The organism is Paracoccus wurundjeri, from assembly GCF_030678915.1.
GTDB lineage: Bacteria > Pseudomonadota > Alphaproteobacteria > Rhodobacterales > Rhodobacteraceae > Paracoccus > Paracoccus onubensis_A.
The window spans coordinates 1-56283 of the sequence record NZ_JAUUTZ010000026.1; the positions used below are offsets into that span (position 1 = coordinate 1).

The 56283-nt window shown below is 57.9% G+C and carries 62 protein-coding genes and 4 pseudogenes (1 of these 66 only partly in view); 23 read left to right on the forward strand and 43 right to left on the reverse strand.

The window, feature by feature from the left end:
• Positions 1-110 precede the first annotated feature (110 nt).
• Entirely contained in the window at positions 111-299 is a 189-nt protein-coding gene (locus tag Q0601_RS19905; RefSeq protein ID WP_305291663.1) for a hypothetical protein, read from the forward strand.
• On the opposite strand, the gene Q0601_RS19910 is transcribed toward Q0601_RS19905, so the two are convergent.
• A complete protein-coding gene (locus Q0601_RS19910) occupies positions 296-1192 on the reverse strand; it encodes a LysR family transcriptional regulator (protein ID WP_305291664.1) in 897 nt (298 codons plus the stop codon). The two genes, Q0601_RS19905 and Q0601_RS19910, sit on opposite strands and share 4 nt — an antisense overlap.
• 109 nt (positions 1193-1301) lie before the next feature.
• On the opposite strand from Q0601_RS19910, the gene Q0601_RS19915 reads away from it, so the two are divergent.
• The 3 genes and pseudogenes from Q0601_RS19915 to istB all read left to right on the forward strand — a co-directional run bounded on the left by Q0601_RS19915 (position 1302) and on the right by istB (position 2851).
• Positions 1302-1724 carry a RidA family protein gene (locus Q0601_RS19915; protein ID WP_305291665.1) on the forward strand — a complete coding sequence of 141 codons (423 nt, stop codon included), beginning with the start codon at positions 1302-1304 and terminating at the stop codon, positions 1722-1724.
• Positions 1725-1908: 184 nt separating this feature from the next.
• A pseudogene (locus Q0601_RS19920) lies at positions 1909-2049 on the forward strand (IS66 family transposase); the annotation flags it as partial.
• A gap of 52 nt (positions 2050-2101) precedes the next feature.
• Complete coding sequence (istB, locus tag Q0601_RS19925) at positions 2102-2851, forward strand: IS21-like element helper ATPase IstB (protein WP_305291666.1); 750 nt, start codon at positions 2102-2104, stop codon at positions 2849-2851.
• Between the two features lie 372 nt (positions 2852-3223).
• Here istB and Q0601_RS19930 read toward each other — a convergent pair whose 3' ends face one another.
• Positions 3224-3553, reverse strand: a complete 330-nt coding sequence (locus Q0601_RS19930; RefSeq protein WP_305291667.1) for a hypothetical protein — start codon at positions 3551-3553, stop codon at positions 3224-3226.
• Entirely contained in the window at positions 3550-4116 is a 567-nt protein-coding gene (locus Q0601_RS19935; protein ID WP_305291668.1) for a TetR/AcrR family transcriptional regulator, read from the reverse strand. The genes Q0601_RS19930 and Q0601_RS19935 overlap by 4 nt, the downstream gene beginning before the upstream one ends.
• A gap of 260 nt (positions 4117-4376) precedes the next feature.
• Between Q0601_RS19935 and Q0601_RS19940 the strand changes: the two genes are divergently transcribed.
• From Q0601_RS19940 to Q0601_RS19955, 4 genes and pseudogenes are all read left to right on the forward strand, one after another.
• The gene (locus tag Q0601_RS19940) at positions 4377-5423 is read left to right on the forward strand and encodes a DMT family transporter (protein ID WP_305291669.1); all 1047 of its coding nucleotides are present in this window, start codon (positions 4377-4379) and stop codon (positions 5421-5423) included.
• Positions 5377-6033 (forward strand): glutathione S-transferase family protein, encoded by a 657-nt coding sequence (locus tag Q0601_RS19945; RefSeq protein WP_305291670.1) that lies wholly within the window; start codon positions 5377-5379, stop codon positions 6031-6033. The genes Q0601_RS19940 and Q0601_RS19945 overlap by 47 nt, the downstream gene beginning before the upstream one ends.
• Positions 6034-6056: 23 nt before the next feature.
• A complete protein-coding gene (yghU, locus tag Q0601_RS19950) occupies positions 6057-6935 on the forward strand; it encodes a glutathione-dependent disulfide-bond oxidoreductase (RefSeq protein ID WP_305291671.1) in 879 nt (292 codons plus the stop codon).
• Between the two features lie 162 nt (positions 6936-7097).
• Positions 7098-7541: pseudogene (locus tag Q0601_RS19955) on the forward strand (IS5 family transposase); the annotation flags it as partial.
• A 345-nt stretch (positions 7542-7886) separates the two neighbouring features.
• Here Q0601_RS19955 and Q0601_RS19960 read toward each other — a convergent pair.
• Genes Q0601_RS19960 through Q0601_RS19975 form a run of 4 tightly spaced genes read right to left on the reverse strand, consistent with a single transcriptional unit; the run spans position 7887 to position 9422 of the window.
• Positions 7887-8279, reverse strand: coding sequence for an MFS transporter (locus Q0601_RS19960; protein WP_370656156.1), 393 nt, complete (start codon positions 8277-8279; stop codon positions 7887-7889).
• Positions 8197-8421 (reverse strand): hypothetical protein, encoded by a 225-nt coding sequence (locus Q0601_RS19965; protein WP_305291730.1) that lies wholly within the window; start codon positions 8419-8421, stop codon positions 8197-8199. The genes Q0601_RS19960 and Q0601_RS19965 overlap by 83 nt, the downstream gene beginning before the upstream one ends.
• 12 nt (positions 8422-8433) lie before the next feature.
• Entirely contained in the window at positions 8434-9282 is an 849-nt protein-coding gene (locus Q0601_RS19970) for an NAD(P)H-dependent oxidoreductase (protein ID WP_305291673.1), read from the reverse strand.
• Positions 9282-9422, reverse strand: coding sequence for a hypothetical protein (locus tag Q0601_RS19975; protein ID WP_305291674.1), 141 nt, complete (start codon positions 9420-9422; stop codon positions 9282-9284). The genes Q0601_RS19970 and Q0601_RS19975 overlap by 1 nt, the downstream gene beginning before the upstream one ends.
• Positions 9423-9854: 432 nt before the next feature.
• Here Q0601_RS19975 and Q0601_RS19980 point away from each other — a divergent pair, with 432 nt between their 5' ends.
• The 4 genes from Q0601_RS19980 (at position 9855) to Q0601_RS19995 (ending at position 12503) form a co-directional block, all read left to right on the forward strand.
• Positions 9855-10766 carry a LysR family transcriptional regulator gene (locus tag Q0601_RS19980; RefSeq protein ID WP_305291675.1) on the forward strand — a complete coding sequence of 304 codons (912 nt, stop codon included), beginning with the start codon at positions 9855-9857 and terminating at the stop codon, positions 10764-10766.
• 238 nt (positions 10767-11004) lie between these two features.
• Positions 11005-11412 carry a hypothetical protein gene (locus Q0601_RS19985; RefSeq protein ID WP_305291676.1) on the forward strand — a complete coding sequence of 136 codons (408 nt, stop codon included), beginning with the start codon at positions 11005-11007 and terminating at the stop codon, positions 11410-11412.
• Between the two features lie 453 nt (positions 11413-11865).
• Positions 11866-12102 carry an antitoxin gene (locus tag Q0601_RS19990; RefSeq protein WP_305291677.1) on the forward strand — a complete coding sequence of 79 codons (237 nt, stop codon included), beginning with the start codon at positions 11866-11868 and terminating at the stop codon, positions 12100-12102.
• Positions 12102-12503, forward strand: a complete 402-nt coding sequence (locus Q0601_RS19995) for a type II toxin-antitoxin system VapC family toxin (RefSeq protein WP_305291678.1) — start codon at positions 12102-12104, stop codon at positions 12501-12503. Before Q0601_RS19990 ends, Q0601_RS19995 begins: the two co-directional genes overlap by 1 nt.
• A gap of 345 nt (positions 12504-12848) precedes the next feature.
• Here Q0601_RS19995 and Q0601_RS20000 read toward each other — a convergent pair whose 3' ends face one another.
• From Q0601_RS20000 to Q0601_RS20060, 14 genes and pseudogenes are all read right to left on the reverse strand, one after another.
• Positions 12849-13064, reverse strand: coding sequence for a helix-turn-helix transcriptional regulator (locus tag Q0601_RS20000; RefSeq protein ID WP_305291679.1), 216 nt, complete (start codon positions 13062-13064; stop codon positions 12849-12851).
• Positions 13065-13399: 335 nt separating this feature from the next.
• The gene (locus tag Q0601_RS20005) at positions 13400-13663 is read right to left on the reverse strand and encodes a hypothetical protein (protein WP_305291680.1); all 264 of its coding nucleotides are present in this window, start codon (positions 13661-13663) and stop codon (positions 13400-13402) included.
• Entirely contained in the window at positions 13656-13991 is a 336-nt protein-coding gene (locus tag Q0601_RS20010) for a hypothetical protein (protein WP_305291681.1), read from the reverse strand. The genes Q0601_RS20005 and Q0601_RS20010 overlap by 8 nt, the downstream gene beginning before the upstream one ends.
• Positions 13988-14368, reverse strand: coding sequence for a hypothetical protein (locus tag Q0601_RS20015; RefSeq protein WP_305291682.1), 381 nt, complete (start codon positions 14366-14368; stop codon positions 13988-13990). The genes Q0601_RS20010 and Q0601_RS20015 overlap by 4 nt, the downstream gene beginning before the upstream one ends.
• Positions 14369-14374: 6 nt before the next feature.
• Positions 14375-14491: pseudogene (locus tag Q0601_RS24750) on the reverse strand (hypothetical protein); the annotation flags it as partial.
• Between the two features lie 325 nt (positions 14492-14816).
• A complete protein-coding gene (locus tag Q0601_RS20020; RefSeq protein WP_305291683.1) occupies positions 14817-15344 on the reverse strand; it encodes a hypothetical protein in 528 nt (175 codons plus the stop codon).
• A 95-nt stretch (positions 15345-15439) separates the two neighbouring features.
• The gene (locus tag Q0601_RS20025; protein ID WP_305291684.1) at positions 15440-15976 is read right to left on the reverse strand and encodes a hypothetical protein; all 537 of its coding nucleotides are present in this window, start codon (positions 15974-15976) and stop codon (positions 15440-15442) included.
• 8 nt (positions 15977-15984) lie between these two features.
• Entirely contained in the window at positions 15985-18369 is a 2385-nt protein-coding gene (locus Q0601_RS20030) for an RHS repeat-associated core domain-containing protein (RefSeq protein WP_305291685.1), read from the reverse strand.
• Between the two features lie 183 nt (positions 18370-18552).
• Positions 18553-19194 (reverse strand): annotated as a pseudogene (locus tag Q0601_RS20035) (IS5 family transposase); the annotation flags it as partial.
• 154 nt (positions 19195-19348) lie between these two features.
• Positions 19349-19861 carry a flavin reductase family protein gene (locus Q0601_RS20040; RefSeq protein ID WP_305291686.1) on the reverse strand — a complete coding sequence of 171 codons (513 nt, stop codon included), beginning with the start codon at positions 19859-19861 and terminating at the stop codon, positions 19349-19351.
• Between the two features lie 37 nt (positions 19862-19898).
• Positions 19899-20663, reverse strand: a complete 765-nt coding sequence (locus Q0601_RS20045; protein ID WP_305291687.1) for an SDR family NAD(P)-dependent oxidoreductase — start codon at positions 20661-20663, stop codon at positions 19899-19901.
• A 9-nt stretch (positions 20664-20672) separates the two neighbouring features.
• Complete coding sequence (locus Q0601_RS20050; RefSeq protein ID WP_305291688.1) at positions 20673-21431, reverse strand: SDR family NAD(P)-dependent oxidoreductase; 759 nt, start codon at positions 21429-21431, stop codon at positions 20673-20675.
• A 6-nt stretch (positions 21432-21437) separates the two neighbouring features.
• Positions 21438-22640: an acyl-CoA dehydrogenase family protein gene (locus Q0601_RS20055; protein WP_305291689.1), complete on the reverse strand. Its 1203-nt coding sequence runs from the start codon at positions 22638-22640 to the stop codon at positions 21438-21440.
• Between the two features lie 142 nt (positions 22641-22782).
• A complete protein-coding gene (locus Q0601_RS20060; protein WP_305291690.1) occupies positions 22783-23715 on the reverse strand; it encodes a LysR substrate-binding domain-containing protein in 933 nt (310 codons plus the stop codon).
• 113 nt (positions 23716-23828) lie between these two features.
• Between Q0601_RS20060 and Q0601_RS20065 the strand changes: the two genes are divergently transcribed.
• A complete protein-coding gene (locus Q0601_RS20065; RefSeq protein ID WP_305291691.1) occupies positions 23829-24572 on the forward strand; it encodes an SDR family NAD(P)-dependent oxidoreductase in 744 nt (247 codons plus the stop codon).
• Here the strand turns inward: Q0601_RS20065 and Q0601_RS20070 are convergent.
• The 9 genes from Q0601_RS20070 to Q0601_RS20110 are packed head-to-tail and all read right to left on the reverse strand — an operon-like array spanning position 24476 to position 32903.
• Entirely contained in the window at positions 24476-25528 is a 1053-nt protein-coding gene (locus Q0601_RS20070) for an alpha/beta fold hydrolase (RefSeq protein ID WP_305291692.1), read from the reverse strand. The genes Q0601_RS20065 and Q0601_RS20070 overlap by 97 nt on opposite strands.
• Before the next feature lie 15 nt (positions 25529-25543).
• Positions 25544-26302, reverse strand: coding sequence for an SDR family NAD(P)-dependent oxidoreductase (locus Q0601_RS20075; RefSeq protein ID WP_305291693.1), 759 nt, complete (start codon positions 26300-26302; stop codon positions 25544-25546).
• A 25-nt stretch (positions 26303-26327) separates the two neighbouring features.
• Positions 26328-27035, reverse strand: coding sequence for an ABC transporter ATP-binding protein (locus tag Q0601_RS20080; protein WP_305291694.1), 708 nt, complete (start codon positions 27033-27035; stop codon positions 26328-26330).
• The gene (locus Q0601_RS20085) at positions 27022-27804 is read right to left on the reverse strand and encodes an ABC transporter ATP-binding protein (protein WP_305291695.1); all 783 of its coding nucleotides are present in this window, start codon (positions 27802-27804) and stop codon (positions 27022-27024) included. The genes Q0601_RS20080 and Q0601_RS20085 overlap by 14 nt, the downstream gene beginning before the upstream one ends.
• Positions 27801-28814, reverse strand: a complete 1014-nt coding sequence (locus Q0601_RS20090) for a branched-chain amino acid ABC transporter permease (protein ID WP_305291696.1) — start codon at positions 28812-28814, stop codon at positions 27801-27803. The genes Q0601_RS20085 and Q0601_RS20090 overlap by 4 nt, the downstream gene beginning before the upstream one ends.
• Before the next feature lies 1 nt (position 28815).
• Complete coding sequence (locus Q0601_RS20095; protein ID WP_305291697.1) at positions 28816-29697, reverse strand: branched-chain amino acid ABC transporter permease; 882 nt, start codon at positions 29695-29697, stop codon at positions 28816-28818.
• On the reverse strand, positions 29694-30962 hold the full coding sequence (locus tag Q0601_RS20100) for an ABC transporter substrate-binding protein (protein ID WP_305291698.1): 1269 nt from the start codon (positions 30960-30962) through the stop codon (positions 29694-29696). Before Q0601_RS20100 ends, Q0601_RS20095 begins: the two co-directional genes overlap by 4 nt.
• A 52-nt stretch (positions 30963-31014) precedes the next feature.
• A complete protein-coding gene (locus tag Q0601_RS20105) occupies positions 31015-31947 on the reverse strand; it encodes a 3,5-dioxohexanoate:acetyl-CoA acetone transferase (RefSeq protein WP_305291699.1) in 933 nt (310 codons plus the stop codon).
• Between the two features lie 17 nt (positions 31948-31964).
• Complete coding sequence (locus Q0601_RS20110) at positions 31965-32903, reverse strand: 3-hydroxyacyl-CoA dehydrogenase (RefSeq protein ID WP_305291700.1); 939 nt, start codon at positions 32901-32903, stop codon at positions 31965-31967.
• A gap of 175 nt (positions 32904-33078) precedes the next feature.
• Between Q0601_RS20110 and Q0601_RS20115 the strand changes: the two genes are divergently transcribed.
• Positions 33079-33825 (forward strand): GntR family transcriptional regulator, encoded by a 747-nt coding sequence (locus tag Q0601_RS20115; protein WP_305291701.1) that lies wholly within the window; start codon positions 33079-33081, stop codon positions 33823-33825.
• The gene (locus tag Q0601_RS20120; protein ID WP_305291702.1) at positions 33822-34613 is read left to right on the forward strand and encodes an SDR family oxidoreductase; all 792 of its coding nucleotides are present in this window, start codon (positions 33822-33824) and stop codon (positions 34611-34613) included. Before Q0601_RS20115 ends, Q0601_RS20120 begins: the two co-directional genes overlap by 4 nt.
• Positions 34614-34677: 64 nt before the next feature.
• On the opposite strand, the gene Q0601_RS20125 is transcribed toward Q0601_RS20120, so the two are convergent.
• The 5 genes from Q0601_RS20125 to Q0601_RS20145 all read right to left on the reverse strand — a co-directional run bounded on the left by Q0601_RS20125 (position 34678) and on the right by Q0601_RS20145 (position 39918).
• Positions 34678-35430, reverse strand: coding sequence for an ATP-binding cassette domain-containing protein (locus Q0601_RS20125; protein ID WP_305291703.1), 753 nt, complete (start codon positions 35428-35430; stop codon positions 34678-34680).
• Positions 35431-35446: 16 nt separating this feature from the next.
• Positions 35447-36442, reverse strand: coding sequence for an ABC transporter permease subunit (locus Q0601_RS20130; RefSeq protein WP_305291704.1), 996 nt, complete (start codon positions 36440-36442; stop codon positions 35447-35449).
• A gap of 52 nt (positions 36443-36494) precedes the next feature.
• A complete protein-coding gene (locus Q0601_RS20135) occupies positions 36495-37967 on the reverse strand; it encodes an FGGY-family carbohydrate kinase (protein WP_305291705.1) in 1473 nt (490 codons plus the stop codon).
• Between the two features lie 4 nt (positions 37968-37971).
• Complete coding sequence (locus Q0601_RS20140; RefSeq protein ID WP_305291706.1) at positions 37972-38856, reverse strand: class II fructose-bisphosphate aldolase; 885 nt, start codon at positions 38854-38856, stop codon at positions 37972-37974.
• Between the two features lie 117 nt (positions 38857-38973).
• Positions 38974-39918 (reverse strand): ABC transporter substrate-binding protein, encoded by a 945-nt coding sequence (locus Q0601_RS20145; RefSeq protein ID WP_305291707.1) that lies wholly within the window; start codon positions 39916-39918, stop codon positions 38974-38976.
• 182 nt (positions 39919-40100) lie between these two features.
• Between Q0601_RS20145 and Q0601_RS20150 the strand changes: the two genes are divergently transcribed.
• Entirely contained in the window at positions 40101-40937 is an 837-nt protein-coding gene (locus Q0601_RS20150) for a MurR/RpiR family transcriptional regulator (protein ID WP_305291708.1), read from the forward strand.
• Between the two features lie 212 nt (positions 40938-41149).
• Here the strand turns inward: Q0601_RS20150 and Q0601_RS20155 are convergent, their stop codons facing one another.
• A complete protein-coding gene (locus Q0601_RS20155) occupies positions 41150-41641 on the reverse strand; it encodes an MFS transporter (RefSeq protein WP_305291709.1) in 492 nt (163 codons plus the stop codon).
• A gap of 338 nt (positions 41642-41979) precedes the next feature.
• Between Q0601_RS20155 and Q0601_RS20160 the strand changes: the two genes are divergently transcribed.
• Positions 41980-42120 carry a hypothetical protein gene (locus tag Q0601_RS20160; protein ID WP_305291710.1) on the forward strand — a complete coding sequence of 47 codons (141 nt, stop codon included), beginning with the start codon at positions 41980-41982 and terminating at the stop codon, positions 42118-42120.
• A gap of 618 nt (positions 42121-42738) precedes the next feature.
• Here the strand turns inward: Q0601_RS20160 and Q0601_RS20165 are convergent.
• The 7 genes from Q0601_RS20165 to Q0601_RS20195 all read right to left on the reverse strand — a co-directional run bounded on the left by Q0601_RS20165 (position 42739) and on the right by Q0601_RS20195 (position 51091).
• Positions 42739-44550: an ABC transporter ATP-binding protein gene (locus tag Q0601_RS20165; protein WP_305291711.1), complete on the reverse strand. Its 1812-nt coding sequence runs from the start codon at positions 44548-44550 to the stop codon at positions 42739-42741.
• Positions 44551-44553: 3 nt separating this feature from the next.
• Entirely contained in the window at positions 44554-45489 is a 936-nt protein-coding gene (locus tag Q0601_RS20170; RefSeq protein ID WP_305291712.1) for an ABC transporter permease, read from the reverse strand.
• A complete protein-coding gene (locus tag Q0601_RS20175) occupies positions 45486-46463 on the reverse strand; it encodes an ABC transporter permease (RefSeq protein WP_305291713.1) in 978 nt (325 codons plus the stop codon). Before Q0601_RS20175 ends, Q0601_RS20170 begins: the two co-directional genes overlap by 4 nt.
• On the reverse strand, positions 46460-47440 hold the full coding sequence (locus Q0601_RS20180) for a nucleoside hydrolase (protein WP_305291714.1): 981 nt from the start codon (positions 47438-47440) through the stop codon (positions 46460-46462). The genes Q0601_RS20175 and Q0601_RS20180 overlap by 4 nt, the downstream gene beginning before the upstream one ends.
• Positions 47440-48399, reverse strand: coding sequence for a nucleoside hydrolase (locus Q0601_RS20185; RefSeq protein WP_305291715.1), 960 nt, complete (start codon positions 48397-48399; stop codon positions 47440-47442). The genes Q0601_RS20180 and Q0601_RS20185 overlap by 1 nt, the downstream gene beginning before the upstream one ends.
• Before the next feature lie 240 nt (positions 48400-48639).
• Positions 48640-49521: a dihydrodipicolinate synthase family protein gene (locus Q0601_RS20190; protein WP_305291716.1), complete on the reverse strand. Its 882-nt coding sequence runs from the start codon at positions 49519-49521 to the stop codon at positions 48640-48642.
• 22 nt (positions 49522-49543) lie between these two features.
• Positions 49544-51091 (reverse strand): ABC transporter substrate-binding protein, encoded by a 1548-nt coding sequence (locus Q0601_RS20195; RefSeq protein ID WP_305291717.1) that lies wholly within the window; start codon positions 51089-51091, stop codon positions 49544-49546.
• Between the two features lie 131 nt (positions 51092-51222).
• Between Q0601_RS20195 and Q0601_RS20200 the strand changes: the two genes are divergently transcribed.
• The 6 genes from Q0601_RS20200 to Q0601_RS20225 all read left to right on the forward strand — a co-directional run.
• Positions 51223-52119, forward strand: a complete 897-nt coding sequence (locus Q0601_RS20200) for a LysR family transcriptional regulator (RefSeq protein ID WP_305291718.1) — start codon at positions 51223-51225, stop codon at positions 52117-52119.
• A gap of 115 nt (positions 52120-52234) precedes the next feature.
• Entirely contained in the window at positions 52235-52531 is a 297-nt protein-coding gene (locus tag Q0601_RS20205; RefSeq protein ID WP_305291719.1) for a helix-turn-helix domain-containing protein, read from the forward strand.
• 574 nt (positions 52532-53105) lie between these two features.
• A complete protein-coding gene (locus Q0601_RS20210; RefSeq protein ID WP_305291720.1) occupies positions 53106-54065 on the forward strand; it encodes a LysR substrate-binding domain-containing protein in 960 nt (319 codons plus the stop codon).
• A gap of 223 nt (positions 54066-54288) precedes the next feature.
• Positions 54289-55056 (forward strand): ATP-binding cassette domain-containing protein, encoded by a 768-nt coding sequence (locus Q0601_RS20215; protein ID WP_305291721.1) that lies wholly within the window; start codon positions 54289-54291, stop codon positions 55054-55056.
• A 24-nt stretch (positions 55057-55080) separates the two neighbouring features.
• Complete coding sequence (locus tag Q0601_RS20220; RefSeq protein WP_305291722.1) at positions 55081-55830, forward strand: transporter substrate-binding domain-containing protein; 750 nt, start codon at positions 55081-55083, stop codon at positions 55828-55830.
• Positions 55830-56283, forward strand: the 5' portion of a protein-coding gene (locus Q0601_RS20225) for an ABC transporter permease (protein ID WP_305291723.1). Its footprint extends 236 nt past the window's final position; 454 of the gene's 690 nt are visible here — the first part of the coding sequence; it begins with the start codon at positions 55830-55832; its stop codon lies off the right edge, out of view. Before Q0601_RS20220 ends, Q0601_RS20225 begins: the two co-directional genes overlap by 1 nt.

The following is a 56283-nucleotide window of genomic DNA, read 5'->3' on the forward strand; positions in this document are numbered from 1 at the left end:
ACAACGGCGCTTGCAGCACCGCAAGCTCGCCGCATAATATCAAACCAATGACGAGGCCCATACTCCGCTAATTTACGCAACCATCTGCGCATAATGTTCTGACGACGGACATGACCCAGATCACCATTGACGAGACAGCGCTAAGCCTCATGGCTTTCGACGGCGCGGCGCATTTTTGTCGCGCCATGGCCCATCGGAGAACAAGGGTATTCATCAAGCCAGCGGCCAGCAGCAATGCCTTGATCTGGAAAGCCGGGTCCGCAATGTATTCTCAAGGTGAGCAACTTGCCGAAAGCTAATTCCTTCGGAATTCCTTGACAACATCAAGGAAAGCTCGCAGCGCCAGTGGAACGGCTCGATGTCCGGGATAATAGATCGCGACATCTTCCGGAGCGTGCATCCACGGGGCCAAGACCTTGCGCAACCTGCCGTCGAATAAGGCCGGTTCGGCGGCCCAATCCGCTACATAGGCGATGCCCAGTCCTTTTATTGCGGCGTCGACCATCAGCTCTTCGTCATCAAGGACGACGGGACCGTTTGTGCCGATCATCAGTTCCTGACCGGCCCGTTCGAACTCCCATCGGTACAGCTTGCCGCTGGGCATACGATGACCAATGCAATGATGGCGTTGAAGTTCATCAGGTGTTTTCGGCTCGCCGAAACGATCGAGATAGGCGGGCGATGCGACACAGACGAAGGCCAGCGGGTGCCGCAGCGGCACGGTAATCATGTCCTTTGGAATGGACTCAAAGAGACGCAGGCCAGCATCGAACCCACGGGACACAATATCAACGAACTGCCCGTCGACGACGATATCCACGGTTACGTCCGGATGGCGCTCCGCCATCTGTGGAAGAATTTCGCGAACGATAAACCCTGCCGCCAATCGTGGTGCATTGATGCGGACCGTTCCTGCTACATTGCCTCGGAACCCCGCCACGCTGTCGAGCGCTTCATCAAGTGATGTGAGCGCCGGCTGAAGGCGACCAAGCAGCTGAAAACCGGCTTCCGTCGGCAAGACGCTTCTTGTGGTACGGTTCAGAAGGCGCACGCCCATGCGTTCCTCGAGTGCGCGCATTGCGTGGCTCAATGTGGAAGGCGCCATGCCCATCTCATCCGCTGCTCGGCGGAAGCTGCGATGCGTGGCAACCGCCACGAACGCGGTTAGATCGTTAAGTGAGGGTCGGGACATTGATGAGAATTTTGCACCACTTTATGTCGATTTCAATGGCTAATATGCGCAATGACAATGTTCTAACTCTGCCTCATATCCGCGCATTCAAAGACAAAAGGATTATGAGATGCCCACACGTGACGCTATATTCCCGGCCAACCGTCATGCCTTGTATGATGCTCACCGATATTCCGCAGCCATTCGCTCCGGCGATCTCCTTTTTGTATCCGGTCAGGTTGGAAGCCGGGAGGACGGTTCGCCTGAGCCCGTGTTCGAGGATCAGGTTCGGCGGGCCTTTGACAATCTGCGTGGCGTCTTGGTTGCTGCCGGATGCAGTTTTGACGATGTGGTCGACGTGACCACCTTCCACACCAGCCCGGACGAACAGTTTGAGACTGTGCAGGCCGTCCGAACGGAGGAAATTGGTGGGCCTCCCTATCCGAACTGGACTGCTGTAGGTATCAATTGGCTTGCCGGTTTCGATTTCGAGATCAAGGTTATTGCACGCATCCCTCAATCAAGCGGCAGGCAGGCAGTGGACGAACTCTAATCTTCACCCTCGCGATTTCTGCGGCAAGGGAGCCTTGCTCCCTTTGCCCATCTATTGATCCTGTGCCACTCGGATCGTTCGATCCATGGCATGTACCGCTGCGTGTGAACGCATCAGATGAAGCATGACCTGCCGAATCCCGATCGGATATTCGGGTTGGGTTCATGCTGATGGTTATGCCGGCATGGGCGGCGTTTACGGTGGAAACAAGGCCCGCGAGATGGCCTGCATGGCCCATATCCGGCGCAAGTTCGTCGATGTCTTTGCCTCGCAGGGTTCGGCGGTCGCCGCAGAGGCCATCCGCCGGATTGCACAGTTTTATGCTGTCGAAAAGGACGCTCGCGGCCTTCTGCCCGAGGCGAGAGCTGTCCTGTGGCATGAGCGATACCCCGGAAATCCTGCTCGCCCATCACCTCAAGGCACTCAAGCTGCCCACCTTCCTGCGCGAGCATCAGAAACTGGCCCGGCAATGTGCGGCGGAAGGCGTGGATCATGTCCGCTATCTTGCCCGGCTGGTCGAACTCATCGACCGGGAAAGGCGGGTGGTCGAGCGCCGCATCAAAGCCGCAAAATTCCCGGCGGTCAAAAGCCTGGACAGCTTCGACTTCGCCGCCATTCCCAAGCTCAACAAGATACAGGTGCTGGAACTGGCACGCTGCGAATGGATCGGCAGGCGCGAGAACGTCATCGCCCTCGGGCCCTCGGGCACCGGAAAGACCCATGTCGCCCTCGGCCTCGGGCTGGCCGCCTGCCAAAAGGGTCTTTCCGTGGGCTTCACCACCGCCGCGGCCCTGGTTAGCGAGATGATGGAAGCCCGTGACGAACGCCGCTTGCTCCGCCTTCAGAAGCAGATGGCCGGATACAAGCTTCTCATCATCGACGAACTCGGCTTCGTGCCCTTGTCGAAAACCGGCGCCGAGCCCCTGTTCGAGCTGATCTCGCAACGCTACGAGCGTGGCTCGATTCTAATCATCAGCAATCTGCCATTTGACGAGTGGACCGAGACATTCGACTCCGAACGCCTCACCGGCGCGCTTCTCGACAGGCTGACCCACCACGTCAGCATTCTCGAGATGAATGGCCAGAGCTATCGTCTCGCCCAAAGCCGCGCCCGAAAGGTCGACTGAAACCCCTTCAAATATCGCCACGCGCGCATGAGCCCCCCGCTCGGGCTACGCCTTCCCGGCGGTCTCATGCGCGCACCGAAAGTGGCCGACTTTTACGCCGCCATTGGCACACTGAACCACTGTCCGCAACACTCAGAATGGAGTATCCTATGATCAAGGCATTCATATTCGACGCGTATGGTACGCTTTATGACGTCCAATCTGTTTCCAATATTATTGAGAAATCCTTCCCGGGTTACGGTGAGCGAGAGCCTTGTTGATGGCGTGGATACCCCCTCTGCGTAGATTTCATGACGTCAGAGAATGTCGAACGAACAAATCTGCGCTTCGACACCTTTCAGGAAACCCGACAGCGATCCATGCACAAGAAGCTCAGCCATCATCAACCCAGTCGAGGCGCCCTGGCCGCATGGCGCTTTCAAGGATTTCTGCCCACGTCTTTCCCTTCGCACGAAGCATCCCGATCGTTGGCCCACGGGGATCGCCATATACCGTCAGGGTCCGCTGACAGATCAATGAATGCATCGGCTCCGGAGTTCGCGCCTTGAAGATTGCCGCAAGTTTCCGCCGCTCGGCATGCGCGGCGCGGGCGATTTCTTCGATTGGTCGCGCGTCCTGCCGCATTAATTCAACACGGGATCGAATCGCGCGAACCGACATCTCATATTCCTGCCGTAATGTTTCCGTCGTATTGCCGCTCATGATGCGCCGGGCTTCTCTGCGGCCAGCAGCGCGAGTGCGGGCCTCACCGCCCCTTCCAGAAGGGCACGGTCCGGGCGCACGCGCGCAAGCACACGAACACCCATCAATATGCCGACCAGATGCCTTGCCAGATCCTCCGCCGCGAGCGACGTTGTGACCGAGCCGTCAGCCTGACCTTGTCTGACATTGTGCAGAAAGAATTCCTCGATGCGCAACAGCACTCCGGCGACAACCTCCTGAAAGGCTGGATCATGGGAGGTAACATCAAGTGCAGCATTCACCAACATGCACCCTTTGTGTTCAGTGTCATCAAGAGATCGCTTCACGATCTCCGCGAAGAAGCTCTCAATCGCCTCGCGGGGCTCCAGAGTTTCACAACGCCGCATACGCTCACCAATGCTTCCCTCCACATAATGATCAAGCGCACGCTGATAGAAGGCACGCTTGTCGCCAAACGCATTGTAGAGACTTGCGCCGGTCAGGCCCGTGTTCGCGATCAGGTCGCGAATCGATGTCGCCTCGTAACCCCGGCTCCAGAAGCACTGCACTGCCGCGTCGAGCACAGCGTCCTCATCGAATTTCCTCGGTCTCGCCATCTCGATCCCTGTTGGCCTGCGTCAGCAACATCTTGCTATCGAATAGTTTGTGATCTATTTTAGAACAATCGAACTAAAATACAAGCCGGCCGCCCACCGGATCATCGGGCCGCGCGAAAGGGAAATCCACAATGGCTTTCGAACAGGAGCTTGCCGCAATCCATGGCCGCAGCAGCCTCAAAGCCGCGATAATGCTGGCAGATCAGCATTCCTCGGGCGCGTAAACCATGTCCGGCACCAAGGCCTGGCCCACAACTGACAGATCACCCGACAACCCGCGCAAGCGCCTCACCGGCATACTTTGGGCGGCCCTCACCGTCGTGATCTTCGCCGGCTGGTTCGTGGTCACACGCTTCGGCGTCACCCGCGAACTCGGTATCTGGGACATTACAGCGCTGCGTTTCGGGGTCGGCACAGTGCTGCTCGGGCCAGTTCTCATCCGGCAACGAACCACTCTTTCCTTCGCCGCCTGGGTAAAGGGCGCCGCCTTTGCCATGCTCTGGGGGGCGCCTTTCGTACTGCTCGTCGCGTTGGGCCTCAGCCTGACCTCGGCCGCGCAGGCCGCATCGATCGCACCGACCCTGATGCCGTTATTCGCTGGGATCTTTGCCTGGACTTTCCTTGGTGAACGCCAGGGGCGGCAATGCTGGATCGGGTATGTAGCGATCTTTGCCGGGCTCGCTTTTCTTGTATTGACAGGAACAACAACGCACGGACCACCTAACGCGGCAGGGCTTGGTGCGCTGGCGACCGCCGCCGCGATGTGGGCTGTCTACACGCTGTTGTTCCGCGATAGCGAGCTGACCCCAATCGAGTCCGCCGCCCTTATCTGCTGCTGGTCAACCGTACTCTTTCTGCCCGCCTACCTGTTTTTTGGCCTCAGCCGCATGAGCCACGCCTCGGTCAACGAGATTGCATTGCAGGTCATTTATCAGGGCGTACTGATGAGTGGGGTGGCAATTATTACGTTCAACCGCGCGGTCTCGCTGCTCGGCGCAACCGCGGCCACCGCGATCATCGCGCTCGTTCCCGCAGCTGCATCGCTTCTTGCTGTTCCTGTTCTCGGTGAGACGCCATCCCGCTTCGAATTCGCGGCGATTGCAATCATCATCGCCGGTGTTCTACTCGCATCCCGCCGGCCAGACATGACCCATCCACTCAAGCCAAACGGAGATGTCCATGATCCGATTCTATTTCCATCCGACACCCAATCCGGCGAAGATCGCGTTGCTTCTGGAAGAAGCGGGCCTGCCCTACGAACTGGTACCCGTTGACACCAGCAAGGGAGAGCAGCACGCACCATCGTTCCGGGCGATCAATCCAAACGGAAAGGTGCCGGCCATTATCGATACCGAAGGACCGGACGGTCGTGACACACGGGCCTTCGATTCAACTGCCATCCTGATTTATCTTGCAGAGAAGGCCGGAAAATTCCTTGGCAGACCCGCGGAGCGGCCGGAACTGCTTTCCTGGCTGATGTTCATCGCCTCGGGTCTTGGCCCGTTTTCCGGACAGGCCGTGCATTTCCAGTTTGCTGCGCCGGAAGGTCTCGATTACGCGGTGAACCGTTATCGCCGCGAAGCCGAGCGCCACTACCAGGTGCTTGACGCGCACCTTGAAGGTCGGGCCTATCTTGTCGGCGACACCTACACGATCGCGGATATCTCCGCCTGGGGATGGCTCGACCGTGCTTCGCGCGTGCGCAAGGGCACTGAAGACCCCCTCGCGGCCTTCCCCAATCTCAAGCGCCTGTTCGAGACAGTAGATGCGCGGCCCGCCGTGACCCGTGCGCGGGACATCGGCAGGGATCATCCTTTCAAGCAGGTCAATGACGAGGAGACGAAGCGCGCACTTTTCCCCTCGAATTTTCCGCCCGTAACATAAGCACATTTTCAGGAGAGCATAACATGAGCGACAGCACCGAATATGTCCCACCAAAGGTGTGGACCTGGGACAAGGCAAGCGGCGGCACCTTCGCCAATGTCAACCGCCCGATTGCCGGCGCAACCCATGAAAAAGAACTGCCGGTGGGCAAGCATCCGATGCAACTCTATTCGCTTGGCACGCCAAATGGCCAGAAGGTCACAATCCTGCTGGAGGAGTTGCTGGCGCTGGGTCATGAAGGCGCGGAATACGACGCCTGGCTGATCAGGATCGGTGATGGAGATCAGTTCGGCTCGGGTTTTGTCGAGATCAACCCGAACTCCAAGATTCCGGCGCTAACAGACCGTAGTGGATCAAAGCCGATCCGCGTGTTCGAATCCGGGGCGATCCTGATGCACCTTGCCGAGAAGTTCGGCGCGTTCCTGCCAGTTGAACCGGCGGCACGTGCAGAAACGCTGTCCTGGCTGTTCTGGCAGATGGGCTCCGCCCCCTTCCTGGGCGGCTGCTTTGGCCATTTCTATGCCTATGCGCCGAGTAAGCTGGAATATCCGATCAACCGCTACGCCATGGAGGTGAAACGTCAGCTACATGTCCTCGACCGACGTCTTGCCGAAAATGAATTCATCTCCGGTGCCGACTACACCATCGCTGATATGGCGATCTGGCCCTGGTATGGCGGTCTCGTGAAAGGCTGGCAGTACGACGCGGCCGAATTTCTTTCCGTGCAAGACTACAAGAATGTTGTCCGCTGGGCGGATCAGATCTTTGCCCGACCTGCCGTCGCCCGCGGCCGGAAAGTGAACCGCACCTCCGGCGAGCCTTCAAGCCAGTTGCACGAGCGGCACGACGCCAGTGATTTCGAAACGAAGACACAGGATAAGCTTACCGCGGTAAAAACATAGCCCTCCCGGCCAGGCGCAAGGACCATAAGCGGATCCCCGCGGAATGAAACATCGTGCCCAGGCCCTGGCCGGGACGCGACAGAAAGTGCAAAGATTATAGTGCCATGACCCCGGGATCGCACACTCACGACGAACGGGCAAAACAGAGAGTCTGCCGGCCCCTGCTTGACAGCGCCGGTTATCGGCCGCTCAAGAGGTGGCTTCACGACCAAGATCCACCTCCTCGTCAATGCTGCAGGGCTGCCCATGAGGACTGAGATCACTGCGGGGCAAACCTCTGACTATCTTGGCTTCGATCTGGTCATGGCCGAAAACCTGCCCACCCCAAGCGTCTTGCTGGCCGACCGAGGCTATGACGCTGACAGCATTCGCAAATCCATGGACAAACGCGACGTCTTACCCGTCATCCCCATGCGCAAGTCACGCAAGAAGCGCGTTGGCGTCGACCGGGCCTTGTATCGTCTGCGCAACCTGGTCGAACGGTTCTTCAACAAATTGAAGAACGCCCGCCGTGTCGCCACCCACTACGACAAGACTGCCGAGAGCTTCCTGGGCTTCATCGACATCACGTCGATCCGGATCTGGCTGCGTCATTTGTCAACATGACCTAAGAAAAGATTTGGGCCCGATCCGCGGATCACCATACCGGCCAGTGGCTTCATGACATGCCGCGCTTCACAGGCCTGACAGAAGACCGCACTCGATCACCGCCAACAAGAGGGTCAGAAGCTACTTGCACCTTGGACGGCAACCACAGAAGATCGCTCATATCACCGCTCTATTTTTCGAGCGATGAATCACGAGAGAGATCTCAAATCAATGGGTCTTGACCCTAAGTGTTGATCGGGCTGCAGGACCGGACCGTGCGCCGGAAATCTGCATGTGCTCCGGCTGCCGTGAGCGGACAAACAAACTGGCGACAAGCGCAGCACAACCAGCAGCTGCGCCTGCTCAAGGCGTCATCAAGATGCCGGGCCCGGCCACGAGCACCCCGCCGATCGCCGAGAATGTCGCGATGCCGAAGTTGAACGTGGCGATGTTGAAGCCCGAAGCAGTCGCGACCGCGTCGGGCGCGACCTCTTCCGCGGCCGCGACCACGCCAGACTGAACGATGGGGCCAAGACAGAAGCCGCAAGCAGACCAGAGGAGCAGGTTGGCGAACATCGTCAGGACGTGCGGGGCCGAAAAGGGCAGCGTTGCAAGCGCCAGGACAAGACCGACCAGCGCTGCCATCAGGCTGCGCCGCGTGCCGAGCGCGTCGCTAAGCCGGCCCCCGCCCACATTCCCGACCACCGCAGCTGCGCCGAATGCCATAAGCGCCAAGCTGACTGCGGCCGGAGACATGTGGGTTAGTCACAAGCAGGCCGGCTTGGGGTATCGTTACCGTAAGATCGCGTGCGACTTCCGGAACAAGACCGATCATGACGAATTCCGCAGTGTCGATGGCGAAGGCCGCGACGGCAAGCGCGATAAATGCAGGCGACATCGGTGTTGCTCTTTATGCGCCGACCGGATCGGCAAAGTGCGCGACGAGGCCCGTTTGGCCCGGCGAAACGTGGTCGGCCATGGTGTGGCGATCGGGGAAGTCACCGCCGTTTTGCGACCGGAAGGGGATTGGCGTGTCGGAGAATAGCCCGGCGAGACGCACACGCCATGCTGCCTTGATCGCCTCCACTTCCTCCGCCGTAGAAACGTGGCCCGCGCCATAGACCGCGTGTGTCGGGAGCACGTCCATGCCGGGGTAGAACAGCGCGCCATGAGTCAGCGGGAACAGCAGCTGCTCGATCGGCCCGTTGATCCCTCGCGGGCCATAGTCGGCCGCTGGGCCGCCTGCCTGCACGTTGACCAGCGCTCGCTTGCCCTTGAGGATGCCCTCGCCAAAGCGGAACTCGTTGGAGCCATTCTGATAGCCGTAGGCAAAACCGAAGGCATAGACCCGCTCTATCCAGCCTTTCAGGATCGCAGGCACGCCATACCACCACAGCGGGAATTGCAGGATCACAGCATCGGCCGCGAGCAGCTTCTGCTGCTCGGCGATCACGTCGGGCGTCTGATGCCCGCTTGCGTAAGCATGGCCCGACTCCATGATGAACGACAGCCGTTCGGGATTGTCACGCATTGGGAAGTCATCGGCGTCAAATACCGCCTTCCACTTCATCTCATAGAGGTCCGAATGGACCACGGTGTGTCCCGCTGCCGACAAGGTCTCGGCGGTCACGTCGACCAGCTGCCGTGTCAGCGAAGTGGGTTCAGGGTGCGCGTAAACGATGAGAATATTTTTTTTCACTAGATGGTCTCCGTGTTTGTTGATAGCCATGTTCACGTGATTGATGTTTCCGATCGGCATCAATTGCGCGCCGAGGCTTGCGCGTTGGTGACACAGACGTTTTCGAGGAATTTGCGTGCCCGCGGAGCCGCGCTCAGCTTGATGATGCCGATATCGATACCTGCGCTGTTGATGGCGCGGCCAAGCTCCTCAAACATCATCAGAAGGCTCGTTTCGTTGCAGCAATTCGCGCCAAAGCGCGCAGTAAGCTAGTAGGGTATGGGATGCTGACTAAGATCATTCGATGCCTCCGGCTCGAGATTGGTAGCTCGGCTGACCCCGACATGAGCATCTGAGTAAGATTTGTGAAATCGATTATCTTGACATGTTATATCCATATGGCGGATACCTAACCGCTGATCGCCACGTTGGCGGCATTTCCACGGGGGCGTTCGATTGGCCCGTGGGCGGCACAGGTCCACACGCACCGGTTTGTCGGCCATCTGCCAATCGTGAGAACAACAGCAATCGCTCTTGTGCCATCGGTTCGACGCCGACACAGACAGCTTCCCATTAGGCGGCCAAGCCGTTGACGGGCAGCGCCGCAATCATCATATATAGAATTGATTAAGCGGCGACCAGGAATAGACAGATTGAATGACAGGCGCATCGACCTCAATCTCTTGGCGACGCTCGAAGTGCTACTCACCGAACAAAACGTAACGAAAGCGGCAGCTCTACTGCACCTCAGTCAGCCGGCTGTAAGTGCGCAACTGGCACGGCTTCGGGATTTGTTTGACGACCCGCTTCTGCTTCCGACTCGTCGAGGCATGATCCCGACCGCCAAAGCAATCGAACTTGCACCGCAACTGAGAGGCGCGCTGGATCACGTGCGCGACGCACTGCATTCTCATCAGGACTTCGATCCCAGCAAGGCAGAGCTGACCGTATCGATCGGCTGTTCTGACTATATCCAGGCAGCAGTGGTGACGCCGTTCGTCTTGGCTCTCCGGCAGACGGCGCCGGGAGTACGGGTGACCGTACGGCATCTGTTGCCCGAACTGGTGCAGCAGCAATTAGAGAATAAAGAAGTCGATCTTGTTATCGCTACTCCCGAACGGTCGGCCCCGCACCTGCGGACGTGTCACTTATTCGACGAAAGTTATGTCCTCATAGGAAGGCACGGTCATCCCCGGTTGAAATCGGGGATGACAATAGACGAATATGTCGAATTGGAACACGTCGTGGTGTCACCGCGGGGCGGCTATTTCGAAACGCCAGTGGACAGTGCCCTGGCGACACTTGGTTACCGACGCAACGTCGTCGTGTCAGCGGCCTCCTTTTTGCTCCTGCCGGAGATCGTCTTAGATAGTGATTTGGTTGCGCTCGTACCACGGCGCCTATTTCTTAGACAGTCAGAAAATTTCATGAGGGTTGACGTGCCCTGGCTAGGTGAACATTTCAATGTCAGCCTGATTTGGCACGAGAGAAGTCATAGGCATGCGGGCCACCACTGGGTCCGAAACCTGATCGGAAGTCTGGTTGGGGCCCATGATGGACGATGATAAAGGCGGGTCTGGGGCAGCCCTGCCGACGGGGTCGGCTTGAGATGCATAAATCCCTTGGCGACCATGCCTTGGTATCTGTTCCATTGATATCACTCTGTAAATATGGCGATTGGCGCAAGGCTGCTTGATCTGTCCGTCGTCAGCACAATTGGCACATCTCGCGGCGTAACTTAGCGGAGAGTTCACCTGCGAGGAGACGGCTCTGCCGGGTGCCGTGCCCGACGATGACGGGAACATGCCCTTTCTGCGCATCCAAGCGCCGTGCCGGAACGGTTTCGTTCCATCGCTTCCCCTCGATGCCCAGCCGCAGGAATATGTCGCGGTCTCCGGCCTCTCCATCGCCGTGGTGCTGTGCGAGCGCGGGGCTCTTCCCGGCCGCACGGAGGATTGGGCAGCCTTCGCGCAATGGCCCCGCAGCCCCGCCATCGAACAGGATACGCTCCACGCCTTGGCGCATATCCCCTACCCCGCCTTTCCGGAACACGCCCGCGCCCTTCTCGGTGGCATCATGCTCGCAAAGGCCAAGCTGCGCGCCTGGATGCTGTTCAAGGGATACGCCTTGCCCCGCTTCCTGGAAGGGCAAGATGCCGTGCAGCTCACTCTCGCGGGACAGACCGCAGCGACACCCTCGGCGAGATCCTGAAGGACAGCCCCGGCTGGCTGGATGAGGCGGTCGATACCACTGAAGCCAGCTGCATCCTCGGCTTCCCCCCCTGCACGCTGCACACCTGGCGCTCGCGCGGCGGCGGGCCGCCCTTTCTCAAGCTGGGCGCGCGCTCGGTGCGCTACCAGCGCCGGGCGCTCTATCAATGGCTTGCCGAGCGCCAAAGGCGCAATACGGCGGATGATGGGGGCCGGGATGGCTGACAGGACCAAACATCACACATTCCCCCCAGCAAGGTCCGGTTTCGTGACAAAGACTACGAAATTGAAGCGACATCGGCAGCCAGGTTTGACGCGGCAGCAGACATTGCCCCAGCCCCCGTAATGGCCAAGGGCCGGCATTCCTTATGAACCCTTGAATGTGCACACATGGATGTACATATTGTGCATGACGAGCTATAATCCAGCTCGGCACATGTGAAGGAGGCATCCGATGCACATCACCAAGGTCTTCAAGAACGGGAACTCACAAGCGGTGCGAATCCCCGCCGAACTGGCATATGAGCGCGCCGATGTTGAAATGGAGATCGAGCGCGTGGGCGACGAACTGCGCATCCGGCCGGCGCGCCGGTCACTTGCCGGCGTACTCGAACGCTTCAGGAGATTCGGCCCCGACTTCATGTCAGAAGGGCGTGGCGACCATGAGCAGGCGGACCGAGACAGCATCTGATGCCGAAGTTCATGCTCGACACCAATATCTGCATCTACCTGATGAAAAACCAGCCGGAGCAGGTGGCGCGCCGCTTTGCCGAATGCGTCGTCGGCGATGTCGTCATGTCGGCGATCACCTTTGCCGAGCTGGAATATGGCGTATCGGTGAGCCGGGCTCCTGATCGGGAGCGGGCAAATCTCGACGATCTCGCCGAGATGATCCCGGCAGCTCCCTTTGATATCGAGGCCGCGCGCGCCTACGGCCCCGTCCGGAAGGCAACGCAGGACAGGAAGCGGGATCATCTCGACAAGCTGATCGCCGCCCACGCCCTGGCACTGGACGTGGTACTGGTGACGAATAACATCCGCGATTTCCAGGCATATCCAAGGCTACGCCTGGATAACTGGCTGGAGCCTTGAGTATAGCATCCAGCCCAGCATGAGGTCTCAGCTGAAAACAAGTAGCTCGCAAACCGGATCAGCTTCCATGAGGCATTTGACGGCTCTTATCTCGTCAACACCGTTTGGGGATATTGCCTATCGTCGTGCGCCGAAAAGAACCGGCAAATCGAACAGGAAAAGGCTACCGGCATTGGCTCTCCATATTCACGTCAAATGACGATATGAGCACACTATGCCCCACAGGGTAGCAGGTTGAAACGCCATTGTCGGGATCACAAAGCCGGCGCCACAAATACCGCCTAACAGGCGCTGCTCCGCGCAATAAAAGTTAACCGTTGGTCTGCCCTCAAACACCGCCTCCTCTCATCCACCATTGCCGCCCTCTTCCCCTGGCCGCCACCTGACGGGATCCGCGACCCAGCGGTTGATGTCGGATTCCCACCAGCCTGCACCGTTGATGCTGATCCTGATCTGGGCCGGGAATGTTCCCTCGGCGATCTTGCGGTAAATGGTGGAGCGGGACAGGCCGGTCCGGGCAAGGACGGTATTCAGGCGAACGATACGGTCTGGCGCGGGCATGGTTGCAATGCTTCCTGCTGATCGGTTCTGGCTGCTCATGAACCATGACAGGGCAAGGGTTTATCGTTATGCAAGAGGTATTTAACCGGCTTTGTCCTATAGCGAAGAAACGGCGGTAAATAGGAAAACCCTGCAAGCCGAGTCCGTGCCCTCTACCAAGGTCGGCGCCGCGATCGAGAGCAGATTCCCGACCGAGGCTGTGGCGCGATTCGCACGAGATGCCAAGTCTCTGCCTATGATCAACAAGCCGGGATACCATATTCAGACTGAGTTTCGAGGTTTTCCATCCCCACTCCGAGTAGTCCTTCAGCCGAGTTTTGTTCCGACATAACAGCCTATGGCTCCGCCCAGCCCCTCCCCGGCCTGAAGCTGCCGGGCTCCATGTTCTGCCCGATCTGCACGAGATCGAACAGCGCCAGGCGGAGTTCCCGCCAGGGAAACTCTTCGCATTCCTCCGAGCCCTGGCCTTCCCGCAGGATCATATCGAACTTGGCCGCCACACCGGCCAGCGTCGTTGCAGACGTTACTGTCAAGGCATCGGCCAATTCCTGTGCAAGGTGTCGGCACTCCGTCACGTCGTCATATTCGAAGTTATCCACTACCATTATCAACTGTTTCGTAACCTTCACCATTATGCGGCGAATCAAATTTCCGCAAAATAATCTCCCTAATCTCTTCGAAAACCCTCCTGTCAAAACACACATTCTTCTCTGACAACCTCTGAGATTGCCACTCAAGGTAAAGAGGAATATGCCATATAATGTAAGTGAGCTCCTTATCGAACCTAGATTCACTCAAACTAGGAACACCCTGGATAATCCGTAAAAAATCTTCAGCCATACCTTCATCATATACACCATATCTTAACTTCCGCAAAAATCCAGACTCCCAATGGAATCGAAGGGATTTCTTTAATTCATCAGTCATTTCGCAAGTAGCCTTATTGCATCTGGAGGGACATAGCCCTTTATCAGAACCTCTGCATCCTCGATTGCCATATCTGCAATAAATTCATTAATGAAACCGTGCCCTCCTGATATATCCACCACTTCCGATTTAACTTTACATAAATCTATACTTACAACGCCGTTTCCTTGATTGTATTTCCCATGTGCAACTGTAGGATCTTTCGTCGCTGACATCCAATTACTATCTCGTGCGCCACCTACATGAACTTCAGGAGAAATATTTGCAGTACAACAGCGAGCAAATAGACCTTTAGATATATCCTCCCCGGTTGCCAATGCACGATAGACAAACCGCTGACCATCGGGCAGATTACATGTCAGGGCAAAAAAATCCACGTAAACTGTTGGAACAGGAACATATGATGCTGGCCTGAATCCTCCAACCAAAGACAGGGGATCAAAAGTAAGATATTTTGCGGCGATCGGCTCATAATACCTGAACCGATTATAATACAGCCCGGTCTCTTCATCCTCTCACTGGCCCTGGAACCGGATCGGGCAGAACATCGCATCCGGTGACGGCGCATAACCCGGCAATTCCACCGAAGGGCCATGAACCAGAACCTCCACCCAGTAATGCCATGCTCCGTGGCATCCGAGCCAACTACCTGCGCCCCCGTCCGCCGCAATGTCTCCCATGTGTCATGATCGACAGCCCAGAGCAGAGCATCGCCTTCGGAAACCACCTCTTCAAGGCGTCCCGAGATGATCATTGGCCACGAAACCAAGCTGCACGCCTTCGACCCGCGCCATCGGTCGGAATGATCCCGGCTCGAAGAGCCAGTCAATAAATTATTAACTCACCTCCAAAAGGTTTTATCTGCCATCCGACCGGCAAACGCCCGGCCTCCAAAATTCTCATTAGATCGCGGCATTTTCGAGACCCGTAATACCTATAATCCTGAACAGCAACCTCCTCTTTGGCAAACGCAATCAACAACCATTCTATTGTTGAAACAGGTCTCGGTGGAGAAAATCCGCTCGAGTTGTTATTAAGCCCAGAAACTTCCAGGCCATCTGCTATTCCTGAAACATATGGATCAACAAGTACAGCAATTGAATTGCTGTTACGCAAAAATCCTTTTGCTACGTCGCCACTCTCAAATCCACCTGCATTCGGCATCAAGTCAAGAAGAAAACTTTCAAATTCATCTGAATCAATATTTTTTTGAGCATCGCCTGCATCGACGAAACGGTAATTCACAAAAACATCAAGGGAAATATTTATCGGAGGTTCGCCACAGAATCGAGCAAATCCTACTTCGCTTACACTTTCAATTCGGCGATGAATTTCATCAAGTGATTGCGTCATCTGCAGTTACTTCCTTTTCTCGCAGAATTAATCGGACCAGACACTCTAGGAACAGGATCACTGTCCATAAAACCTGCGGCGATGCGTTCTGCAGCCTAGTCGCTTAATGTTCCTCTCTCGCGCTCGAGATCGGAATATATAGCATCTCCAGCTTCTGAAAATTCATTGTATGCCAAATATTTCAGATATTCTAAAAGATCTGCAAATATTTTTACATCACCACCAGAAATACTTATTATAGCAGGCTCATCGTCATTAGCATTTCTCCACCAATAAAATGTGACTCCAAGCCCGCCTTGCTCCTTAGCAAATATTGCGGTTCTATTCCAATCAGAATTATCGGAAGGGGGGACAGGGCGATAGTTCTCAGCAATGAGGTTTATGACCTCTTTAACGTCATCCTGTTTATATAACTCTTTAAGTTGACTGGGTGGATAGGAAGTTTTCCCAAGTAAACCATTTTCCCAGGTAGAAACAATTGTGTAGTAATCTCGCATTTGCTGCGATAAGGAACGATAGGTTTTCTCATCAATCATGAGAATTTGCCCGCTGATATCGCCTGTAGCCTCCATCCTGTGGGAATCACCCCATTCGTCATTTTTTTTTCTTATCTCATTTATTAACTTTTCCATTTTTCCCTCTAGCATTCATCTCGCAGCCAGACCCATGTATAGCTTTGCTTTTTTCGAGCCATATCTCCAGTTATCCCACCAAGATAAGCGTTAGTATCTGCTCGCTGCAACAACCCTCCATTGCTGGGATTCGGGAGACCACCTGACGCTGCATCTGGAACATGCCCGGCAACCTGACCTTTCGAGCAGCAATGCATCTCTCGGAATTGTCGCTTCCATCTCGCCGACAGTCGTTCCTGCAATTCGGTTAGCGGCCCCGCGGTCATTCGTCCGCCACGTGCAATAATCTCGTTATTCCACATGCCTACGAACTGGGACAACTCTTCAGCTGCAGCGCTTCCTGCGGGGAATTTTTGCACAATGCAGATGCCAGAACCCATCGGACCCCATGCTTGCAGCCCAAAGGGATCATTAAATTTCAGTGGGTTGGCAACATAGCTCGATAATCTAGTACCCCCAAAGAGACCGATCGGATCCAAACTCATATACTGACCAGAATTCGCTTCATAATATCTGTATTGATTATAATACAGCCCGGTCTCTTCATCTTCCCACTGCCCCTGGAACCGGATCGGGCAGAACATCGCATCCGGAGGCGGTGCATAGCCCGGCAGCTCAACCGACGCGCCATGAGCCAGATCCTCGACCCAGTAATCGCCATGCTCCGTGGCATCCGAGCCAACGACCTGCTTTCCTGTCCGCCGCAATGTCCCCCAGGTGTCATGATCGACAGCCCAGAGCAGCACGCCGCTTTCCGAGACCACCTCTTTTGGTGTCCCAAGATGATCGTTCACAACAAGGCCAAGCTGCCCACCCTCGACCCGCGCCATCGGTCGGAATGATCCCGGCTCGAAGAACCAGTCCACCTCCTGAACCGTGCCACCACGCGTGACCTTTTCCCGCGCGATGACATCTCCATCCCACAGGAAGTCGTGCTTAACGCCGCGGGTCTCCTTCCAAACCCGCCGCCCGAACGGATCATAGCCGTAGCGCCAGATTGCCCCGTCCGGGCAATGCGCCGCTATCATCTGATCCTGTGCGTTCCATTCAAACCGCCATGTCTGCGACCGGAACCCCTTGCGTGCAATCGTGCGCTTAACCACCCGTCCGCAACGATCATGATCCAGCGTCACCACCTCGCCGCGCGGACCATGGGCGATTTTCACTACCCCCGCGGCTGAGGTCTGCCAGTTCAGGAAACGATCGGTGCCCCCGGTCGCAGCCGCAAGGTTCAGGTCGGGATTATAGGCGAAGCCTTCGACTCCGCCATCGCCGTAAACTGTCCGCGCGATCTGACCGTTCCGGTCGTAATCGTATCGTTTCTCGCCCCACCGCGCGTCGGTGATGACACGCGGCTCGTAGGCACGGCTCCAGTCATAGCGGCGCTCGATCTGCGCGCCGTGCTGATGGACGAGCTGTCCGACCGCGTCCCAGTCTGAGGCCAGCCGGAAACCCCGCTCCGAGGCCCGCAGCCGCTCTTGTCCCAGATCGTCACGTTCGAAGCAAAGAGGCGCGTACCCCTCCAGTTCCCACTGCAGCAAGCCGCCCATACCATCATAGCGGAAGGACAGGTGCTGATCGCCGATCCGACGCGCGATCCGACGCCCACAACAGTCAATTTCGTTCTCGATGCGTTGACCATTCACGGTTTCGGCGATCACCCGACCGAGCGCATCCCGTTCCAGCGTGATCTCGGCATCACTGTTCCTGGCGGCGATCAGACGACCGTTGCCGTCATAGCCATATGTGATCACCAGGGGGCCTGCGGCACCCGATGCGAATGCGCGCAGTTCCAGCAGCAGGCCGGATTTGTCGTAATCATATTCCAGCCAGCCGCCATCAGGGTTGTCGCGCCGCACAACCCGGCCTGCATCATCATGGCGATAACCAAGGCTGCGGCCGTCGAAATCGGTTTCGCGGATCACCCGGCCGGTGATGTCCCGCTCGAAGGTCCAGTGCAAACCCATCTGGTTCGTGACGCAGATCAACCGCTCTTCACTGTCATATTGAAAACGGAGCGTCCCGCCCTTTGGATCGGTAATCTCTTCCAATACATTATAGGGGCCGTAGCGATAAGAAGTGGTGCGTCCCTCGCCATCCGTGACCGCCTCTACCCGCCCGGTGTCACCGATGGAACGATGTGTTTCCACCCCGTCGGGACGGGTAATGCGGGTCGGGACATGGAAATCCACCCCCGCCTCATATGAAAGCCCCGTGACATGGCCGAGGGGATCAATGATCGCCGTCACGCGGTTGAACACGTCATAGCTGAACCGCGTCTCGGCACTGTTGAAATCGCGGATCGAAATCAGCCGGTTATGATCGTCATATTCGCGGAGCTCGATCAGCCCATCATGACGCATCATCTGAACCGGCAGACCGGCCGCGTTCACCCGCAAATCGGTGACATGGCCGAGAGGATCGCGGACCTGCCGAAGATTACCACGATCGACGAACCACAGTAGATGTGATTTCCGGTGAGATTCTGAAGGGGCTGAACTGGCGTACCGATGAAGGCACCCTGATCCGGGACGAGTAAGACAACCGATCTGCTGCCTGAAAACTAGGGCCAGGGTTCATAACCAGAAGATAACGGTTGCTGCGAGGGCGATGGCTGAGAGTAAGACCTTGGGACAGCGGTCGTAGCGGGTCGCCGCGCGCCTCCAGTCCCTGAGCCTGCCAACATGATCTCGATGCGGTTGCGCCGCTTGTATCGGCGCTTGTCGTATTTGACGGTTGTCTTGCGTTGTTTTCGGCCAGGGATGCAGGCGCGTATCCTACTGTCTTTCAAGGCTTCTCGAAACCAGTCGGCGTCGTAGCCGCGATCCCCGAGCAGCCATTCGACATTCGGCAGGTTATTGAGCAGTGCCCGCGCACCGATGTAGTCACTGACCTGACCGGCGGTGACGAACAGGTCGAGCGGGCGCCCCTGGCTGTCGCAGATGGCGTGCAGTTTCGTGTTCATGCCGCCTTTGGTTCGACCGATCAGACGACCAGGCCCCCTTTTTGCCGGCCATGCTGGCCGCCGTTCGATGAGCCTTCAGGTACTTGCGCAGCCTCACTCGAACGCATGGCGTTCGCCTGCTCACATCGATCATCACGGCCTTCTCTTCAGCGTGCTCGGCGGCGAGACCCGCCATCATGCACGCGAAGATGCCTTTCTCGCTCAAGGGCGCGCCAGCTGTAAACCATGCCCGGTATTGGCCCTTCAACGACCGTCGCTGTGGAGGTATTTAGGCCTGACATGATGCAGCGTTGCGGCATGGCTGGGTCTAGTTCCCAGGACGTATTCCACGGGGGGGCAGGCCGAACGTCAAAACAAGCTGAGTCTTGACATAGATGCCGAGCGCCCCGCAGGTCATCGCCCGCTGATCATCTGACCGGATGCCATCCGCCGTAAGCTCGATTGAAGTGAGTTAACGGTGACTGATCACTATCGAAGTCGATTTTTGTAGCGACAACACGGCCGAAGATTACGCAATGCGTGCCTATGTCAACGCCTCGATCAAGCCTGCAATCCAGTGATGCAAGCGCACTCGCCAGTACTGGAGAGCCGGTCGACAACGTTTCCCAACGATCATGCTGGAACCGGCATTCGCGCGCCGTCGTTGATGAAAAGCGCAATGCAAGATCCTGATGGATCACGCCCAGAAAGTTTACACAGAACGCCCCGCACTTCGTCAGGTCGCCATACATGCTCGCCCGGCGATTGATGCAGATCAGGATGGTCGGCGGCTCGGCACTGACCGAGGAAACGGCGGTTGCAAGCATTCCCAGCGGCACGCCGCCATCGCCAAGTGTTGTCAACAAAGAGACGCCGCTTGCAAGCCGGGACATCGCGCCTTTGAAACCATCCATTTCGACTGATCCTGTGGGCATATTCATGCTGATCTTCCCTCACCTGAGATCAAATTTTCCAATATCAGAACGAGGCAGTCAGCCCGCCATCCACGTAAATGATCTGCCCCGAAACATAATTCGAAGCGTTTGACGCCAAATAGACGATGGTGCCTCCGAGTTCGGCCGGCTCACCCCATCTGCGAGCCGGAATCCGCGCCACCCTTTCGTTGAAGAATGCGCGATCATTCATGATCTGCCGGTTCATTTCGGTGACGAAATAGCCCGGTCCGATCCCATTCACCTGAATATTCGCACCGGCAACCTCGGTGGCGAGACAGCGGGTCAGCATTCTCAGGCCACCTTTTGCAACCGAATAGGGCACGATCCCAGGACGACCCAGTTCCCCCACCACCGAAACCGTATTGATGATTTTCCCGGCACCCCGGGCCAACATCCCGGGTAACACCGCACGGCAGGACATGAAGGGACCATCCAGATGCGTTTGCATCATCACCTCCCAGGCCTGATCCGTCACATCGACAACTGGTCCCCGGTCGGTGATACCCGCATTATTTACCAGAATGTCGATCCTCCCGTGCCGGGACTCGACGGTTTTTATCATCTTATCGATCTCGGCGCGTCGGGTCACATCGCAAACGGCAATATCGGCCTGCCCGTTCGCTGCACGGATCGAAGAGGCGACCTGTTGCAGCGGATCCGGATTGCGTCCGCTTAGCGTCACCACCGCCCCGGCCTTGCCAAGCGCGTGCGCCATCGCCGCCCCCAGCCCTTTGCCTGCGCCGGTAACGATCGCGACTTTTCCCGTCAGATCGAACAAATCAGTCATATCGGCTCCTCAGTGAAAGCTGCGCCCGCCATCGACGGCCACCGACGAACCGGTCATATAGGACGAGTCCTGGCTCAGAAGGAACAGGATGCAAGCGGCGATCTCTGCGGGTTGACCCCAGCGACGCAGGGCATAACGATCCAGCGGAACGGGTGGGGTATCGTCGCCCGCCTTGTTCAAACCGGCATTCATCGGAGTATCGATAAGTCCCCGGCAAACGGCATTCACCCGGATTGTCGGTGCCAGTTCAACTGCCAGCGCCTTGCTCAGGCTTTGCACACCGCCTTTTGATGCTGCATATGCACCGGCGCCCGCGACAGGGATCAATGCCTGTGCAGAGCTTATATTGACGATCGACGCCCCCTCGCCCGCCTTAAGCAGATGCGGGATCGCGGCCTGACACATCAGGAAACTGCCGGTCAGGTTCACATCGATCATCTGCTGCCAGGTTGCTTGCGTCATCTCGACCACCGGCCCCAGCGCCACGACACCCGCAGAATTCACCAGCCCGTCAATACCCGCCATTTCCGCCGCTGCCATCTGTATCGCATCGCGAACCGATTGCAGCTGTGTGACATCGGCGCCGATCCCAAATCCCCGCCGGGACAGACTGGCCGCAACCGCACATGCGCCCGCCTGATCGCGGTCGAGACAAGCGATCTGTGCCCCTTCATCCGCCGCCAGACGCGCAAGCGCCGCGCCAATACCCGATGCCGCCCCGGTCACGACGATACGCCGACCGGCCAGCCTTCCTGTCATTGCCGACATAACGGATCAGGCCCCGGATTTTCCTGCCGCGCGCTGCTTCCATTCGTCCAGAATCGGCACCGCGATATCCTGCATCGCGATCGTGTCGACGAAGATATGCTGTGTAGCGGCATACATGTCGCGCATGCAGCGCCCCAGATCGCTGGGATTGCGCAGCGCTTCGGAGCCGCCCATCGTATAGCAGAACCGCACCACTTCGGCAGCGACCTTGTGCACATAGATCACATTCTGCCGAAAACGGGCACGCATCGCCGGGGTCAGTTCATGACCCGCTTCAAGATATTCCTGCGTTTCCGCATAAAGACGCAGGGTGAAGTCTCTGGCAGCGTGATAGGCTGCTTCGTGATAGGCGAAATCATGGCGGAAAACCTGCTGCTCGCCCAGAACCGACTGATAGGCGGGCCGTTTCTTGGCAAAGGCGATCCGGGTAATTTCCTCCAATGACCGCTTCATCAGACCCAAAGCGACACCCGTGTGACCCGCGCAGGCAAGTCCGGCAATGCCGATATCATAAAGCCGCCATTCCCGCAGACTGCGTGTCGCGCTGCGCTCGTGGTGATATCCCCGGGGCACCGTGACATCCGTCAGGTTATAATCCACGCTTCCCGTCCCGCGCAGACCAAGAACATCCCAATCGGTCTTGAACTCGGCCTTATCGCGCGGCAGCCAGCAAACCCGAACCACCGGATTACCGTCGGGCAGCCTGCGCATGATCTTGTCATCCATCACGAACATGCCCGCACCCAGCCAATCGGCATGCAGCGAGCCGCTACCGAAACGGTAATTGCCGCTGCCCTTCAGCTTTTCGCTGGTCTCGACCGCAGCGCCTCCGGGCCCAAGCATCCCTGCCATGACCGGCAATTCCGGTCCGCCATACATATCCGCCACGGCTTCTTCGCTGCAAAAGGCATATGGAACCACCGTTCCCGTCGAATTCGCCATCAGCGACCAGCCCGCCGAAGCATCGGCAGCTGCGATTTCTTCCCAGGCTTCCATACAGTCCGCCATCGGCGCCTGAAATCCGCCCGCCTGCTTTTCAAGCAACATCCAGAACAGGCCGACCTCCTTCATCGCGGCGACAACCTTGGGTGTCATGGTGCCGATGCTTTCGGATTCCTGGGCTTCGGCGCGCACAAGCGGTGCGATACGGCGCGCGCGCTCAAGCATGGTTTCTGATCCGGTGGTGGAAATCGTATTTTGCATGTTCATGGTATTCTCATCTGTTGCGGCCGACGCAACGCCCTCCCATCGGATCGCGCGACGATCTTTTCTTCTGTGTCAGGATGAAAGCTGGCTCGCGCTGCGGCAAATACCGTCTGCGCGCAGCATTGATACCCTGTAGGTATCGATATTAGCCCATCCCGGTTTCCAGCAATGCCTCGACCTGATCGGCATCGCCGGAAAGTTCGTCAACCAAAGAGGTAAAATGTTCCAATGCAGGGTTTCCGTTGGCATCCTGCCAGACCAGTTCAAGATTTACCGGTAATGACAGGTCCTCCAGCGGCCGCAGAACAACGGACTGGATATCGAGCGGTCGACAGGAGGCATTAAGAAATGCCAGCCCCATGCCTGCCGCGACAAGGTTCATGATCGCGTTCTCATTATCGGCATATTGTGCGATCCGGGGCGCCGCACCTGCCTCACGCAATATGGATGTCAGCTTTTCATGCGTAACGCCGTTATTTCGGGGATTCGGCATGATCAGCGGCTCCCCCGCAAGATCCGACAGTTTCAGCGATGTTTTCCGGGCAAGGCGGTGCTCGCGAGGCATTGCAAGTACGAAATCATCCTGCCCGATCCTTACCGATCTAAAATCGTGCTTTTCGCCACGATGACGCAAAATGAACCCCGCATCGAGCGCGCCTGTCCGAAGCCCCTCCACCTGAGCCTGCGACATCAGAAAATGCAGTTGCAGGCTGATCGCTGGAAAGGCTTCCCGAAACGCCTGCAAGAAGCGGGGCATTTCACGGCGACGGCCCGCGATCTCATTAAAGGCGATATGGAGCATCCCCACCTGCCCCTGCGAGATCCGTCTTGCGCGCAATTGGGCCCCTGCCATCCGTTCCAGAATTTCCCTGCAATCATCCAGAAACGCCTCGCCCGCACGGGTCAGGCCGATGCCACGTGGCTCGCGATCCAGCAAGGCTGTTCCGACCTCGATTTCGAGATCGCGAATCTGCCGCCACAAAGCGGGCTGCGAGACATGAAGCCGTTCGGCCGCGCGATGAAAGTTCAGTTCCTCGGCGACAGCGACGAAGTAACGAAGATGCCGGGTCTGCAACATCACGATACCTGCGCGGTATCAGGTTGTCCCGTCAAAGGTATTGGCATATCGGCCTCCGAACGCGCGAAACTGGGCACGCAATCCGTAACACGCGGATGAAACGAGGAGAAACTATGACTGAACGATTGAAGGGTCGCAAGATCATCATCACCGGGGCCGGTTCCGGGATCGGGCGGGAATCCGCGCGGATCTTTGCGCGTGAAGGCGCCGAACTGGTCTTGCTGGATCGCGACGTCGCTGCAGCAAGGGAAACTGCCGCCGAGAGTGGCGGCACCGTGTTCGAAATTGACGTGACCAATGGCGAAGAAGTTGCCTTGGTTATCGCGAAAGCAGCCGAGGTGCTGGGCGGAATTGACGGCCTGCTGAATTCCGCCGGAATCCTGACGATGAAAACCGTCGATGACATATCGGTCGAAGAGTTTCGCAAAGTGGTCGATGTCAATCTGACAGGAACATTCCTGGTTTGCCAAGCAGCATTGCCCTGGTTGAGACAGGCAGGAAACGGAACGATTATCAATATTGCTTCGGCTCAGGCGCTGTTGCCGTCGCTCACTGGCTCTGCCTATGCGGCGTCGAAAGCGGGCGTCATGATGTTCTCCAAAAGCCTTGCCAAAGAACTTGCGCCGGACATCCGGGTGAATGTCATCTGTCCGGGAGCAACCGCGACACCGATGACCGATTCCGGTGTGTCTCCTGACGATATCGCCGGACGCGAAGCGCTTGCCAGCAATTATGCGATGAAACGCATCTGCGAACCCGATCAGATTGCGAACGGCATTCTGTTCCTGATGTCGGATGAGGCGTCGGGCGTAACCGGCGTGGCGCTTGCCATCGACAACGGCCGCACCTTCCACTGATGCGACGTGGGGGGGGGGGGGGGGGGGGGGGGGGGGGGGGGGGGGGGCGCGGGGCGGGGGGGGGGGTGGGGGGGGGGGGGGGGGGGGGGGCGGCGGGGGGGGGGCCCCCCCCCCCCCCCCCCCCCCCCCCCCCCCCTGCGGCGCGGGCGGGGCCCGCCCCCCCCCACCTCATTCAGCCAGTCCAGCATGATACGGTTGAATTCCTCATCGAACTCGACATTCGGGAAATGATATCCGCCGCTGATCTCGACATATCGCGAGCCCACAATCTTCGAGGCAATCAGCTTGTTGTCGTCAGGCGGCGTCGTCGGATCCTCTGACCCTGCCAGAACCAGCGTCGGAATATCGATCTGATGCAGGCGCGGCTCGACATTATGGGTCAGGCAAGCCTGCATACAGCCGAAATATCCGTCGAGTGACGTCCCAAGGAAAGTTTCACGCAGTGCTTTCCATCGCAGCGGACGACGCTCCCGATAGCCGGGACCATAGCGGCGCTCCATATTGGCCGCGACAATGCTTTCCAGTGACCCGGATTCCTTTACCGCCCGGATCCGCCCCAGCATCAGCTCTGTATCGCCCATCCATTTCGAAGCGGTGCAGCATGCCATCAACGAGGCCAGCCGTCCCGGATGATCCGCCGCGATGACCTGTCCGATCATGCCTCCCATGGACAACCCGATCATATGGACACCACTGTCAAAGCCCAATGCGTCAAGCACTGACAGAACATCATCCGCCAGTTCCTCGATCGTGTAGTCGCCGGAGGTCGCGGTGCTACCGCCATGACCGCGGGTATCGATCCGCAGCACCTGAAAGCCGGCCGCAATCAACGCCGGAACCTGCTCTGCCCACATTCCGAAATCCGAGGTCAGCGAATGGGTCATGCAAACGACCGACGCATCCGCCGGACCGATGAGATCGTAATTGATCAGGGACTTGCCCGTATTATGAAGCATGGTTCAGTACCTTTGTCAGTAGAATATGCGGCCGCCATTGACGACCAGAAGCTGCCCGGTGATACAGCGCGCTTCCTGGCTGGCAAGGAACGACACGGCGTTCGCGATATCCTCGGGCTCTGCGAAATGCCCGATCGGAATTTCCCGCACGGCTGCGTCATAAACCTCTTTCGGCAATTGCTTCGGCCCCCGGGTGTTCGTGACGCCGGGCGCAACCGCATTCACATTGATGCCAAAAGGTGCCAACTCGCGCGCAAGTCCCCGGGTGAACCCTGTAACGCCGGATTTCGCGGCGACATAGTCAACGATGGTCTTTTCGCCGATCAACGTGGAATCGGACGAGATATTGACGATTCTGCCGAATTTACGGTCACGCATTCCGGGCGCGACAAGCCAGCTGACATAGAAAGTCACCATCAGGTTCAGATCGACAACGAAATCCCAGGTCTCGGGAACCGAATCCAGAAACTCTGTGGCGTTCTTTCGCGCTGTTTGGCCGACATTATTCAGAAGAATATCGATCGGACCAAGATCACCGGAAGCTTTGTCGATCGCGGATTTGACCGCTTCGCGATCACGCATATCGGTCACGATCGGCAGAACCTCGGCCCCCGCGGCACGGACCGCTTCGGCAGTCTCATTCAGCGGTCCGTCTTCGATATCCAGAATCGCGACCTTCGCGCCCTGTTCCGCGAATTTGAGCGCGCTGGCCCGGCCGATTCCATTCGCGCCGCCCGTGACAAGCGCGACCCTTCCCTCAAATCTTTGGGTCATTCCGTTCCTCCTTAATGGTTACGCGTCACGCAAGCGCCAGATGGCGGTTGCGGATCGCTTCATCCTGATCAAATTCCGCCCAGCTTCCTGAAAAGACGACCGAACCAGTATCCAGGACATAGACATGATCGGTAGTCTGCCGGCTGAACCAGATATTCTGCTCGACCAGCAGCATGGTTATCTGCAACTCGGTGCAAATCTGCGCCACAATACTTGCCAAATCCTCGACGATGACCGGCGCCAGCCCCTCGGTCGGCTCATCCAGCAGCAGGATCCGCGGCCGCGATGCAATCGCCCGCGCGACAGCCAGCATTTGCTGTTGACCGCCGCTTAACTGCCCGCCGAGACGGGCCTTCAGCGGTCCCAGCATCGGGAACCAGTCGTAAATCTGCGACAGGGGGATCACCGGGCGATCAGCGGATGCGCCAAATCTTCCCAGTTCAATATTCTCTTCCACAGTGATATGGGTAAAGATGCGCCGATCCTCGGGCACGAAGGAGATTCCGTCCTTCGCGCGCTTGAACCAAGCCTTCTGGCCCAGCGGCTGACCGTTGAAAGTCACCTCTCCGTCAACCCTCGGCCCGGAATTTGTGATGGATTTCAGTAGCGTGGACTTACCCGCGCCGTTACGGCCAAGAACCGAGCTTCGTCCGCCGGTCCCGACCTCAAGCTGAACATTATGCAGGATATGGCTTTGCCCGTAATAGGCATTCAATCGATCAATCCGCAGCATGATACATATCCTTACCCAGATAAACGTCACGGACGACCTGACTGTTGCGAATTTCATCCACAGTCCCGGCGGCGATCACCTCGCCATAATTCATGACGACGACGGAATCGGCGATCGAGAAGATGACGTCCATGTCATGCTCGGTCATCACAACGGCCACGCCCTGTTCGCGGCGGATATTGCGGATCATCTCGACGATCTGCATCCGGTCGGCCGGTGCCATGCCCGCCGTGGGCTCATCCAGCATCAGAACCTTCGGCTCCAATGCCAATGTCAAGGCAAGTTCCAGCCGCTTCTTGTCACCGTGAGAGATCGTGGTGGCAACCTCGTCTCGCAGGTTCCCGATTTCAAGCCGGGTTAGCAGAGCTTCGGCCTCTTTGATCAGACCGGACGTCGGAGACGTGCGCCACCAGCCGCCCCGACGCTGCCGCCGGTTGCGGTCACGGGATTCCAGCGCGATGATCACGTTTTCCAAAGCCGTCAGTTCCAGAAACACGCGAGAGACCTGAAAAGTCCGGCCCATTCCCTCGGCTGTGCGCTGGTGCGCGGACACTTTGGTGACATCCTTGCCCTGGAACACGACCTTCCCGGCCCGGCAGCCGATTTCACCCGTCAGCGCCTTGAACAATGTCGTCTTGCCAGCGCCATTGGGACCGATGATCGCAAGGGCCTCACCCAGCTGCACAGCGAGACTGACACCCTTGATCACCTCGAATGTTCCGTAGTTGACGCGCAGATCAGTTGCTTCCAGCAATGGTACGGAGTTCATTTTTTGCCTCCGTTTCCGCGGATGCGCCGGGTCGCCTTACCCAGCAGACCGACGATACCGGTCGGCGCAAGCAGGATAACCAGCACCAGAATACCGCCCACCAGCATCTCGGACAGACCAGCGAATGTCCGCGTCCAGTAATTTATGCCTGTATAGGCAACGGCCCCCACAACAGGCCCCCAGAACGAGGTGAACCCACCCAGCAACGAATTCAGGATAGGCTGGGTCGATGCCAGCCAGTTCACCTGATCCAGTGTCACGATCCGCGTCCATGGTGCGGATAACGCGCCTGCCAATGCCGCGGTCCCCCCCGAGATCATGAACGAGATTACCCGGACACGCGCAACATCGATGCCAACGAAACGCGCACGCTCCGCATCTTCGCGCACGGCACGGAAACTACGGCCAAGACGGGAATGAACCACCCACCACAGCGCCGCGACGGTCACGACGGTCGCAATGAGAAGGAAGCGATAATAATCGTGGCTATGTGTCAGATCGAGATCTAAGAACCCAAGATCGATGATTGGCCGCGGGATATTTCCCAATCCATCCTGTTCACCCAACGCTTTGGAAAGACCAATTATTTTTGCCATTGCCTCGGTCAGGGCCACGGTCAGCACGGCCAAGAATATCCCGGTCAGCCGCTTCAGCGCCACGACTCCGATTGCCAGCGCGACCAACGCCCCAAGAATTCCCGCGACGGCAAGAACCACAAGGAACGGTAGCTGAAAGTCATATCTGAGTGCGGCACCAGTGAAATAAGCGCCGATCGCATAGAAGCCGGCATGACCGAAAGATGCCAATCCCGTATATCCGAACAGCAGATTCCAGGAGAGCGCAAAGATCGCCTGAATCATCGTCATCCCGACCCAGAACAGCAAACCCGCGTTCAGCATCATCGGCGCAAAGAAAAGAAAGGCAAACAAGGCGGTCAGAACCACCGGCCCGAGAACCGGGCTGAAGGTAGTCATACGGCCCTGAATTGAGGTGGATGAATTCTGCACCATATCAGGTTGCTCCTTGTGCGGGAAACAGGCCGGTCGGCTTCCAGACAAGGAAAACGGCAAGCATGACATAGATGGCGATGCCGCCATATTGGCTCAGGAAGGTGGCATTGGCGCTTTCGACCAGCCCCAGCAGGATACAGGCGATAAATGTGCCGCGAATGCTGCCAAGCCCGCCTATAACCACCGCCATAAAGGCATAAAGAACGAAAGACGCGCCGACATGCGGCGACAGGGCTTGGTTCGGAACCAGAATACCGCCCGCAAATCCTGCAAGCGCAAAACTCGCGATGACGGAAACCATCAGCACCATGGGAACATTGATCCCCAAAGTTCCCGCCATCCAGGGATCGTTCGAAACCGCGCGCATGATCTTGCCCGCCCAGGTGCGATGCATGATCATCTCCAGCGCTGCGAACACCGCGATGCCCGCTCCAATGACGAACAATGTGTAAAGCGAAATATAGGACCCGCCGACAACGATGGCGCGATCGATCTCGGGCGGGGGCATGACGGCCTGATAATCCGTGCCCCATATGAACTTCGCGGCGCCCTCGCAGAACAGCATCAGGCCAAAGGTGGCGATCAGGGCGTAGTGGTAATCGACATTGCGCAAACGCTTCAGAACCAATTGATCCGTCAGATACCCCAAGGCTCCGACCGCCGCCGCCGCAATGAGCGCCACGCCCACGAAACTCCAGATCGAGGCGGGCCATGCGCCGCCTACGGTGAAGGCGATATATGCGCCCAGCATGAAAAACGCCCCATGCGCGAGGTTCAGGATCTTGAGGATCCCGAACACCCAGGTCAGACCGGCGGCGACCAGAAAGAACGCCATCCCGGACGCCAGACCGTTGAACAAGACAAAAACCGCCTGCGAGGTCATTGAGGAAGCTCATTGATATCAAAGGGCTGCCCCGGATTTGCGGGCTCTATCATCTCGACCGCATCGACGCTGGTGACCTTGTTGAACTGAAAATAGGGCTCTTCGGTCGAGGGCCCCATCTGCGAATAGAAATTCAGTCCAAGCATCTGATGATCCTCGGTCCGGAACTCGACAGGCCCCCCGGCGGATTCGAAGCTGAGATTCTCCATGGCACCGATAACTTCGTCGGTATCGGTCGTCTCCGCCTTGCGGATACCCTCGAACAGCGCAATCGCAGCGCGGTGCCCCGCGGCAACCTGACCCGACGGGAAATCATCACCCTTGAGTTCGACGTAATCCTTGTAAAGCTGCTGGCTGACCGGATTGCTTGCAAACGGCTCCTGATTGTAAAGCCAATGGCAGATCGACCACAGATTCGGATGAGTATTCCGCCCCAGGGCTTTGCCGGTAATATCGCTGTTTCCGACCTCGCCGATCGCTTTGAACTTATCGTACAGACCTACTGAACGGGCCTGCTGGAAAAAGCTGATCTGCGCCGAGGCGGCAATTCCCAGATAGAGCCCCTCGGCCTGGGAACTCATCAACTGATTGATCTGTGTACGGAAATCCGTTGCCGTCGCCTGCGTGTAGATCGTATCCAGCACGGTTGCCTTTTCACCCGAAGCAGCCTCGGAATATTTCTCGACAGCACGGCCGAAGAAAAGCGCCGAATCCCGGCCGAAATCTCCGTCTGGCGCCAATGACACCCATGTCCTGATTTCCGGATTTTGCTCGATCAGGGTTCGCCCGAGCGAGCCGTATTGAGTATAATTATTCGCTGTCGTCCGGAAAATATTGCGATTGAACAATTCATGCGTGACGGGCATCCCGGCGGCCGCCACGATGATCGCCACCATGTTCAGTTCGGGCGCCAGCGGCGCCAGACCCAACGCGGTCACGGTCTGCGAACCGCCCAGCATCAGGTTAATCCCATCCCCTGCAAATTCGCGTGCGATGGCCACCGATTCCGCGCTGTTATACTTGTCGTCGCGGGTCACAAGCTGCACCTCGCGACCAAGCAGTCCGCCATCGCGATTGATCTGGTGTATCGCGATTTCCGTGCCGGCCAACATCTGCGTTCCAACCGGCGCGCCAACACCGCTAAGCGCATAGGATGCTCCGATCCGGATCGGAGCCGTTTGCGCCCGCAGATAAGTGGCATTCATGCCCAGGGTTACGCCCGCGCCCGCGGCAATGCCCTTCAAGACTGTTCTTCTTTTCATCATCTGGTCTCTCCCTGATTCAGAACCGATGTTTCAGATTTCCATCCAACCTTCGTCAAAAAGCGACATCGGTCCCTCCCTTGAGTTCAAGCAGGCTGCGGGCTTCATCCGGAGTCGCGATCCGCAGCCCCAACCCCTCGATCACCTTGCGAACCAGCGTGACCTGTTCGGCACTTGATTCCGCCTGGCGACCGCGACCGGCCCAAAGCGAATCCTCAAGACCGACGCGAACATTGCCGCCCATAGCCGCCGCCTGTGCCGCAATGCGCAACTGACTGCTGCCGGCACCCAGCACGGACCAGCGGTAATCCTTGCCGAACAGCCGGTCGGCAGTACGCTTCATATGCGCCACATCTTCGGGATGTGTTCCTATCCCGCCAAGAATGCCGAAAACGGACTGAACGAAGAAAGGCGGCTTTACCAGTCCGCGTTCCACGAAATGCGCAAGATTGTAGAGATGCGAGATGTCATAGCATTCGAACTCGAAGCGCGTCCCGTTTTCGTAGCCGGTCGACAGAATATACTCTATATCCTTGAAAGTGTTTCGGAAAACTACGTCACGAGTCGCTTCGAGATGGGTTCTTTCCCATTCATGTTTGAACTGCGGATATTTCTCGACCAACGGGAACAGACCGAAATTCATCGAACCCATGTTCAATGAAGCAAGCTCGGGATGCAGCTTCGCCGCCGGACCAACACGCTCTTCCAGTGCCATATGGGGCGATCCGCCGGTGGTCAGGTTTATCACCGCGTCAGTCGATTGCTTCAGCCGCGGAAGAAACCGCATGAATGCCTCGACATTCTGTTCGGGACGGCCATCATCGGGATTTCGCGCATGCAGATGCAGAATTGCAGCCCCGGCTTCGACAGCACCCAGAGAATCCGCGATAATCTCTTCCGGTGTGACAGGCAGAGCCGGTGACATCGTGGGCGTATGAATACCGCCGGTGACCGCACAGGTGATGATAACTGGCGCAGATTCTGCCATGAGTTCAATCCTTTGTATTATTCACTCTGATGGGTGCTGCGATGAACATTCAAAGCCATCAATTGTCTGTCGCGCCACATCTGACGTTCTGGCAATTCCGATTGAGAAAGCTTCTCGCGGCGTTCCATCTCGATTCGGTCAAGAACGGGGCCCGCCCAGTCCGCGCTGTGCCGCATGGTTTCGGTCATCCCGCGAAACATGCCGTGGTAGCGCTCGACATAATCGCGGACACCGCCGGGGGCATTGAGATCGATGGTCTCGAATGGCCCCATAAAGGACCAGCGCATTGCCAATCCGTCCTTGACACATCCGTCGATGGCATCGGTCGAGGCATAACCTTCTGCGACAAGCCGGAAAGCTTCGTCCAGTATTGCAGCTTGCAGACGGTTCAGCAGGAAGCCGTCTATCTCGCGCTGCAGTCGTATGGGCGACTGGCCGATTTCCGTCATCAGGGCCTCGGTCCGTTCGGTCGTCGTCTCATCCGTCCATTCCGCAGGAACAAGTTCGACCAGAGGGATCAGATGCGGCGGATTCACCGGATGAGCAACAATGCAGCGTGCGCGCCCCGGCAGATGGTCCGTAAACGCCGATGGCAACAAGGCCGAAGTTGAGCTTGCGATGACAGCATCCGGCGCGGCAAGCCCATCCAGTTCCCGAAACAAGCCACGTTTCAGGGCCAAATCTTCAGGGGCGTTCTCCTGCACATGGGCCGCACCTTCAACTGCGTCCGTAAGGGTCGATGCAATCGAAATTCGCGCCAGAACGTCTTGCTCCGTGCTTCCTGTCAGCAGACCGGCGGCCGCAATCCCGGGCAGCATATCGGCGATATAACGACGCGCGGACTCTGCCGCACCATCAACCGGATCCCACAGGCGTACATCCCATCCAGAGCGGGCGAAACAAACGGCCCAGCCGCGACCAATAAAACCGGTGCCAACAATTGCAACAGACCTCATGAACAACTCCTCCTAAGTTTTTCACGGTCTCTTTCCTCTTGCGCAGACCATTACTTGTTTGCCAGTATCGGTCAAGAAAATTCGTGATCTGTGATCTCAATTTATTTTATTTTATTCTCATGCTAACGATAGCGTCGGCAAAGAAAGAAAAAGACGAAATGGAGGGGGAGAACGCATGAAGGCTGATCTTGGTCAAATAGATTCGACGACAATACAGTCGCAGGTTTACCAACGGCTTCGGGAAGCGCTCTTCACCGGCGATCTCACTCCGGGAGAGAGCCTGACGATCAGAAATCTGGCGACAGTACTGGGCACCAGCCCGATGCCGGTTCGTGAGGCTTTACAGAGACTTGTGGCAGAGCGCGCACTGGTTCAGATGCCCAATCGCACATTCCGCGTCACACCTTTCACACCTGACATGTTCCGGGAGCTGATGCGGGTCCGCATGACGGTCGAGGGTCTGGCGGCCGATCAGGCGGCACGGCGCATGACGGCAACCGGATTGCGCAAACTGACCCAGCTGAATGCCGCAATGATTCGCGGCATAGAAAACAGCGATCCGGCACAGGTAATGACCGCGAATCGCAATTTCCATTTCACACTTTACGAAATCGCCGAGATGCCCCAGCTTCTGGATATTATCAATGGATTATGGCTGCGTGCCGGTCCCTATCTGACCAACGCGCATCGCAAGCTGGTCGACCCGTTACCGTTCTTCCGTGCGGGAACCCTCTTTCACGAGCGTATCATCACTGCCTGCCAGTCACAGGCACCAAAGGCCGCAGCAACTGCAATGGCATGCGATATTTGGCATTCCGCCCGCCGCTTTCGGCGGGATGTTGATCTGATCAATACACCCGAGCCCGAACCGGCGCCGAAAAGGCCCCGCGGACGCCCAAAAAAATCGGAGAAACCCACATGAACCTGACGGGCAAGATCGCCCTGATTACTGCCGGAGCGGGCGGAATCGGACTCAAGATAGCCGAGCGTTTCGCCGAATACGGCGCACAGCTTTGCCTCTGTGACATCTCGCCGAATGCCTTGGCGGACGCGCGGAAACAATTTCCCGACGCGCTGGTGGTTCAGGCCGACATCTCCGATTCGGGGCAGGTTCATCGGTTGTTCGGGGAATTTTCCTCCAGGTTCGAACGTCTGGATGTCCTGGTCAACAATGCCGGCATCTCCGGGCCGACCAGACCCGTCGAAGATATCACCGACGACGAATGGGCGGCGACGTTAAACGTTAATCTGTCGGGCATGTTCTACATGGTCCGGGCCGCCATTCCGTTGCTTCGCTCGGCTGAAGGTGGATGCATCATCAACATGTCTTCGGTCGCCGGACGCATGGGAATGCCGCTGCGACTTCCCTATTCCGTATCGAAATTCGCGATTCGCGGGCTGACCGAGACCCTTGCCATCGAACTTGGAGAAATCGGCGTGCGCGTGAATTCGATTCTCCCCGGTCTCGTTGACGGGCCACGCGGACAACGGGTGATCGCCGAACAGGCCACAGCGAGCGGCATGTCAGCGGAAGAATACACCCGCATGTTCCTGCATAACATCTCGATGCATACTATGGTCCAGATGCAGGAAATCGCCGATATGGCAGCCTTTCTCGCCTCGGATCTCGCCCCACATGTTTCGGGTCAGTCCATCGGAGTCTGCGGCAATTTTGAAAGCTACAGGGCACCGTTGGTGATGGATCATTAAGCTGGGATCTGTAATTGCCGAGATCAGGTGGTGTTAATCCAAGAAAACAACCTGAAACTGTCGTTCAAGCCACCTGTGCCGGTGTTTTTCCGAGGATGATCATTTCCAGCAAATCGTCTTCCGTCACGTCGGCGGTGCGCACGGTTCCGACCAGATGGCCGTTCTTCAACACGCTGGCGCGGTCGCAAAGCCGCATGACTTGCTGTACATCATGATCTATCAGAAAGATACCCAGCCCCCGAGCCTTTAGCTCTTCAATGAGTTCACCCACCATTCGGGTTTCCTCGACACCCAATGCGGCTGTCGGTTCGTCCATGATCAGGATGCGCGCGTTGAAATAGACCGCCCGGGCAATCGCCACCGACTGTCGCTGACCACCCGAAAGATCCGCGACAGGTGATCCGAATTTTCGGAAATTCGGGTTCAGACGCCCCATGATGCGGCGGGTTTCTTCCTCCATCTCTGCACTACGCAGAGTGCCGAATGGCGAACGAAGCTCGCGCCCGAGAAACAGGTTGGCGGAGGCGTTAAGATTGTCGGCAAGCGCCAGCGTCTGATAGATTGTCTCGATATTGTAGCGGCGCGCGTCACGAGGGTTCGCGATACGGGCCTCTGCTCCGTTTACATGGATGGTGCCGGCATCGCGGGGATATGCACCTGCCAGAATCCTCATCAGACAGGATTTTCCGGCACCGTTATGTCCCAGTACGCCCACGACTTCGCCAGGATAAAGATCAATGGACACATTGCGCACGGCATGCAGGCCGCCGAAGGACAGTGAGATATTTCGCATTTCGACGAGAGGGGTATTTTCCATGACATCTCCTCCTGTTTCAGCGCCGGTTGCGGAAGCGGTCCAGCGCGACCGCCGCGATGATGATCAGGCCTTTGGTGATGAACTGCCAGACATCGGATACACCAACGAGAATCAGTCCATTCGTCAGCACGCCTATGATCAGCGCGCCCACGACCGTTCCCCAGACAGAGCCTGCGCCGCCGAACAGGGAAGCCCCACCGAGGATGACTGCTGCTACCGCGTCCAGTTCGTACATCATGCCCAGTTGCTGACCGTTGGCAGCGAAAAGCCGGGCGGAGGCCATAACTCCACCCAGCCCAGCCAAGATACCAGACAGCCCGTAAACCAGGACCAGGATGAAACCGACTTTGATGCCCGCCAGACGCGCCGCCTCGGCATTGCCTCCTATCGCATAGACATATCGTCCGAAGACGGTTCGGCGCAGGACAAACCATGACATGAGAACCACGCTCAGCGCGATGATAACCAACCAGGGAATACCCCAGATCGAGTCATTACCGATCACCGCATAGGGAAGATCCGAATTGAACACCGTTCGGTCGCCGCCCATCAGGCGTGCGACACCGCGAATGGCGGTCAGGCCGCCCAAAGTGACGATGAACGGCGGAAGCCGGATGCCGGCGATCAGGATGCCGTTCAAAAGGCCGAAGCCTGCTCCGACGGCCAGCGCCGCCGGGATTGCGAAGATCGCTATAGACGGGTCCAGTGAGACGATCAATCCCGCCATCGCGGCAGCGGCAAGAATGGCACCGACCGACAGGTCGATGCCACCGGTTAGAATCACGAATGTCATCCCACAGGCAAGGACGAGGTTCACGGATGTCTGCTGAAGGATGACAATAGCGTTCTGAAGCGTGGCAAAACGCCCGTTTGCGACTGAAAAGACAAGACAGAGAGCGATCAGCACGGGCAGCATCCCCGCAGTGGCCAGACCTGTCTGGATCCGCGCCCGAGCGGTCGGGACAGCGGGAGCCGCCGGCGGCGGTGCTATCGGATCGGCATCTGTAGGCATTGTCTGCTCTCCTGCTCTGCGGCTTGGTTCTCGCGGCCGGCAATGAAATGTGTCAGGGCGCAAGGAAATCCTGCATTTCACCTTTCAACCCGAAATAGGCGGTCTGCATCTGTGGATCGGGCCGAATCTTGCTGACCTGACCACGATCGCATGAGGTCAAATCCTCGAAGCTGTGCCAGATCCCGATCGCCAGACCGCCGATCATGGCAGCACCGATGCCGGCGGCCTCGGGAATATCTGCTGCGACAAGGGTACGGTTCAAAATTGCCGCCTTGATACGTGTATAGGCTCGATGTCTCCCGCCGCCACCCGTGAGCAGAATTTCCTGCGGGCAATAGCCCGTCTGCTCCTCGAACCGCGTAACGCTGATCGAAAGCCACGCGGCCAGCCCCTCATAGGTGGCACGGGTTAGTTCGGCCTTGCTCGTCCCTGCATCGATTCCCGCCATGCGCAGACGCGCATCACGCCGGTTCCATGGCGAGCCGGACCCCTGAAGGTAAGGCGCCACGCGAACACCACGGCAACCCGGCGGCACTCCGGCGACGATCTGATCGTCCGCAAGGCCGAATTGCCGCGCTATCCAGTCGATGGCAGCCCCCGAGGTCGGGATATGCCCCGACAACAGGAACTGACCGGAAACGGCATGGGGATAGCAGTCGTATTCTCCGTCCCCAACCTCCTCATAACTCAGGGGGTGATCCACAAGTGCAATCAGGGATTCTGCCGTTCCTGCGGAATTGACGAAGGTTCCCGGCCGGGTCATTCCCGCACCCAGACCGGCGCAGGGATGGTCGTGGCCGGCATTGACCAGCGGCAGCCCCTGCGGCAGGCCCGTCAGCCGCGCCATGTCAGCCGACAGATGACCTGCAACACTGGCCTGAGGCAGCAGCTCAGGCATCGCTGCCCGTCTGACGCCCGCAATCGCAAGGTGGTCGTCCGACCAGTCCAGTCGGTGCCGGTCGGCAAGCCCCGTCCGCGCAGCCAGCGCAGGATGTGCCACATGCGCACCGCCAAGACAGAATAGAGCATAGTCCGAAACCGAGAACCAGCGTGCCACGCGACCGACAACATCGGGCTGGTGACGACGCCACCAGATCTGACGCCAGATCGTGTAGATGTCGTCATCCACCATTCCGGTCGTATCGAACCAAGAGGCCGCATCCATTCCTGTGTCGGCCCGGTATGGTCCGGTCCTGCGGTCATACCATGTGGGACATGGCAATGCGGGCCGGTCATCACGGTCCAGCCCAACGAAACTTTCACCAATCGCCGCGACCGAAAGCACAGCGATCCGGCGCAGGTCGTATCCGCCGGCCTCCAGATCGGCGGCAGTGTCGGACAGAAGCGCAATCAGCATCTGAACCAGATTGCTCAGATCGAATTCGCTTGCATCGGCGGAAGAGCTATGGATCACCATTGGCCGACGGTGGACGCTAAGGACCCGTGCATCTGCATCGATTGACACGGCCTTCACATTCGTTGTGCCGATATCAATGCCGACGATGATCGGAGTCCGCGCTTCCATAGGATCAGCCTTGCGTCTTCTGCCATTCAAGGAAGGCACTGGCGCGGCCTTTCGATCCCAAATCAGACATCTTTTCGGCAATGACAGCTTGAGCGGCACGCTGCGCCGGAACAAGCGCATCGATCACTGCAATCCCGTCCGAATTGGAATCGTAGACGGATTTCATTCCCCGATTGTATGCCGTGATCATATCCGAGAACAGGATGACCAAGGCAACGCCGGCCTGCACGGCCTCCTGCATCATGGCAGGTGGCGTGCCCGAGCCTCCATGCAGGCAAATCGGTACCCCCGTCGCCTGCCGCAATTCGCGAATGCGGTCGATCGCAAGTGAGGGAGTAGCTTTTTCCTCGCCATGGGCAGAGCCGTGGACATTGCCGATCGCCGGCGACAGAATGGTTGCGCCGCTTTCCTTCACCAGTCGCACGGCCTCTTGTACATTGGCCAGATCGTCTTCTCCCTGCACGGCGCCATGTTCCATATGGCCAATAGCAGCCTCGACCATCACGCCCAACGGATCGGCGACACGAACCACCTCGCGAACAGCGGCGATATTGTCTTCCAGCGCTTCTTCCGCGGCATCCAGCATCACACTGCTGCATCCCGCCCGTATAGCATCCATCGTATCGGCCAGGCTTTCTCCGTGATCGAGACTCAGCCCCACCGGAACGCGCGACATCCCCGCCAGATGCTTGGCAATCGCTGTCAGCGTGTCGAACCGCGTGATCTGCCGACTGTCCGGATGGATGCGAATGACCACCGGAGAATTTTCTGCTTCCGCAGCGGCGACAGCTGCCTGAATGACTTCTAGGTTCATGCTGACGAAGGCCCCAACGGCATAGCCGTTCTCCGAGGCGTGGGTGAGCATCTGTTTCAGCGGAACGATCGGCATGGGAATCCTCTGGTTGATTTGCAGTTACCTGGGAGAACCCTGTCACCCGACAGAGTTCTGCCTCAGGATGACGCCACCCTCGCATCAGAAAGGCGCAGCGCATTCGCGGGCTCGCCGTTATTGTTCGGCGTCCCATCCCTGATATTGCGCGACATTATCGCGGGTTATCAGTTCGGGTGCGACAAGCATGACCGGCTCGTCGATGGTCTCGCCATTCTTCAGTTTGATACCGGCTTCAACTGCCGCACGCGCCAGCATCCGTGGAAGTTGGGCCGACGACGCAACGATCATGGTATCGCCGGTCAGTGCATCCACGATATCGGGAGAACCATCGACCGTCGTGATGATGATGCCTTCACGGTTTAGTTGCTTTGCAGCAAGGTCGGCACCGATTGCGGAGGGGTCGTTGATCGTAAAGATCGCAGCGACATCTGGATTGGCAATCAGCAGGCCGGTCGTCACCTCCAGCCCTCCATCGCGCGTCCCGACGCCATTCTGATTGTCAGACAGGATCGCGATATCCGAATGTTCGGAAAGGACCTCCTTACAACCCTCGACCCGATCAATCACACCGGAAACCTGTGGGCCATTGACAATGATGACATTGCCCTTTCCATCCAACTGCTCGGCAATATACTGGCATGCCTGCTTTCCCGCAGTGACATTGTCCGTTGTGATCGTGGCACCCGCACCGCTTGCCGTATTGTCAACCGCGATGACCGGGATACCGGCGCTTTCCGCCCGTTTGACAGCCCCGCCGATCGCCTGGCTATCAACCGCCGATACAATGATCATGTCGACACCGGCCTGAATGAAATTGTCGAACTGGGACGATTGTTTGGCCAGATCGTAATCGCCCGAGACGATTGTGGCGCTGGAACCCTCACCGCCCAGTTCCTTTACCGCAGAGTCGATGCCGCTGGCGATTGCACCGAAAAACGGATTGCCCATATCCACAACCGTCACGCCGACCTTCAACGGAACATCCTCGGCCATTGCCGGCATCGCAACCTGCAATACCGCAGCAATCGCCGTCGCACATGTGAGTATATGATATCTCATGATAGATTCCTCCCCCAGTCGCCTCGGGCTACACCGCACTGATCTTGTGCATTGCCTCTCCCAAGTCACGATGAGAAAATACACGAAACAAAACGTCCCGCAATGATAATTTTTATATATGGAGGTTCATTTTGTCCCATATCCAAAAACCCGCGGCGAGTAGCGACGTCATAACAGAAGAGATGAGCCTGGCTGAGCGGGCAGAAAGCGTGCAGCTTTTTCCGGCCGAGCGCCGAATTCTGACACAGCTGCTTGAGATCGACCTCTTTACCCTGGGCTCGATGACCTCATCGGATCTGTCCGAAAGGTCAGGCGCAAGCCGATCCAGCATTGACCGCCTGTCGCGCAAGCTTGGCTATGGCGGCCTGAAGGGCATGCGACGTTCGCTACTTGAGGAAGCAAAGAGGTCAGGCGGCGGGTTACGACCTGCGGATGTGGACACATCATCGCTGACCGGCATCGCCCAAAGGGTGCTTCATGATCTGGGCGATCGGATTGAACCCTTCATGCGCAGTCTATCGCAGCCGCATCTTCTGGATCAGCTTGTGAGCTGGATCCTTTCAGCCAGATGCATAGGATTCTTCGGGGCGGGTGAATCCGCGGCGGTATGTTCTGCCATCTACCTGCGACTGATGCGCTTGGGTCTGCCGGTGCAGTTCAGTCAGGAACACCATACCCAGGTATCCGTTGCCGGCATGATGCGTACTGGCGATCTGGCGATCGTCGTATCCTATTCCGGTCGCTCGAAAAGCGTCGTTTGGGCCGCACGCACCGCCAAAGAAGCCGGCGCACATGTCGTTGCCGTATCCACCGCCACGGCTTCGCCGCTCAGCAAGATATCCGATTTGCACGTTGCGTTGCCACGTGCCGATGGCCTCCGCGGCAGTCCCGAGATCTACGACCGCATCCTGAGCGTTGCCCTTGGCCAGATCCTTTTTGACTGTATCGCAACACGCCGCCCGGATTTGTTGGAAACTGCAATGCAAGTGGATGACCTGTTTGGTGAGGATCGGTTGTGAGTCCCTGTACCCAAACCTGATTTACAGAACATAAGCTCGATTTGTCATTTGATATGAATGGAAAACTGTCGGTCAGGAGGCGCAGATGTTCATGTTGAGGACCAATCGGGTCATTCACGGGGGCCACATTCGAATCAGCTCCGAGCAAGCGAGACGCGGGGCCCTTTGATGCTTGGCGATCTATCAGGGGATTGATCGTGGTCGCTGCATCGTTACCCTGGCAATTTTCTTGGTAGCCAAATCAACGCGACGATGCCGACAATCAGCATGAGCACTCCGCCCATGCCTGCCGCGATATGCAAACCGATCAGGAAAGCTTCCCTGGCCGGCATGACCAGGTCCGGCGCAATGCCTGCTTTGTCGAGCGTTTCGTCGAATGTGCCAGCGACTCCGGGACCGTGCAACCGGAAGTTCAATGCGGCTAGCGACCCAAGCAGCGTAATGCTCAGCGCATTGCCCAGTTCATTGCTGGTTTCAGCGATTGATCCCGCCGCGCCCGCCCGCTCCGCTGGAACAGCGGACACTGCAACCTCGGCCACGAGGTTAAACGAAAGCCCGTACCCGATACCGGCGATCATGGTCGAGGTAACGAACGCAGCAACGCCAGACTCGGTGTGGTATTGGATGCCGCATCGATCGTGCATAATCAGGTTGTTGTAACGAATGACCTGCCGCTCCTGCTCGACCGCTTTCGCATACCCCATTTCGGACGCGAACCTGATTAGCGAACTCGGCGGATGATCCGTCCTGGGCATTCAAGGGCGCTGACACGCTGTAAACTCAAAAAAGCCTGCGCACATGAGGAGGCGCGGGCTCGATCATAAAACAACATGTTCACCCTAAAATACTCGTCGTTAATGCCGCGCGTATACTCGATCTGGCAGTAGCCGGGCTATGCGTAAGATTAGCCACGTAGATTTACTTACGTGGAGTTCAATTGGAGCGGATGGCAAGCACGAAGCTATAGTATAATCTAGCGGCGAGGTTCAGGATCAAGGATGAACCGGAGTTGATTGAGCAAAATGGATAGAACGGAGCGCTTATGAAGAAGTTCTTCCGTGGGCGCGTTGCCCATGCCATCCCTTGGATTCTAGGTGGCGCCGTCATTGCCATCATCTGGCTGGACTGGTGGTTTGGCTGGGGTATTCCAATGGGACATGGGCCAGACTTTGGCTATCGTTGATGAAAGTGGCTGGGGCGGTTTCGCGAGTAATTCTGCATAGGTAGTTCTACGCATACACGTCCGGCACTGCGGTTTTGGCACCGCAGTATGTGTAGTCCTTATCTTCCGCGCCTCCCTCTTGGGCGCGGGTTTTTTTCATTGGCTCCTGTGCTTCCGCATCAAACATTAGGAGTATAGCGAAGATGGATTCCTTAGCCCATGCCCCCACATGGCGCGGGCTATTTTTTGCACAACTCTACGTAGGTAATCTTACGGATTGGAACACCCAGACCGGCCCGATATCTTCTCTCTATTCGGTACTCACACTACAATTAAGCCCGTGCTACGGAACCAACGCGGACTTTTTCGTGCGCGATCAATCACCGCCTCCACCGTCACCGCCGCCGCCCCCCACTATTGTCGTCCCCATCCTCGCCCACGAGATTGATAACGTAAAGCGCCTTCGATTCTGCGGAAATGCCGGCCTGGGCGGGGATCGAGCCGAAACAATGGCTGTGCGGGAAGATCGATGCAGGATACGCGCAAACCCATGCCGCGGTCACCTCCGGCCTGACAGTTTTCTGTTTGATGATATCCGCCCGACAACCCGCCCCGGTCGAAATGACCCGAGCACAGTAATCATTTTTCGACCGTCAATTGCACGAAATGCCCCGGACTGATCTCGCGATATTGGCGCTTGGCCGGCTCGTAATCAGCCGCGCGATAGGGGCTTCTGATTTCGCTATCCGCGATACGGCGCGTCTGGCGTCGCGTTGGATCGGCAATCGGAACGGCGGCCATCAACTTGCGGGTATAATCATGCTGCGGGTTTTCAAATACAGACTGGCGCGGGCCTATCTCGACGATCTCGCCTAGATACATCACCGCCACGCGATGGCTGATCCGTTCCACGACCGCCATGTCGTGACTGATGAAAAGATAGCCTAGCCCCAGCTTTTCCTGCAAATCCAACATCAAGTTTATTACTTGCGCCTTGATCGACACATCCAGCGCCGAAACCGATTCATCGGCGACGATCAGCTTGGGATCCAGTGCGAGCGCGCGAGCGATACAGACCCGCTGCCGTTGGCCACCAGAAAATTCATGCGGGAACCGGTCGGCCATCGCCGCCGACAATCCGACCTGTTCCAGTAAAGTTCCGGCGCGTCTGATCGCTTCGGAAGAACTGGCAAGGCCATGCGCAATCATGGGTTCGGCAATCGCCCGACCCACCCGCATTCGTGGATTGAGGCTTTCAAACGGGTCCTGAAAGATCATCTGCGCCTCGCGCCGGATTTCGGCCAGGCTTCCCTGGTTGGCCTTGGTCACTTCCTTCCCGTCGATCTGCACCCTGCCCGAGGTCATCTTTTCAAGGCGGATCAGAGAGCGTCCGGTCGTGGATTTTCCGCAACCGGATTCGCCTACCAGTGACAGGGTTTCCCCGGCATGCAAATCGAAGGAGATATCCTCGACCGCATGGACCCGTCCGGCAATACGCCGCAATATGCCCTTGCGTACCGGGAAGCGGGTGATGAGATGTTCGACCTTCAGCACCGGGGCGATATCATGGCGAACCGTGTCGGCCGTCGGCGGCACCGGTGCGATCTCGCCCGTTTTCATGTCCACTACCGGAAAGCGTAATGGTCGCGGCTGACCTGCCATCGAACCAAGCTGCGGCACCGCCGATAGCAAAGCGCGCGTATAGGGATGGGAGGCCTTACGGAAGATCTGCCGAGTCGTATCGGTTTCGACGATATCACCGCGATACATGACCACGGTGCGATCTGAAATCTCGGCAACCACGCCCATATCGTGGGTGATGAACAGAACCGACATGCCCTCTTCCTGTTGGAGAGTCTTGATCAATTCCAGAATTTGGGCCTGAATCGTCACATCCAGCGCCGTGGTCGGCTCGTCCGCGATCAGCAGTTTCGGCTCGCATGCCAGCGCGATGGCGATCACCACGCGCTGACGCATCCCGCCTGAGAAATTCATGGGATATTCGCCCAGCCGTGCCTTGGCCGAAGGAATACGAACCTTGTCCAACAGACGGACCGCCTCGGTCGTGGCAGTCGCATGGTCAAGCCCGCGATGCTGCATCAGAACCTCGGTGATCTGGTCGCCGATCTTCAGCACCGGATTCAGCGAGGTCATTGGTTCCTGAAAGATCATGCCGATCCGGTTGCCACGTATCTTCTGCATTTCTTCTAACGGCAGAGACAGCAGGTCGCGCCCGTCAAAGCCGATCCGTCCCGAGGATCGCGCATTGCCGCCCAGAAGCCGCATCACCGACATCGCGGTCACGCTTTTCCCCGAACCGGATTCCCCGACGACGGCGACGGTTTCCTGCGGCCCGATATCGAAGCTGATATCACGGATGACATCGCGCCACTGCCCGCCAGTCCTGAATGAGGTGGTCAGGCCCGAAATCGAAAGTATCGGATTGGACATGGATCAGCCCTCCCGCCGGGGATTGAGGATATCGCGCAGGGCATCGCCGATCAGATTGATCCCCACGATAAGAAGCAACAAGGTCAGCCCCGGAAAGACACTGATCCAGTAATCGCCCGACATCATGTAATCGAAGCCGTTCGAGATCAGCAGGCCCAGTGAAGGCTCGGTCACCGGCAGGCCGATCCCCAGGAAGGACAGCGTCGCCTCCAGCATGATCGCATAGGCCACGCGCATTGTGGCGACGACGATCAGGGGTGGCAGGCAATTGGGCAGGATGTGGCGGAAGATGACGCGGCGATCCGGCAGGGCCATCGACCGCGCGGCATCGATATAGGCGCGCTTGCTTTCCACCAGCGCCGAACCGCGCACGGTCCGTGCGTAATAGGCCCACTGCGTGACGACCAGAGCGATGATGATCTTATCGACCCCCTGCCCCAGAACGGCCAGCAGGATCAGCGCGATCAGAATGGCCGGAAAACTTAGCTGAATATCGACGATCCGCATCAGCACCGCGTCGGTCCGGCCGCCGGCATAGGCGCTGATCAGTCCGATACCGGCTCCGATCATCAGCGCGATTGCGGCGCTGACGACGCCCACCAGGATTGAGGTCCGCAGCCCATACAGAATGGCACTGAACAGATCGCGTCCCTGATCGTCCGTGCCCAGCAGATAGATCATGCCGGTCATGCTTTCGGATCCCGGCGCCAGACGGCCGTCCATGATGTCGAGCTGGCCCAGATCATACGGATTCTGCGGAGCGACCAGTGGCGCGATCAGGGCGATAAGCACCAGCAGGCCGACGATGATCAGTCCCGCCATTGCCAGAGGATTGTGCAGCATTGCCCCGACCGTGCGACGGAACGGCGAGATCGCGGGAAGGGCTGTCGTTCCGACTGCCTCATGCACAGAGATCTCGGGTTGAGAAGACCGGGTCATCGCGAAGCTCCTTCCAGGCGAACTCGCGGGTCGACGACCGAATAGAGGATGTCCACCAGCAGGTTGATGAGGCTGAACATGACCACCGTGATCATCAGGTACGCGAGGATCACCGGACGATCTAGCACTGCGATCGCGTCGATGATCAGTTTACCCATGCCGGGCCAGGCAAAGATTGTCTCGGTCACGACCGCGAAGGCGATCAGTGAGCCAAGCTCCAGCCCGATGACAGTAATCAGCGGGATAAGGGTGTTTTTCAGCACATGCACCCGCAGGATCCGGTGTTCGGTCAGGCCCTTGGCCCGGGCGAAGCGTACGAAGTCAAGCTGCATCACCTCCATCACACCGGCGCGGGTCAGGCGGATCACCAGCGAGATCTTGAACAGGGCAAGGTTGAAGGCTGGCAGGATCAGATGCGTCCAGCCGTTCAGTGTCAGAAAGCTGACGGGTACGCCGAAGATGTCAACGGTATCGCCCCGGCCCGAAGCGGGCAGCCAGCCAAGCTGCACGCTGAAGCTCAGGATCATGATCAATCCGATCCAGAAGGTCGGAAGGCTGAAGCCCAGGATCGAAAAGGTCATGATCGATTTCGAGACAAGACCATCCGGCCGCAGCCCTGCCCGAATGCCCAGCGGGATACCAATCACCAGCGCCATCAGAAGCGCCGTGAATGCCAGTTCCAGCGTGGCGGGCATGCGTTGCAGGATCAGATCCAGCGCGGGCTGGTTGAAGACAAAGGAATTGCCAAGATCGCCCGTCAGCGCTTTCGACACGAACAGAAGATATTGCTCCCATACGGGACGGTCCAGACCGAATGCCTGAATGATCTCCAGCCGTTCGGCAGGCGTCGCCGAAGGGCTAAGCAACACGTCGACCGGATTACCGATCATATACAGACCGACAAAGACCAGAACGGACATGACGATCAATGTCATGATGGCCTGAAGAATGCGGCTTAGAAGATAGCTGCTCATGCCTTGATCTTCCTTCCTTCGGGTATCGGGTAGGGTGGTGTACCGATACGCGCGATACGGGTTGTGACAAGCCGCCGGTATGCTGCTTCGTCAACGTCGCGCATGACGACAGCATTCGGCGGCAGCCCGGATTTGCCATAGGGATCTATCCAGGTCTGCCCCGCAGTGGGTCCGCAAAGCGTGACCCCTATAGCGGCATCGGCACCGGTGAAAAGCCTGGGCTGCAGGAGAAACGCGATCGTCATCGCATCGTGAATCGGGCCGCCGGGGCGGCCATAGCGCTGAATGTCGCTGCGGTCAAAGCTTCGCAACAACCCCGCCAGCGCCCGTCCGGCAGGACCATCCGATACTTCCAGCTCCACGAGATCCATCTGCGTGAACAGCGCCAGCAAGGTCACATCTAGCGGGAACAATGTCAGCGGCACCCCCGATGCGAAGACGATTGCAGCAGCATGGGGATCGGCGTGAATATTGTATTCCGACCACGGCGTGCGATGGCCGGGCGTAGCGAAGGCCCCGCCCATGACCACGATCCGATCGATACCCTGCGCGATATCAGGATCGAGACGCAGGGCCAGCGCGATATTGGTCAGCGGTCCAATCGCGCATATGGTGATCTGCCTTCCCTCGGATATGGCGAGCCGGGCCTGATCGACGATGAAAGAGATCGCCGAAACCCGCTGCGGCAACAGATCGGTCGGCGGCACGATCTGATCAGAAAACACACCGATATGGGCGTATTTCCCCATGACCTGATCGCGCAGTAATGGCCGAGAAGCGCCGGCATGAACAGGAATGTCACACCGTCCGGCCAGCGCCAGCAGCTTGCAGGCATTACTGACGCTAGCTTCCAATCCGACATTTCCTGCAACCACGGTCACACCCAGAACCGTCAGTTCGGGAGAAGCCAGCGCCAGCAGGATGGCTGCGGCATCATCGACGCCCGGATCCGTATCGATGATGATCTCGACCGGCATCAGGCGACACCCTCGGCGGCATAGCGCGACAGACGATCAAGAAAGAAGGCGATGACGCCTTCGGCATCCACCTGCGTAACGATATCGGCATTCGGTTCCTGCCCGGATTTGCCGTACCAGTCGGCGATGGTCTGGCCCATGCATAATTCGCTTTCATATTCAACGAAAATCTTTGCACGGCGCGTCTGGAAAAGCCGGGGGACAAGTAACCAGGCAATGACGAGCGGATCATGCAGCGGTCCCCCCCGGGAGCCGTAGCGTTCCACCTGGTCGCGGTCCCAGAACGCCATCAGCTCGGCCAGCCTGTCCGCGATGCGGCCACTGACGCGGGCGAATTGGCTGACATGCTCGGGTCTGAGGATAACCTGATGCGTCGCGTCCAGCGACAGCGCCACGATCGGGATTCCGCTGGAAAACACTACATGCGCCGCATGGGGATCGACCAGCATGTTGAACTCGGCTGTCATGGTACGGTTACCCGGCTCGCGATAGGCGCCGCCCATCATCACGATCCGATCGACGCCGGTCGCGATCCGGGGATCGATCCGCAAGGCCACGGCGATATTCGTCAACGGACCAAGGCAGCACAGCGTGATTCTATGCCCGCTACCGGCCGCCAGAGTCAGTCGGTCGATCAGGAAATCCACCGCGCCGATGGTCTCAGGCGGCTTCACCGGCTCGGGCAGCCGGGTATTGCCCAGACCGGTATCGCCGTGAAACTGGCCATAGATCGGTTCGCGCAGCAGTGGTCGGGCGCAGCCCGGAAAGACCGGGATATCGCTCCGCTCACCCAATTCGCAGATTTGCAGCGTATTTCGCAGTGTCTGCAACAATGGTTGGTTGCCGGCGACCGGCGTGATCCCAAGAATATCCAGTTCGGGTGACACGAATGCCGTGAGAAGGGCAATGGAGTCATCAATGCCTGGGTCGCAGTCAATGATGATCGGTATCGCAGTCATTCTGTTCTTCCTGACAAGACTAATATTCGACAGACCGCCGGAACGCCGGCGGGCAGATGGTTCGGTGATGAGTCGTTTCCAGCGGGAGACCCGATTCAGCGCATGTTGCGTCTGCCCGAATTCGCTTTCTTTCCTCTTCCCCCTTCTTCTTTGTCCAAATACCTCGGGGGTCCGGGGGCAGCGCCCCCCGGCCATCGCGGGACGCAAATAACCGGCATTTTCGATTCAGCGCGTCACGCTCTAAAGCGCTCCGACCCTGCGCAAGACCTGCGCAATTTCGGCCCGCGCGTCATCGGATAATGGCTCCTGCGGGGGGATCGGATTACCGACCGCGAATCCCTGAAGCTCAAGCGCAGCCTTGATGCACGCTGCGATGGAATATTTGGCGAAGATCTCGTTCACCCGCCAAAGCGGACGCTGCAAATCCATCGCTCGCGCCCAATCACCGGCCTTTGCTGCCTCGTAAAGCGCGATACTTTGACGTGGCACGATGCAGGCCGGACCGGCCATCCAGCCCAGACCTCCGATCATCAGCACACAGGCCGGGATATGGGCGGATGCGGCAAAGACATCCAATCGCCCCTTCGTGCGCTCGATAATCGACAAGAGCCGTCCGGTATTGGTCGAGGCATCCTTGATATAACGGATATTGTCGATCCGGCTCAGCCGCTCAATCACCGGCAGACTCAGATCAGAGCGCTGGAACTGGGGATTGGTATACAGCACGACCGGCCGGCCCTTGGCTGCATGCGCAATGGCGGTGAAATAGGCTTCAACGCCGTCATCCTTGATCGGGAAATAGGCTTCTAGGATGGCGAGGATACCATCCGCCCCCGCCTCAACCATCGCCTCGGTCTGCTGGACCGCGTGCCTGATTGAGGTCGAGGCCACGCCAGCAACCACCGGAACACGCCCGCGATTGGCTGCAATTGTGGTCCGCACCACGTCCAGGCGCTGTTCATCCGAAAGATAGGCGAATTCGCCGGTACTGCCCAGCGGTGCAAGTCCGTGAACACCATTCGCGATCAGATGTTCGACCAGATCGCTAAGCACCGGCATATTCACCCCGCCCAGTTCGTCGGTCGGGGAGACCAGATAGGGAAATACTCCGTGAAAAGTCATCTGCGGCTCCTGTTTCCGGCGCTTATTCGGCGGTGACATAATAGGGCAGCGTATAGCCGTCAGACCTGCCTTCGTAATTGATTCCGGCCTTCATCGCCCACGTATTATCCAGGAAAAACAGCGGGATGATTCCCATATCGGCAATGGCGATCCCTGTCGCTTTCTGTAACATCGCCTCACGTTCGTCATCGTTCAGTGTCTTACGAGCCTGATCCAGCGCTGCGTCGAATTCCGCGCTGGAATAGCGGCCGCGGTTGCCTTGTCCGGCATTATCGCCATAGGTTTCCAGCAACGGACCAAGTACACCCGAGGCTTCGCCGGTTTCAACGGCTGCGCCACCCATGATCAAACTGAATTCCTGTGCCGAAGCGCGGGTGAAATAGACGCTGCCAGGAAGCGTCTCAACCGAGGTGTTCACACCGATGCGCGTGAAGAATTGCCCGATCGCCTGCGCGATCCGCGAATCGTTGGGATAACGGTCATTGGATGCGTGGAAGGTCAGGCTGAACCCATCGGGATAGCCCGCCCCGGCCAGCATTTCCTTAGCCTTTTCGGGGTCATAGGTCTCGACGGGCAGGGCAGGATCGTAGCCGAAATACCCTTCGGGAACCACCTGCCCTGCCGGTGTGCCCTGCCCATCCATGATCCGGTCAACGATGGCTTCGCGATTGAGCGAAAGCGACAATGCACGGCGGATTTCGGGTTTCAGCAGCGGATTCGTTCCATCGGGCGCCTTGGCATAGGGCGAGTTGTCGCGATCCTGATCCATGTGTAGATACATCAGGCGGTTGCCGGTCGTCATGACGACTTGAAGCCCGTCAGAGCCTTCCAATCGACGGGTATCGGCAGTGGGAATGCTTTCGATCAGATCGACATCACCTGACAACATCGCAGCAACCCGTGCGTTGCTGTTCTTGAACACGCGGAAAATCACCTTGTCCCATTCCGCCTTTTCACCCCAATATGCGTCATTTCTGGCGAGAACGGTGGATTCGTCGGGCGTCCAGGACACGAAGCTGAAAGGTCCCGTGCCGATCACACCGTCGCCCTTGTTCATGTCTTCGGTCGTCGTCTTTGCATGTTCCGACGGCATAATTGCGATTCGGCTTAGATTGTTCAGCAGCAGCGGCGTCGGCCCGTCCGTGGTGATGCGCACGGTCAGCGGGCCGACCGCCGTCACCTCGGTGATCGCCTTGACATAAGCGTTGAATGAGCTGGGGCTGTTGGTCGCCGCCAGAGGCACGCGCTTGATGCTTGCAACCACGTCTTCGGCAGTGAAATCGCTGCCGTCATGGAACGTCACCTCGGGACGCAGCTTGAATTCCCAAGTGATATCGTCAATCCGTTCCCAGCTTTCGGCCAGTGCGGGCACGATTTGCTGGCGTGCATCCTGATTGACCAGCCCATCGAAAATATTGCGGGCCATCGCGCTGTTGGGACCGACGACATAGAATTGCGGATCCATCGAGGTTGTCGATGCAGCAAGCCCGACCGTGAGATCCCGCGCCATCGCGGTCAGCGGCAAGGTTGCAACCGACATAGCCACAGCTGCTGTAGCAAGAATTTTCATGATAGCCTTTTCCTCCGCATCACTCGTGCCGTGGCCTGCACAGAACCTCACTGTGGCTTAGAGCTTTTGATCTCGGTTGAAAAATTGTATTTAGGCTTTAGTTCATGCCTAAATGTTATGCAGGATTGTTCATGCGCCTGACGCCACGCCAGTTGGAAGCGTTTCGACATGTGATGCTTGCCGGGGGCATAACCGCCGCAGCCGAGGCGATGAACATCACCCAGCCTGCGGTCAGCCGTTTGATCCGCGACATCGAAACATCGGTCAGGATCACGCTGTTCACACGTCAAGGCCCTCGCCTGACCCCAACCCCCGAGGCGATCCTACTGTTTCACGAGGTCGAGCGCCTGTATATCGGCATTGACCAGATCGCCCGCGCGGCCGAGGATATCCGCCAGCACAAGAATATCGTGCTGCGTCTGGCCAGCGTCACTTCGTTGGTCCGGCCTTACCTGCACAAGGCACTGATCGACGTGATCGGCGACCGGTTGGATCTGCCGATCGTGCTGGATGTGGAAAACAGCCGTCACATCTGGGACATGGTCGAAAACAATCACTACGATCTGGGCTTTGCCTTCGGCCCCGCACCGACGGGCGATCTTCAGACCGTGCATCTGCACAGTTCCGAGGCCGTCGCCGCGATGCCTGCCGATCATCCTTTGGCGGTGCGCGAGGTGATCACACCAGTTGATCTTGTCGATTACCGCGTTCTAACTGCGGGAAGAAACTCTCCGCTTCGCCGCGGGCTGGATCGCGCCTTCGCCAGTTCAGAACATGCTCCGATCAGCACGATGGAAACCGCGATGCTGCATTGCTGTCATTTTGCGGCAGCCGGTCTGGGCGTTGCCATTGTCGATCAGACGACAATGCATGCCGCCGGCGCCAATCTGTGCAGCCGTCCTTTCCGACCTGCGATCAACGTCTCGTATTTCGCGGCCCGCCCCGCCGGAACCCGCCAGATTTCTGTGCTGGACGATATCATATCCCGCATGTCAGGACTGCTCGCAACCGGGGGGCAGGAACCGTGACCTCATAGCATGGTTCGCGAGTCACAACCGTCTTGGTGAGGCTCTTTGCTAACCGGTTGCGGGCGATAGCTTGAATAGGCTATCCACAGCAGCAGCGCAGCTTCGAAGGGCATGCGTGGCAGGTGAGTTTCAGGCACGGTATCTCGCAACGCTCTCCCTCCTTGCCCAGTCTGGCGGGACATGGCGGTGCTGGCAACTGGCGCGGACGCTTACCGAGAGAACCTTGCTCGCCGTTTACGAAGCCCTCGAGCGGCCCATGTTATTTGCGATTGGCAACCGCTATAAAATCCAGATTCAGGTTCAGAACAGTGTCGACGTCACTCTATCGGACATAATGGCGCAGGCAGAGGCTTTGTTCATAAAGTGCTTCGGACAGGTGACGCTCGATCAACTCGCGCCGGAGCAAGAATAGCGCGGGCAACGAAAGCAATAGTCGGAATAGACTTCGGCGACTAACCTCGCCCCCGTTTGAAACTCAATGACCTATGACGCCTATCTGCGCCGAGACCCGACACCGATTCACAAGATGCCTGATTATAATATGCCGACTGAAACGAAGTAGATCAGGCCCAGTGAACGCTGAGACTGGCTACTTCGAATCCAAGGGCGACACCACTCTGGACTGAAACGACTCACCCCTCTACGCTCTTCTGCATCACGACTTCACAGCGCCTCAGTAAAATGCCGCAGTTCCACATCCACTATCGTTCGGTTCTACTGAACGCGTTTGCAACGGAGGCGATTCCGATTTTCTCAACATATGTGGAGCCACCTCGGCAAGAAAGCTCGTCTGCGAAATTGGTCCGGACCCGGCTGACAGAACTAGCCGAACATCGCAACTACATTGCGGTTAACGCATTCGCGTATAGCGCTCTGCCGGGTTACACGGGTGACACGCCCCATACCGCGGTCTCCGGAGCTTCGTTCTCTGCGGCGAAATTCGTGGCTGCTCCCATCCCGCTGAGACAAGGGATTGGCACCAAGCCATGACCCAACCATCTGCCAACATGACCTACGATACAAAAAACAGTATCCGCCACCTGCCACTTGCCAATCTACGCTCTTTCGAGGCAGCGGCGCGATGCGGCAGCTTTACCAAGGCTGCAGCAGAACTGCACCTTAGTGATAGCGCGATCAGTCACCAAATCAGCCGGTTGGAGAGCGCGTTGGGATTTGCGTTGTTCGAAAAGGCTGGCCGCGGCATCCGGCTGACCGATACAGGCCGCAGCTTCGCCGCCGCCGTCACGGGTGCATTGCAGGAGATTTACGGTACCGCCCTGCGTCTGTCAGAACGGCCCGAAGAGGAAGGTGGTCGGTTGAAACTGACCTGTCCACCCATGTTCGCCAGCGGCTGGCTGTCGCGCAACATCGCCGAATTCTGCAACGACCATCCACAGATCGAATGTCATGTCCGGCTTGCCGAGAACCAAACCATTACTAAACTCCCCGATGCTGATATCGGCATCCTCTTCGGTGCAGGAGCATGGCCTGACCTGCACGCCATCCTACTGGAGGATATCCTCATCGGCCCGGTATGCAGCCCCGTCCTGATGAGCGGGGCAGCGAATGGCCTGCGCAGCCCCAAGGATTTGCAGCGCGTCTTCCTGCTGCATTGGGACAATGGCTCGGAATGGCGACGCTGGCTGGCACAGGCGGGGCAGATGGATATCGGCCTGTTCACCCGTAACCTCTACTGCAACGACTTGGGTGCCGCGATCGAACTGGCGGTGCATGGCGCGGGATGTGCCTTAGCCAGCGAGACATTGACCGGCATGAATATCCGCGACGGCTCCCTTATCCGGCCTTTCGTCGATACGATCAACCCGAATGGCGGTTGGTATGCGGTTGTCTCGCCCGAGAATCTCGCGCGTCCGCGTGTGCGGATGTTCCTGTACTGGCTCTTGAGCAAATTTGGCCAATCTCTGGCCGGTCGGTTCTCGGAGTGAAGACTTCTATCGCAAATACCGCACTTTTGCGCAGAAAGTGCAGTGTAGAACTCGCAGATATCTATAGCAAATAAAAGCTTGTAATATTAAAATATTATGCTGTTTTCTGTATGAAACATTCAGTTAGGTGACGAATTTTCATCAATACCATGACAATCCATCATTTGCGCTTCTCCCGGCGGATATGCGAACTCGATCAGGCTCAAGCCGCGCAAGGAAGATCATGGATAAGCTGACCGTATCGGGAATTCACAAATCCTATGGCGCACATGAAGTGCTGAAAGGAGTTTCCCTGTCGGCCAGTGCAGGCGACGTCATCAGCATCATCGGCTCATCCGGCTCAGGCAAAAGCACGCTGCTGCGCTGCATGAACTTTCTCGAGGCGCCCAGCGCTGGAACCATCACCGTCGAGGGCGAGGCGTTGCAAACCACCCGCGGACGTGACGGGGCGTTGCGGCCCGCCTGCGCCAAGCAGCTGCGGCGGATACGGACACGGCTGGCAATGGTGTTCCAGAACTTCTGCCTGTGGTCGCATATGACGGTCGAGGCGAATGTCACCGAGGCCCCGGTCGGCACCCTGGGACTGAGCCGCGAGGAGGCCCGCGAACGCGCCTGCGTGAATCTGGAAAAGGTCGGGCTAGGTCGCGAATACTTGGCCCGCTATCCCGGCCAGTTGTCTGGCGGCCAGCAGCAGCGTGTGGCCATCGCTCGCGCGCTGTCGATGGAGCCGCAGGTAATGCTGTTCGACGAACCGACCAGCGCGCTCGACCCCGAGCTTGTGGGCGAGGTGCTGAAGGTCATGCAGTCGCTGGCCGAAGAAGGCCGGACCATGATCGTCGTCACCCATGAAATGGCGTTTGCCCGCCACGCCTCGACCCAGGTTATCTATCTACAGGGCGGCGTAATCGAGGAACAGGGCAGCCCCGAGCAGGTATTCGGGGCGCCCCGCACGGAACGACTGGCGCGTTTCATCGACCGCGCCCGGCATTGAAGCACAACAACAGAGAGGTCCACCATGCTTCGCCTGAAACTCGTCTTCGCGCTTTCGCTGCTGGCCGCCCCGGCCCTGGCCGCGCCGTTGAACATCGCCACTGACGCGACCTTTCCGCCCTTCGAGTCGATCGACGCGAACGGCAAGCTGGTAGGCTATGACATCGAATTGATGGAGGCGGTTTGCAAAGCCGCTGAACTGGAATGCAACATCGCTAATGCCGCATGGGATGGGATGATCCCCGGCCTGATCGACGGCAAATATGACGCGCTCATCTCGCAACTGACGGTGACGGACAAGCGCCGCCGGGTCATCGCTTTTTCGGACATATACAGCCATCCAACCTTCCGCTTTGTGGCGAAAAAGGACGCGGCGCTGCATATCTCGCCCGAGGGGCTGGCCGGAAAGACCATCGCCGTGCAGACCGGCACGCCGATGGACGCTTATGTCACTGCGCATTACAAGCAATCGACGATCAAGCGCTATGACACCGGCAGCGCGCCCTATCTGGAGCTGACTGGCGGCCGGGCCGATGTGCATATCAGCTATCAGGCGCAGATCGTGCATTCCTTCCTGAAATCGGAATCGGGCAAGGATTATGAACTGGTCGGTCCGGAGCTGACCGGCAAGGACGCGCCGGAATTCGGGGAGGGCGTCGCCATCGCCATTGGCAAGCGCAATACCGAACTGGTCGAAAAGGTGAATGCGGGCCTTGCCAAAATCCGCGAGGACGGCACGCTTGACGCGCTGAACCAGCAATATTTCGGACAGTAATGTTCGCGGCTTTCGCATGGACGATCCTGGCAGCGGGGTCGCTGACCCTGCTGCTAGCGCTGGGGGCGCTGGTGCTGGCCTCGGTCCTGGGGCTGGCGCTGGCGTATGGCAAGCTGTCGCGCCGGCGCTGGCTGATGCGGCTAGTCCAGGGCTTTACCTTCGTCATCCGCGGCATCCCGGACCTGGTGCTGATGCTTCTGGTCTTTTACAGCCTGCCCGCCGCGATCAACCAGTTCCTGGAATGGACGGGCAGCGATTTGTGGGTCGAGTTTCCGCCCTTCTGGGCGGGCATGTTCACGCTGGGCGTCATCTTCAGCGCCTATATGTGCGAGACTTTCAAATCCGCTCTGCAGAACATTCCGCGCGGCCAACTGGAGGCTGCGCAAGCCTTTGGCCTACATCCCCGGCGCATCTTCTGGCGCATCACCCTGCCGCAGTTGGCGCGACTGGCTC

Coding starts and splice junctions, on each gene's coding strand:
- Q0601_RS19975 (WP_305291674.1), bottom strand. CDS start 9,422: ATGATGTTTGAGGAGCTTGGCCGCGCCATCAACAGCGCAGGTATCGAT.
- Q0601_RS20000 (WP_305291679.1), bottom strand. CDS start 13,064: ATGCCCGCGCCAGACCGTATCGTTCGCCTGAATACCGTCCTTGCCCGG.
- Q0601_RS19940 (WP_305291669.1), top strand. CDS start 4,377: ATGTCCGGCACCAAGGCCTGGCCCACAACTGACAGATCACCCGACAAC.
- Q0601_RS20175 (WP_305291713.1), bottom strand. CDS start 46,463: ATGAGCAGCTATCTTCTAAGCCGCATTCTTCAGGCCATCATGACATTG.
- Q0601_RS20025 (WP_305291684.1), bottom strand. CDS start 15,976: ATGGAAAAGTTAATAAATGAGATAAGAAAAAAAAATGACGAATGGGGT.
- Q0601_RS20140 (WP_305291706.1), bottom strand. CDS start 38,856: ATGCCGATCGTTCCGCTGAAACAGATGCTCACCCACGCCTCGGAGAAC.
- Q0601_RS20045 (WP_305291687.1), bottom strand. CDS start 20,663: ATGACTGATTTGTTCGATCTGACGGGAAAAGTCGCGATCGTTACCGGC.
- Q0601_RS20145 (WP_305291707.1), bottom strand. CDS start 39,918: ATGAGATATCATATACTCACATGTGCGACGGCGATTGCTGCGGTATTG.
- Q0601_RS20220 (WP_305291722.1), top strand. CDS start 55,081: ATGCTTCGCCTGAAACTCGTCTTCGCGCTTTCGCTGCTGGCCGCCCCG.
- Q0601_RS20120 (WP_305291702.1), top strand. CDS start 33,822: ATGAACCTGACGGGCAAGATCGCCCTGATTACTGCCGGAGCGGGCGGA.
- istB (WP_305291666.1), top strand. CDS start 2,102: ATGAGCGATACCCCGGAAATCCTGCTCGCCCATCACCTCAAGGCACTC.
- yghU (WP_305291671.1), top strand. CDS start 6,057: ATGAGCGACAGCACCGAATATGTCCCACCAAAGGTGTGGACCTGGGAC.
- Q0601_RS20200 (WP_305291718.1), top strand. CDS start 51,223: ATGCGCCTGACGCCACGCCAGTTGGAAGCGTTTCGACATGTGATGCTT.
- Q0601_RS19995 (WP_305291678.1), top strand. CDS start 12,102: ATGCCGAAGTTCATGCTCGACACCAATATCTGCATCTACCTGATGAAA.
- Q0601_RS20020 (WP_305291683.1), bottom strand. CDS start 15,344: ATGACGCAATCACTTGATGAAATTCATCGCCGAATTGAAAGTGTAAGC.
- Q0601_RS20065 (WP_305291691.1), top strand. CDS start 23,829: ATGACTGAACGATTGAAGGGTCGCAAGATCATCATCACCGGGGCCGGT.
- Q0601_RS20180 (WP_305291714.1), bottom strand. CDS start 47,440: ATGCCGGTCGAGATCATCATCGATACGGATCCGGGCGTCGATGATGCC.
- Q0601_RS20185 (WP_305291715.1), bottom strand. CDS start 48,399: ATGACTGCGATACCGATCATCATTGACTGCGACCCAGGCATTGATGAC.
- Q0601_RS20115 (WP_305291701.1), top strand. CDS start 33,079: ATGAAGGCTGATCTTGGTCAAATAGATTCGACGACAATACAGTCGCAG.
- Q0601_RS19905 (WP_305291663.1), top strand. CDS start 111: ATGACCCAGATCACCATTGACGAGACAGCGCTAAGCCTCATGGCTTTC.
- Q0601_RS20085 (WP_305291695.1), bottom strand. CDS start 27,804: ATGAACTCCGTACCATTGCTGGAAGCAACTGATCTGCGCGTCAACTAC.
- Q0601_RS20190 (WP_305291716.1), bottom strand. CDS start 49,521: ATGACTTTTCACGGAGTATTTCCCTATCTGGTCTCCCCGACCGACGAA.
- Q0601_RS20010 (WP_305291681.1), bottom strand. CDS start 13,991: ATGACTGATGAATTAAAGAAATCCCTTCGATTCCATTGGGAGTCTGGA.
- Q0601_RS20050 (WP_305291688.1), bottom strand. CDS start 21,431: ATGTCGGCAATGACAGGAAGGCTGGCCGGTCGGCGTATCGTCGTGACC.
- Q0601_RS20130 (WP_305291704.1), bottom strand. CDS start 36,442: ATGCCTACAGATGCCGATCCGATAGCACCGCCGCCGGCGGCTCCCGCT.
- Q0601_RS20055 (WP_305291689.1), bottom strand. CDS start 22,640: ATGAACATGCAAAATACGATTTCCACCACCGGATCAGAAACCATGCTT.
- Q0601_RS20155 (WP_305291709.1), bottom strand. CDS start 41,641: ATGGGGTATGCGAAAGCGGTCGAGCAGGAGCGGCAGGTCATTCGTTAC.
- Q0601_RS20060 (WP_305291690.1), bottom strand. CDS start 23,715: ATGTTGCAGACCCGGCATCTTCGTTACTTCGTCGCTGTCGCCGAGGAA.
- Q0601_RS20070 (WP_305291692.1), bottom strand. CDS start 25,528: ATGCTTCATAATACGGGCAAGTCCCTGATCAATTACGATCTCATCGGT.
- Q0601_RS20160 (WP_305291710.1), top strand. CDS start 41,980: ATGAAGAAGTTCTTCCGTGGGCGCGTTGCCCATGCCATCCCTTGGATT.
- Q0601_RS20105 (WP_305291699.1), bottom strand. CDS start 31,947: ATGGCAGAATCTGCGCCAGTTATCATCACCTGTGCGGTCACCGGCGGT.
- Q0601_RS19960 (WP_370656156.1), bottom strand. CDS start 8,279: ATGTCTCCGGCCGCAGTCAGCTTGGCGCTTATGGCATTCGGCGCAGCT.
- Q0601_RS19990 (WP_305291677.1), top strand. CDS start 11,866: ATGCACATCACCAAGGTCTTCAAGAACGGGAACTCACAAGCGGTGCGA.
- Q0601_RS20040 (WP_305291686.1), bottom strand. CDS start 19,861: ATGAATATGCCCACAGGATCAGTCGAAATGGATGGTTTCAAAGGCGCG.
- Q0601_RS19915 (WP_305291665.1), top strand. CDS start 1,302: ATGCCCACACGTGACGCTATATTCCCGGCCAACCGTCATGCCTTGTAT.
- Q0601_RS20100 (WP_305291698.1), bottom strand. CDS start 30,962: ATGATGAAAAGAAGAACAGTCTTGAAGGGCATTGCCGCGGGCGCGGGC.
- Q0601_RS20125 (WP_305291703.1), bottom strand. CDS start 35,430: ATGGAAAATACCCCTCTCGTCGAAATGCGAAATATCTCACTGTCCTTC.
- Q0601_RS20165 (WP_305291711.1), bottom strand. CDS start 44,550: ATGTCCAATCCGATACTTTCGATTTCGGGCCTGACCACCTCATTCAGG.
- Q0601_RS19910 (WP_305291664.1), bottom strand. CDS start 1,192: ATGTCCCGACCCTCACTTAACGATCTAACCGCGTTCGTGGCGGTTGCC.
- Q0601_RS20210 (WP_305291720.1), top strand. CDS start 53,106: ATGACCCAACCATCTGCCAACATGACCTACGATACAAAAAACAGTATC.
- Q0601_RS20090 (WP_305291696.1), bottom strand. CDS start 28,814: ATGGTGCAGAATTCATCCACCTCAATTCAGGGCCGTATGACTACCTTC.
- Q0601_RS19970 (WP_305291673.1), bottom strand. CDS start 9,282: ATGCCGATCGGAAACATCAATCACGTGAACATGGCTATCAACAAACAC.
- Q0601_RS20110 (WP_305291700.1), bottom strand. CDS start 32,903: ATGAGGTCTGTTGCAATTGTTGGCACCGGTTTTATTGGTCGCGGCTGG.
- Q0601_RS20135 (WP_305291705.1), bottom strand. CDS start 37,967: ATGGAAGCGCGGACTCCGATCATCGTCGGCATTGATATCGGCACAACG.
- Q0601_RS20075 (WP_305291693.1), bottom strand. CDS start 26,302: ATGACCCAAAGATTTGAGGGAAGGGTCGCGCTTGTCACGGGCGGCGCG.
- Q0601_RS19985 (WP_305291676.1), top strand. CDS start 11,005: ATGCCCTTTCTGCGCATCCAAGCGCCGTGCCGGAACGGTTTCGTTCCA.
- Q0601_RS20080 (WP_305291694.1), bottom strand. CDS start 27,035: ATGCTGCGGATTGATCGATTGAATGCCTATTACGGGCAAAGCCATATC.
- Q0601_RS19965 (WP_305291730.1), bottom strand. CDS start 8,421: ATGTCGCCTGCATTTATCGCGCTTGCCGTCGCGGCCTTCGCCATCGAC.
- Q0601_RS20095 (WP_305291697.1), bottom strand. CDS start 29,697: ATGACCTCGCAGGCGGTTTTTGTCTTGTTCAACGGTCTGGCGTCCGGG.
- Q0601_RS20215 (WP_305291721.1), top strand. CDS start 54,289: ATGGATAAGCTGACCGTATCGGGAATTCACAAATCCTATGGCGCACAT.
- Q0601_RS20195 (WP_305291717.1), bottom strand. CDS start 51,091: ATGAAAATTCTTGCTACAGCAGCTGTGGCTATGTCGGTTGCAACCTTG.
- Q0601_RS20170 (WP_305291712.1), bottom strand. CDS start 45,489: ATGACCCGGTCTTCTCAACCCGAGATCTCTGTGCATGAGGCAGTCGGA.
- Q0601_RS19930 (WP_305291667.1), bottom strand. CDS start 3,553: ATGAGCGGCAATACGACGGAAACATTACGGCAGGAATATGAGATGTCG.
- Q0601_RS20150 (WP_305291708.1), top strand. CDS start 40,101: ATGAGCCTGGCTGAGCGGGCAGAAAGCGTGCAGCTTTTTCCGGCCGAG.